The organism is Paraburkholderia sp. SIMBA_030, from assembly GCF_046535245.1.
Lineage (GTDB): Bacteria > Pseudomonadota > Gammaproteobacteria > Burkholderiales > Burkholderiaceae > Paraburkholderia.
In genome coordinates this window covers 173,014-230,684 of sequence record NZ_JAWRXB010000001.1, presented here as the reverse complement: position 1 = coordinate 230,684, position 57,671 = coordinate 173,014, and the positions used below count along the sequence as shown (strand labels likewise).

Sequence of the window (57,671 nt, the reverse complement as noted above, 5' to 3'; positions counted from 1 at the left end):
GAGAAACAGCGCGCAGCTATAGACGGTCAGCAGCCAGCTGGCTTCGTCCGCGGATACGCCCAACGTGCCGGTCAGATCCGCCAGCACCAGGTTCATGCTGTCGAACGTATAGAACTCCATCCCGGTAGCGAGGCCAAGGCCGATGAGCAGCAGCCGCGTATGCGCCGGCGACATCATGAGCGCCGGCGCCGGAGGAGGCGAAGCGGGCATCGCTGCCGGCCGTGCAATGTCACTCATGGCGGGAGTCGATCCGTATTTGACTGGCGATGATCACGTAAAGAGCCGCAAGGCGGCATGCATCGCCGCGGTGACGAGAAACAGCGTGGCGACGGCCGCCAGATAGAGGCCGCCGAACCAGCTCAGACGCCGGACGCGCGGGTTCATGCTTCCCATCCCGTCTCGGGCGTCTTGCCGCGAAAGGTGCGGTACGCGAAGGCGGAATAAGCGAGTACGACCGGCGTGACAATCACCGCGCCGATCAACAGGAAGACATGGCTGAGGGTCGACGATGCCGCGGCCCAGAGCGTGAGACGGAAGGGCACGATGTCCGGGAAAATGCCGAAGCCAAGGCCCGCCACGCCCAGCACGAACAGCGCCAGCGCCAGAAAGAAGGGACGTCCGTCAGCACGGCCGCCTATCGCGCGCAGCAGGGCGGCAGTCACACCAAGAAAAAGGACCGTGATCGCCACGAGGGCGATCATATGCGCGGACCATGCGGCGCGAATGCCGGGTTGAACCCACGCCGCGGCGGCACAGGTTGCTGCGGCCAGACAAACGAAGCCCGGCACCGCCAGACGCAGGTAGCGCTCCGCGAATTCACGCAGTGCCGCGGTCGCTTTCAGATGGAGCCAGCCGGCACCGAGGACGACATAGCCCGCGAGCACAGTAATCGCGGTCAGCGCGGGGAACGGCCGGAAAACATCGAAGACGCTGCCGCCGAAGCCGTCGCCATCGACGGTGACCCCCTGGATGAGTCCGCCGACGATCAGCCCCTGCATGAGCGCCGCCACGATCGAGCCGACACCGAACGCCGCGTCCCAGAAGCGTCGCCCCTGCTCGATCTGGTAGCGGAACTCGAACGAGACGCCGCGCAGTCCGAGCGCCAGCAACATGACGATCAGCGGTATATAGAATGCCGGAAGCAACACCCCGTAGGCGATGGGGAAGGCGGCGAGCAGCGCGACACCGGCCATGATCAGCCAGGTTTCGTTGCCGTCCCAGGTGGGCATGATCGAATCGACCATGCGGTCGCGCAGCCGTTCGTCGGCTTGCACGAGCAGCAGGGCGCCTACGCCCAGATCGAAACCGTCCAGCAGGACGTATAGCGACAACGCGAAGGCGGTGAACAGCGCGGAGAGCAGCGGCAGAGTCATGACGGGCTACTCCACGGGAGCCGGGTTGCGGCCGGCCGGGTCATTCATCACCGCGGGCTTGAGCGCATGCTTGAGCGAGCCGGTGGCCACCGGCTCGGACTGTGCAGCCTGTGGGCCGCGCCGGATCATGCGGAAAGTGAAGATCAGGAAGGCTGTCATGAAAAGCGCATAGATGCAGACGAACGCGATCAGTGTCGAAAGCAGCACGCCTGGCGGGACAGGGGAGACGGCGTCGGCCGTGCGCAGGATGTTGTAGATCACCCAGGGCTGGCGGCCTGTCTCCGCGAGATACCACCCGCCGAGCGTCGCGACCACGCCGGATGGCGTCATCACGACCAGCGTTCGCAGGAACCAGCGTGTGGTGAAGAGCCGGCCTTGCCAGCGCAGCCACAGCGATGCGATACATACGCCGAACATGATGATGGCAAGGCCGTACATCGTGCGGAAGCCGTAGAAGACCCAAGCCATGACCGGCTGCCGGTCGCGTGGCGTGTTCTTCAACCCTTCGACCCGGCCGTTCAGGCTATGGGTGAGCCAGATGCTTCCGAGGTAAGGGGTGCCGAGCGCGAAACGATTACGCTGGTTCTGCTGATCCGGGATGATGAACCAGTAATACGGTGCGGGCGATTGCGACTGTTTTTCCCAGAAGCCTTCGGCAGCCTGCATCTTGGCAGGCTGATGCTCGAGCATTTTCCCGTACAGCATGTCGCCGACAAAGACCTGGCAGCCGATCAGGATGGTGGCAAACGTGAGGCCGATCGAAACCGTGCGGCGTCCGAACGCTTCATGTTCTCCGCGCAGGAGATACCAGGCGCCGACGCCGGCAACGAGGAACGAGCCGGTGATGTAGGCCGCTACCAGCATGTGCGGCAGGCGATACGGCCAGGAGGGGTTGACGATCACCTTCAGCCAGTCGGTCACCACAATCCGGCCGTGTTCGACCACCACGCCGTCAGGGGTTTGCATCCAGCTGTTGGCCGAGAGGATCCACGATGCCGACAGCAACGTGCCGAGCGCGACCATGCAGGTGGCGAGGAAGTGAAGCTTCGGTCCGACCCGGTTGAAACCGAACAGCATGATGCCGAGGAACCCGGCTTCGAGGAAAAAAGAGGTCAACACTTCCAGTCCGATCATCGGGCCGATGGCTGGACCCGCCATCTGCCCGAATCTGGCGAAGCCGAGGCCGAATTCGAACGAGAGGACGATACCGGTGACTACGCCGACCCCGAAGCCCATCGCGAAGATACCGAGCCAGAAACGGTAGATCTGCAGATAGAGCGGGTCGCGGGTCTTCAGCCACAGGCCTTCCATGATGGCCAGAAATGCGGCGAGTCCGATGGAGATCGTCGGAAAGATGATGTGGAAGCTGACGGTGAACGCGAACTGGACGCGCGCGAGGATGGCGGGATCGAGGTTCACGGCTGTTTCCGTTCGGTTTGTGGGCGCCGGGAGATCGTCACGGCTAGCGCGATGAACAGTGTGAGCGCGATGATCGACGCAGGCAGACCGAAGACGCCGATGATGACGAAGAAGAACGCCACGCCAAGCAGGGTTGCGCAGATCGCCCCTGGCACGCGCCACGTGGATGTGGACATGGCCTTCATGGCTGTTCGCCTCTGCAACGCGGTCCCGCGGCCGCAACCACGCAGACGTCGGACGAAAACGAGTCGTAGAGCATGGACAGGCTCCTTCAAAATTACGTGCGTTTCAAGGTAACGCCTGGAAAGCGTACAGACCGGGCCTGGTTGCCGCACCGCGCGGCAGCGCCCGCACGTGACCCAGTGGGACAGCTTCTGACCGGCGCAACAGATCGGCCGACGGCCAGCAGATGATGCCGCATGGAAACCTTAAAAGTCCTGAGCGAATCATAAATCCTGCTGAAGGCATCGCTCCTCCCGCCCCCACGCATTGACAATTCCCGCCTCGGTCTTCCGCACGCTTTCACGCAGCGTGACGAAATACTGCAGGCTTATCCGCGGGAAGACACATTCACGTACCGGCCGCTGTCATACGTATTGATGGCTGACGAAACGCTCCACGAGATCGGGTGCGTCGAGACGATCGATCCACCAGCGCATCGCCCGTCCGGTTTCGTCTTCGCGCCAGGCCATATAAAAGTGGGTCACTTCCCGCATGCCGAAGACCTGCTTGGCGACGAGTTCTCCGCGAGCGATGGGCGCCGTCGCCAGGCACTCGGGAATGGTGCCGACAGCGAGCCCTTCGAGTTGTGCGCCGAGTTTGCCGGCGAGCGTGGGCAGCGTCAGGCAATTCTGCGTAGCGGCAGCGCCGACGGTACGCGGCATCAGCTCGCGCGAGGTATCGCCGATGACCGCACCGCGATGGCGTGCGACGGTTTCCATGGTCAGCGGTTCGGGAAGCGCCGCAAGCGGATGACCTGGCGCTACCACGAAAATGTGGCGCATGGAACCGATGGGGCGAGTGACGAGATTGGCCACGTTGGGTGGATCACCCGCGGCGCCGACCACGAGGTCGGCACGCCGCGTGATCAACGCATCCCACGTGCCGCCCAACACTTCCCGGGACAGGCGCAGGCGAGTCTCCATGTTCATGTCGTAAAACGCATGGACGTGCGGCCAGATTGCATCGAATGGCAGGATCTCGTCGATGCAGATGCGCAGATCCGTTTCCCAGCCGTGCTGTACGCGTTTTGCCTTGAGCTCGAGTTCTTCGGCGCCTTGCAGCAGGCGCCTGCCTTCCTCGACCACCACCCGTCCGGCATGCGTGAATTTTGCCCGCCGGCCGCTCCGGTCGAACAAGGTGATTTCGAGGTCGCTCTCGAGCTTCTGCACCAGATAGCTCAGCGACGACGGCACACGATGAAGAAGTTCGGCCGCCTCCGCGAAGGTACCGGTGCGATCGATTGCATCGAGTACTTCCAATACCTCAAATGACAGCTTCATTGAAGATTCCTGCGGTAGTTGCCTGATTGCGCCTGTTCTGGACCGCGCGTGGCCTGATGGCGTCGATTGTCGCACTGACTTGGGACCGGTGGCGACTCGTCCGCATCGAGCAACGAAAAAATATTCAGTACAGGGTTAACTATGGCATCTTTAAGCTTTGACATCGGCATATTTGCAAATTATTATGCAAACGATTGCACTGATGGAGATGCCCTATGGAAAATTCGAACCATCTGAAGAACGTAGTCGACGACGCCGCTTCAATAACCGCGGTTGTCAAGGCGGCCATGAGCCAGACCGACGATCCCCGGCTCAAGGATCTGCTCGACGCGCTAGTGGAGCATGGCCACGCGTTCCTGAAGCAGGTGAAGTTGACTGACGAGGAATTCGAAAAAGGCCTTGATTTCGTGAGGGCGGTCGGTCTGGCTTGCAACGACAGGCACAACGAGGTCGTTCTGCTTGCCGACGTGCTGGGCCTCTCGACTCTGGTTACGTTGCTGAACAACTCGGACGCAAGCGGTCGCACGCCGGGCGCCCTGCTGGGGCCGTTCTATCGGGGCGACTCGCCGCAGTACGCGAATGGCGAATGCATCGCATGCGAGAACTCGCCCGGCGCTCCGCTCTTCGTGAACGGACGCGTGCTCAACATCCAGGGCGAGCCGGTGGCCAACGCCAAGGTCGACATCTGGCAGGCCTCGCCAGTCGGCTTGTACGAAAACCAGGACTCGAGCCAACCCGACAAGAACCTGCGCGGTCACTACTACACCGACAGCGAGGGGCGGTTTACCTGCAAGAGCGTACGCCCTGCCGGCTACCCTGTGCCCACTGACGGGCCGGTAGGCGTACTGCTTGAGAAGCAGAACCGGCACCCGTTCCGGCCAGCGCATCTGCATTTCGTCATCATCGCGCAAGGCTACGCGACGCTGGTCTCGCAAGTGTTCGCCGATGACTCGGAGCACCTGAATTCCGACGTCGTGTTTGGTGTCAACCGTCATCTCGTCGGCACGTTCCGGCGCCACGATTCCGGCACAGGCCCGAGGCAGGACGTAGACAGGCTGTACTACACACTCGACTACGACTTCGTTCTTGCCGAAGGAACGCCGACCTATCCGAATCCCCCCATCAAGTAAAGCAGAGGTCTCACGTGTCCAACACACTTTCAGGGAAGGTCGCGATCATCCTGGGCGGAACCGGAGGCATCGGCGCTGCTGCGGCCCGCCGTCTTGGGCAAGCTGGCGCCCGCGTCGTAGTCGTCGGTCAGCGCGACCTGAACCGAGCGCAGCGCGTGGCTGACGATCTGCCAGGTGAGGGCCACAGCGCGGCGCTTGCATCCATTACGGCGAGCGAGAGTCTGAACGCGCTGGCCGGGCTGGTTCGCGACCGGTATGGCCGCGCGGATATTCTCGTGAACACGGCGGGCTTCACCCAGCCCGTTAAGCATTCAGACTTGAATGCGCTCACCGACGAATTGATCGACGAGATTCTGAAGGTCAACTGGCGTGGGCAATTCGCGGCCATCCGTGCTTTTCGCGAACTGCTCGATGCGTCGGGGGATGGCCTCGTCGTCAACGTTTCCTCGATTTCCGGCACGACGGGCGTCGGCAGCAACATCGCCTACTGCGCGGCCAAAGCCGGGCTTGACGTGATGGCGGCGTCGCTCGGCCGTGCGCTTGCACCTCGCATTCGTGTCCTGAACGTATCCCCGGGGGTGGTCGACACGTCGTTCGTTCCCGGCCGTGGCGACGACTTCAACGACAAGGTCGCGGCCACCACGCCGCTAGGCCGCATCGGGACGCCGGACGATATCGCCGCAGCCATCGAGGCCTGCGCCACTCATCTGAAATTCAGCACTGGGGTGACCATCGTCGTGGACGGTGGCCGCCGCCTGAACTAGTTGCAGCGAGGCCTGACATGCATTCCCGCAAGACCATCATCACCTGTGCTGTAACAGGCAATATCACCAAACCGGAGCAACATCCGGGGCTGCCGATCACACCCGAACAGATCGCGACCGCCTCGCTCGATGCGGCACACGCCGGCGCGGCCGCCGTTCACATCCACGTGCGCGATCCCGAGATGGGGCGGCCCTCGATGGATGTGAAACTCTACCGGGAAGTCATCGAGCGCATCCGCGCGGTGAACGCCGATCTCATCATCAATCTGACCACAGGCCCGGGCGGCCGCTTTATCCCGAGCGACGACGACCCCAGAGTCGCGGCGCCGGGCACGACCTTGCTGCCGCCGGAGAGACGCGTCGAGCACGTTCTCGAACTCAAGCCGGACATCTGCAGTCTCGACCTGAACACGATGAACTCGGGCGGCGACGTTGTCATCAATACACCTAAGAATGTCACGCGCATGGCCAACGTCATCCGCGAGGCGGGCGTCAAGCCCGAGCTTGAAATTTTCGATTCCGGTGACTTGCACCTGGCATTGGACCTGATCAAGGAGGGCGTTCTTGACGGGCCGGGGCTCTGGACCCTGGTGATGGGCGTCAAATACGGTTTCTCGGCCAGTCCGGAAACGCTTCTCTACGCGCGTAACCTGCTGCCCCGTCACGCCGTCTGGTCGGCCTTCGGTGTCGGCCGTTTCGAATTCCCGATCGTCGCCCAGTCATGGCTGGCGGGTGGCCATGTCAGGGTCGGGCTTGAAGACAACATCTACATCGCCAAGGGCGTACTCGCCAACAGCAATGCGGAGCTTGTCACGCGTGCTCGCGATATTGTGCACTCGCTGGGCGGCGAACTGGCGACCTGCCAGGAGGCGCGCGAGCTTCTCGGGCTGAACCGATGAGCGCGCTTCAGGACGCGTCGATATTTGGTACTCCAAACGTGGCGCTTGCCGAGCGTTACAGAACTGCTCGACCTGTCATCTTGACCTTTTAGGAAATTAGAAAATGAAAACAGTTCGTGTCTTGGAAAAGAGCGCCGATATCGACTCGCTCGATCTGCATATTGGCGCGCAAGATGCGCCGGACGTCGAGTTTGCCGAGTGTCTCGTGCGTGTGGTGAGTGCGGCAGTGAATCCGAGCGACGTGAAGGCCGTGCTGGGATTTATGCCGCATGCGGTGTGGCCGCGCACGCCGGGTCGCGATTACGCCGGCATTGTTGTCGAGGGGCCGCAAGAGATGCTTGGCAAGGAAGTGTGGGGCAGCGGCGGCGAGTTGGGTATCCGACGCGATGGCACGCATGCCGGCTATCTCGCCGTGCCCGTGGGTAGTGTGCGCGCCAAGCCCGGCAATCTGAGCATGGAAGAGGCGGGCGCGATCGGCGTCCCCTTCGTTACCGCCTTCGAAGGACTGCAACGGGCGGGAGGCGTGGAAGAAGGCGAAGTCGTCCTCGTGCTGGGCGCAAACGGCAAGGTGGGGCAGGCAGCGATACAACTTGCGACCCAGGCCGGGGCGCGGGTGTTTGGTGTCGAACGCACGAATGAACCGTACCTCGGCCATGCGAACGCCGACGTCACCATGATCGACGCCTCGTCGCAAAACCTCGATGAGGTGGTTCGTCGATTGACAGATGGTCATGGTGCGGACATCGTGTACAACACGGTTGGCAGTCCATACTTCGAAAAGGCCAACCAGGCCATGGCGGTGCGAGGGACGCAGATTTTCATCTCGACCATCGAACGTCCGGTGCCATTCGACATCTTTACGTTCTATCGGGGACAGCACACCTATGTCGGCATCGATACGCTCGCACTCGATAGCACGGAAGGCGCGCTCATTCTCGATGCACTGTTGCCGGCTTTCGAACGTGGCACGTTAAAGCCGTTTCCTATCGTCGAGGATTTTGTCTTCGATCTCTCTGACGCGGCGCTTGCGTATCAGGCCGTTTTCCGTGGCGCGGCTAATCGGGTTCTGCTCAAGCCATGAACGTAACCCGCTTCGAAGAGGCGCCGGAATACTTTCCGCCCAACCACTTTTCGATGCGGTGCGTCCGGCTTCAAGGCCACGAAGCCGGACCGGCAGAGTCGCTATGGCTAGGCATTTCGGCGATCGAGCCGGGCGGCTATACCACGTCGGATGCATCGCCCGTTGAAAAACACTATGTGGTGCTGGAAGGTGAAGTCACCGTCGTGACCGATGAAGGCGAGATTGTTCTCGCGACCTTCGATTCGTGCCGCATTGCACCGGGAGAACTGCGGGCATTGCAAAACCGTTCCCGCAGCCCGACGAAGATTCTGCTGGCGATGCCGTTTCCGCCCAAGCAGTGCTGATGGGGCGGCAGTGGTAACCGCACGCGTGCTTTCGCTGGCGACCGGCCACGCTTGCGCATGATGCATTCCAGCGGTGTTGTGACGGATATGCGGCTTGCCGGGTGTGAACAGCGGCACGCCCAAACCGCCGACGGCGGCTGTTTTCTCTATGTGCGGCAAGGCGGCGTATGGATAAGGGCAGGGCGGCGCGCATACTGCGTGACGCAAGGCAATGGCATCTGGCTCCCGCCGGCCGTTACCTATAGCGTCCTGACCGTGTACGAAGCCGATATTCGCGCGCTTCGAATCGACATCGGCCTGAGCGCCGATTTCATACCGGCGGCGCGCCTTCTAAACTGCTCCGCCGTATTGACCGCGATCTTCTCGGGCGCGCAACGATCGATCATCGAACGCTCATATGCAGCAGTCGTGGCTCTGCTAGCCGATGAGTTGCATACGGTGCCTGAAGTTTCCGGGAATTTTTCTGTCCGCATGCCGCCATCGGGAAGCCGTGTCGCGGCGCTGTGCGAGGCGCTGCTCATGCATCCAACCAGGGAGATGGCGCTCGAGGACGCGGCAAGCCGGGCGGGAGTCAGCTGCCGTACCTTGAGCCGGATTTTTACCAGGGAACTCGGCGCCAGTGTCGGCCGATGGCGCCGCGAAGTGCAGACGGGCACGGCGATGTGCGCACTTGTAAACGGCAATTCCGTGGCGGAGACGGCCCGTATTCTTGGGTTTACATCGAGCGCGTTTTCGACGCTCTTTAAATCACGGATCGGCCATTCACCGCGTGAATGGCTCGCGCGCCAGCGCATCAGGTCGCCTGAACGAAGCGCTTCAGGTTGAACCCTGGCGCTTCCGTGCTCACTCAGCAGAAGCGGGTGCGGTTCTCGGTGCTTTCACTCGCAGCGGCGTGTTGCGTGGCATGGCAGTTGAGCCACGAACCATCAGTTCAGGGGGTAGCGTAATGCGGTGCGGGGCCGCGCCCGGTGCCGCAATCATCCCGAGCAGCAGTCTTGCGGCCTGCCGGCCCATTTCGCGGTGCTGGATGCGCAGCGTGGTTAATGGCGGATGGAGCATGTCGAGAAGCGGCATGTCGTTGTGACCGATGAGCGAAATATCTTTCGGGCACACCAGACGTTGTTCCGCGAAAACGTCATAGCACCCCAGCGCGATCAGGTCATTCGCCGCAATGATCGCGGTCACGCTTTTGTGCTCCTTCAGCAGCTGGTCGCAGGCCACCCGGCCCGCTTCACGCGTGAATTCGGCGGCCTCGAGGATCACCGTCCCGGTCAGACGATGTTGCTGCGTCGCCATCTGGAAGCCCTGGATTCGCGAGAGCCCGGTTGCCAGGCGCTCAGGGCCGGCGAGATGCGCAATCCGCTTGTGCCCAAGCGCCACCAGGTGATCGACCGCGAGCTTCATGGAGAGGAAGTCGTCGTTGATCACTTCCGGCACTTGTCCGCCATCTTCCGCACGATTCACCAGCACGACGGGTATGCCATCGAGAATGCAACGGCGTACTAGCGGGTCGTGGCGAGCAGCGGTTGCGAGAACCAGGCCGTCGACCTGGCGCTCGAGCATCTGCTCAAGCATGCGTTCCTGGTCTTTCAACGTTCCAACGGTATTGGCGATCAGGACGCCATAGCCAACGGCCGCGAGTTCTTCCTCGATGCCACAAACAATCGGCGGGAATACCGGGTTCTCGATATCGGGCAGGCACACCCCGACCACCCTTGACTGGCCTCCGCGGAGCGCGGACGCGAGCTTGTTCTGCCGGTAACCCAGCGATTTCGCGGATGCCAACACTCTGCGGACGACTTCGTCCCCAATCAGGTGACGGGTTGCAGGATTGAGGGCTCGCGAGACCGTCGACGCGTTGACAGACGCATGCAGCGCGACTTCGCGAATGGTGACGCGGTTCGTTGCCCGGGATTCTGATGTTTTGGCCATGGAAGTCATTGTATACGTGCAAAGGGTTGCTCTCAATGTTGCAAGTACAAACCCTATGCGCCAAGCGCCATAAATGAATTGACAAAGGTATCTGTCGGGATAGTATATGCATACGTTTGCATAAAGATTGTTACGCAGCAAAAACAGAAATTGCGTTCGCGATGCAGTAAAAGCTTAATAATTAGCCCACTTCTAAGCAAACGATTGCATTGGTTGTGCACGAAATCAAACGTGTTCCCCCGGATGCATTCCTGCAACCGGGCTGGCATATCGGACTCGGGCACCCGCTGGATGCCCGCCAAAAAAACAGTTAAATGGAGACGACCTTGAAACTGACCACCAAACTTACGAACCGACTGGCGAGAAAACGCATGTTCATCACCTGTGCGTTCGCACTGGGCATTGCCGCGGGATCAAACGCTTTTGCAACCGGCGAGACCGTTGCGGCCTTCTACAAGAATCAGGTCGATCCCCATTTCGCGCTCGTCCACGCCGGCGTCGATGCGGCAGCGAAGGATCTCGGCGTTTCGGTGACCCACTACGCGCCGACGCGGCCCAATGATCTTGGCGAGCAGCTCAGCGAGCTCGAGGACGTGAGTGTCAGAAAACCCAACGTCGTGCTGTTCATGGGCGTCAATCCTCATGGCGTCGTTCCGGAGATCGAGAAGGTCAACGCGATCGGTATCCCGATCATCAACTATAACGACAGGGTCGCGGGCGGCAAATTCGCCTCCGTCGTCGTTGCCGATGACTTCAATCTTGGGCTGGATGTCGGTCGCTATCTGCTGAAGAGCATCGGCGGGAAAGGCAATGTCGTCATCCTTGAAGGCGTGAAGGGCTCCACCACGAGCGACGAGCGGGTACGCGGCTTCCACAAGGCGCTGGAGGAGTTTCCGAACGTCAAGCTCCTCGCCTCCCAGCCTGCGAACTATCAGCGTTTGCAGGCGCTTCAGGTCATGGAGAACCTGATTCAGTCGAATCCAAAGATCGACGGTGTTCTCGCGGCGGCGGACGTGATGGCGATGGGGGCCATCGAGGCATTGGAGGCGGCCGGTCAGAAGCAGGCCAAGGTGGTGGGTATCGGCGGCGTGCCGGAGTCGGTCAAAGCCATCAAGGACGGCCGGCTGCTGGCGACTGCTGAATTCAACGGCTACAAGATGGGCTGCATTGCCACGATGGCGGCCGTGAGGACGGTGCGTAAGGAGCCCGTTCCGCAGACCATTCTGATCAAAGGCATCGTCATCGATAAAACGAACTACGCACCGTTCGAAGTGCCGGGCGACAAACGGCAGTGTCCGAAGTGGGGCGACGTCGTGAGCAACTAACGAGGCAGGCGTTCGCGCTGTCGCGGTGCCGGATATCGTTCGAACGATATCCGGCACCGCCAGCGACTGCTCAAGCCACAAACTGAAGGCAAACATGGAAACTACGATTCCGACCGATGGCGTGCCTCTTCTGGAATTGCGCAAGATCTGCAAGAGCTTCCCGGGTGTGCGCGCCCTGACCGACGTCGACCTTCGGCTGTATGCCGGCGAAGTGCACATGCTTCTCGGGGAGAACGGTGCAGGGAAGTCGTCCTTGATGAAGGTCCTGTTCGGTGCGTACAGAGCCGACTCCGGCGAGTTCTTCAGCGATGGCCTGCCTATAACAATTGAATCGCCTGCTGACGCCAGGCGACTCGGCATTGCGGTGATCTTCCAGGAGTTCTCCCTCGTACCGCATCTGACTATCGCGCAGAACATCTATCTTGGCCGCGAGCCGCGCAATCGCTTTGGTCTGATCGATCATCGCAAGATGCATCTCGACGCCAGGGCTGCGCTCGAAGAACTTGGACTGGCCTACGATACCCATGCATACGCGGCCGACCTCGGCGTCGCGCAGCAGCAGATGGTGGAGATCGCGAAGGCGCTCTCGCACCATGCCCGCGTGGTGGTCATGGACGAGCCGACGGCGGCGATTTCAGATCGTGAGGCCGAGGCGCTGTTTAGCGTCGTCAGAAAACTACGTGAGTCCGGTGCCGCGATTGTCTATATCTCCCATCGCATGAAGGAGGTGTTCGACCTGGGCGATCGCGTCACGGTGCTGCGTGACGGGCGTCTGGTGCAGTCGATGCCGGCCACCGCGGCGACACCCGATGAACTGATCGCGTTGATGGTCGGGCGATCAGTCGGGACGGTGTACAAGCGCCAGTATTTTGGTGAGCCTGGCAAGGTCGCGCTCGACGTGCGCCAATTGACAACGACAACCGGCGTTCGCGGAGTCGATCTGCAGGTTCGGTGCGGTGAAATCGTCGGACTCTCGGGACTAGTGGGCGCCGGGCGTACGGAGGTCGTGCGGGCGGTTTTCGGTGCGGACCCGATTCAAACCGGCCAGGTTACCGTCTTTGGTGAAGCTGTGACTGGCGGTCCTCACAAAGTCGCGGCAATGGGCGTGGGTCTGATTCCTGAGAATCGGAAGCAGGAGGGGTTGGCGCTGAAGCGCTCCGTGCACGAAAACCTGCTCACGTCCAGCCTGTGGAAACTCTTTCCGAAAGGATGGTATCAAGCGGAGAAAGCAAGGAGTGCGACTAAAGCGCTCATCGATTCCTTGCGGATTGCGCCTGGTGACCCCAATAAATGCGCCCGTGTCCTGAGCGGTGGCAATCAGCAGAAGATCGTGATCGGTAAATGGCTCAGTGCCGGCTGCCGGCTGTTCATATTCGATGAGCCGACGCGCGGCATTGACATAGGCGCAAAGACCGAAATTTTCAACTTGATCGAGAACCTGATTAAAGACGGTGCCGCCGTTCTGCTCATCAGTTCTGAATTGACGGAAATTGTTCACGTTTGCGATCGCGCGTACGTCATGCGCGAAGGCGTGGTCTCGGGTGAATTACCCAGAGAAAACCTGAGCGAACAGAACATTCTTCGCCTGGCGATGCATGGGAGTTAAATGATGGAAGCAACGGTTGAAAGAGTCAGTGTGATGCGAAAGCGGCGGCCTGTGCCGTCGATTGTCGCGGCGAGTGTCGTACTCGCGGCGGCGGCGATGCTCGGTGTGCCCGGATTTGCATCGAGTGGCAACATCACCAACATCGGACTGCAGGTCTCAATCCTGCTCATGATTGCGATGCCGATGACGCTGGTCATTCTGAGCGAGGGGCTCGACCTTTCCGTGGGCGCGCTCCTCAGTCTCTGTGCGGTCGTTTTCGCTCAGACGCTGGGGTTGGGATGGGGTATCGCGCTGGCGTTATGTGCTTCAGTGGCGGTGGGGATGCTGGCAGGTCTCTTCAACGGCGCACTCATAGCGAAGCTGGGACTCCCTCCCTTTGTTGTCACACTCGGTACGCTTGGCATTGCCCACGGTATCGCGCTCGTGCTGACGGACGGCAACGCGGTTGTCGTTGGGAACCCCAGCGTAGCCCTGCTCTATGCGTGGACCCTTCTGGGCATTCCGTTTCCGGTGATCGTTGCGCTCCTCGCGTATGCGCTGACCCATCTGTTGTTGTATCACACGCGGTTTGGCACCTACGTATTCGCCATCGGCGGTAATCGGGACGCGCTGCTTCTCGCCGGTATCAAGGCCAAGGTCTTTCACATTGCGATCTATGTCTTCGGTGGACTGATGGTCGGATTGGCGGCGCTGGTGCTGGTCGGCCGAATGAATTCCGCGGAGCCGACCTCGGCGATCGGCATGGAGTTCGATGCGATTGCGGCCGTGGTCCTGGGTGGCACGTCTTTCGAGCGCGGTGAAGGATGGTTGTTCGGCACGGTCATGGGCGTCCTGACGATCGGCGTTTTGCGCAATGCCTTGAATCTCCTTGGCATCGAATCCTCTCTTCAGGTGGTTTCCGTCGGGATGCTGGTACTCCTCGTCGTTGTTATCGATAGCGTGCGCAAGTCCAGGGTTAAGGGAGCGAAAGCATGAGTATTCTGAACAACTCCCGCTTCGGGTGGTCCCGCGTCAGCCAGCTGGATGTGCGTCATCATGTCCGCGAGGAAACGGCTACGCTGATCTATCGCGCCATACTTATCGTTTTGATCGGAATGGTATTGGCCTTCGCGACGTCTTCGTTCTCCGCAACCCCCAATTTGCTCAACGTTCTGCGTCAGGCCAGCCTGATGTTCCTGCTCGCCTCCGGACTTACGCTGGTGATCCTGTCCGGCGGTTTTGATCTTTCGATCGCGGCCAACCTTACGCTCTCGGCCTGTCTGGCGGCGGGTGTCATGAAGACAGGCGGGTCGCCGATTCTGGCGGCGTTAGTCGCACTTTCATGCAGTACGCTGATCGGGCTGCTCAATGGCCTCGCCGTGACGTTGCTGCGGCTGCCGCCGTTTCTCGCCACGTACGGGATGCTTTGGGTCGTCCAGGGGCTCGCATTCCATTACATGGGGGGTAATGAGATTTACGGTTTTCCAGCGGGTTTCAGAACGCTGGGCACAGGATTCCTCGGCGGCATACCGTTGCCCGTCTATATGATGGTATTCGTACTGGTCGGCGCGACGATCGTCACGGGAGGGCTCAATTTCGGCCGGGAAATCTATGCGATTGGCGCCAATAGCGAGGTTGCCAGACTCTCGGGCATACCGGTGCGCCGGCGCAAAATTGCTGTCTATACGATAAGTGGCCTGATGTCCGGGATTGCCGCGCTTATTTATCTCGCGCGGGTCAATGCAGCAGATTCAGCTATGGGCGAGCCGCTTCTGCTTCCCGTTATCGCGGCCATCCTGATCGGCGGCACGTCTCTATTCGGTGGCGCGGGGAGCCTGCTGGGCACGTTGTCCGGTTGCGTCATTCTCGCGCTCGTGATCGACGGGATGAACCTCTTGAACCTCAACGCAAACTGGCAGCCACTCGTCGTTGGCGCCGTGCTGCTGATTGCGGTGCTCGCGGACGTTCTTGGGCGGGGCAGAAAAGAGCGGATCGGCTAACTCCGAGGGGCGACAAATGACCTTGAGGATTGTTTGTCGCCCATTGTGCTGGTTGTGTCGCATGTCTGTTGCCGCCGTCGTCGCTACGCCCCATTACCGTTGGTCACAAAAATGGACGCTTTGATAAGCGGCGAGACTTCGAGGTCAAGGACTTTAACCCGATGTTCCGTATTATCTGGATAACGATCCGGTCGACGCAAACGCAACGGGTAACCGGGCCGGTCGAGAACGCGCCGGGAGAATAGGGCGATCAACGATCACGGTGCTCCCAATTGCACCGGTATCAGTGCGGACCCTTAGGCAATCGATTGTTCAATAGATTTCGGCTGATTAATTGAAATACCAAGGGAAAACATGAGTCGATAAATTCTTTGACCCGCGAAGATTGCACAATAATGTGCAAACGATTGCATGGATATTGCAGAAGATGGACTTGAGGAAGGATTTGGCGTGGTGAGTCGGAAAGCCGGCTAAGGCGGCGGTCGACGCAATCTGGTCGTCTTGCAGGTGCATCGAGCGTTTCTTTCAGGCTGTCTTTCCTGCCTTGACGATTCGTATAACGAATAAATATATAAATGCGAGCTGTGAAACCGGAAACGGCTGGCAATGAATCCATTACTAAGAGCGAGTGAGGAAGACATGAAACGAAGGACGATTGCCGCGGTCATTGGTGCAGGTTTGTGCAGCGCTGGTTTGAGCTGTGCGAGCTTTGCGCAGAGTAGCGTGACGATGGCGGGCAAACTGGACGACGGTATCACGTTCGTCGACAACGATGGCGGTCACCACAATTACAGGGCCGATAGCGGTGTGCTGTTTCCGAATCTGTGGATATTGACGGGTACCGAAGATTTGGGCGGCGGTGTCAAGACCGTGTTCAAGTTGTCGACGTTGTTTAACCTGAACAACGGTCAGCTCAATCAGCCGAACACCTTATTTGGCCAGCAGGCATGGGTCGGTCTGCAAACCGGCTACGGTACGCTGACAATGGGCAATCAGTTCGATTTCAGCGCGGATTTCTTTGGCCAATTCAACGTGGGCGCTGCCGGCAGCGGCTACGCGATCCACCAGGGCGACTTTGATCACACCAACAATGACCGCATAAAGAACTCCATCAAGTACACGAGTCCTGTATGGGGCGGTTTCACATTTGGCGCGATGTACGGCTTCAGCAATGCGGCGGGCAGCTTCCATGACGGAAGCGGTTGGAGTGCGGGTTTGCAATACGCCAATGGGCCTTTGATCGTTGGGGCGGCTTACACGTACCAGGCCAAGCCCACGCTTGACCCTTATGCGCAAATTGGCGTCCACACGTTCTTCAATGTGCCTGTCGCCACTGTGTCGGGCAATGCCGCGACCGATCTGATGCCTGAGTTCCAACTCAGTTCCCTGGGAACGTTCGGGATCGGCGCATCGTACGCGATTGGAGACTTTACCCTTTATGGCGACTTCAGCGACACCGTCCTGAAGTACCAGGCCCAGACCTCGGTTATGCACGTCTATGAAACCGGGGCGACGTATCAGGTCACACCTGCCACGCAACTGGTTCTGGGTTATCAGCATACCGGCTTCGAAGGCCACACGTGGAACCAGGTGACTGCAGCGGCGCTTTATTCGCTGTCCAAACGTACCCAGGTTTATATCTCCTCGGATTACCTGAAGGCGTCATCCGGCGTGGACGCCGTCATCGGCGGAAGTTTCGCACCTTCGCTGGCAGGTCAGCAGGCCGACGTGCGAATCGGCATGTATCACGCTTTCTAGGCACGCTTATATCGCAGGTTGGTCTGCGTTGCGATAACCGAATTGGGGACCTGCTCCCCGCCCCGGCTACGGCTGAAAATTTTAACGATTGGAGGAGTCAACACATGAAACGTACATACCTTGGACTGGCTTTGGCGGGTACTTTGGCAGTCGGCGCTTATACGTGGGCTAGCGACGCGGCTGAGACCGCGCCCAAATGGCTTGCGAATATTCCGGTGACGAGCGCCAAGCCGTTCGGCTTCGATATCAGCGCGTCCGCGGACGGCAAGTACTATCTTGCGGACGGGGCGAACGCCACGCTGGACGTGTTCGACACGAAAACGGCCACGCTGCTCGACCAGATTAAGGCTGACTTCGCCGGCATTGGACCCAGCCATGACAAATCGGGACCGTCGGGGATCACCCCGGTGCCGGGCACGTCGCTGGTGTACGTGGGGGACGTCAACGCGGTCAAGGTGATCGACGTCGCAACCAGAAAGCTGGTTAAGACCATTCCAGTCAGCACATCCGGCATTCGCGCCGACGAGAGCTGTCTGGACCCTGAGCATCATGTTGTGATGTTCTCGAGTGGCGCAGAGGAACCGCCTTTTGCCACCTTCATCAATACGGAGACCCAGGAGGTGATCGGGAAACTCACGTTGAAGGACTCGACCGGTCTTGAAGCGTGCGCGTACGACCCGAAGGGCAAGAACTTCGTATTGAACAACGATGGTACGAAAGCCAATCCGAAAGGCGAGGTCGATGTGATTCCGGTCGCGTCAGTTCTCGAAGGCGAGCCTGCCGTTGCGAACGTATTCGCACTGAAGGGTTGTGAAGGTCCGACCGGCCTCGCAATGGGCCCGGGCAACGACGCACTGATCGGATGCGATCCTGACGAGGGCGGCAAGCAGACCACGGTGATCATCGACCGTACGAACGGCAAAACGGTCGCCGAGTTGCCGTTCGGCGGCGCGGACGAAGTCGTGTACGACCCGGTGTCCAACCGCTATTTCCTGGCTGCCGGCCATCATTCTGCTGACAACGTCTCGCAGGTTGGCAACAAGACGGCGAAGTTCGACCCGGCGCTAGGCATTGTCGACGCCGCTACGCGCAGCATCGTCGCGATTGTTCCGACCACGGCGGGCGCGCACTCGGTGGCGGTGGATGGTGAGTCTCATCGTGTCTTCTTGCCGCACAGCGCGGGCCACTCGGAGCAGTTCGCAGGCGCCGGCGTCGCGGTATTCGCGACCCAGTAAGCGATCCGGTAAACAACCCGGCGGTCGTCCGGCGCGATAGCGTGCGCCGGACGACAAAGCTTCGCGATCCATCTATCTTCAGTCATTCAACTTTCAAAGAGACTCAATCATGGTCCAGTTTCGTGCAGTTTCAGCTGCACTTGTCGCATCGCTTGGCTTGATGCTCATCGAGGCGCCTGTGGCGATGGCTCAACAACCGGCTAGTGGGGAGCAGGCGTCCGCATCCATGAGCGCATCAACGCCAAAGCAGGTCGCCAAAGCTCAGCGTAAGGCCGCGCGCAAGGCCCGGCGGGAGAAGAAGAACGCCGAGTTGAAGGCACTCGAAAAGAACGGCTATCGAGAGTCAGGCAATCAGGATAACTATCCGCAGAACATCATGGACGCCGAACGCAAGGCAGCTGCGTCAAAACAGGCTGCGCCGGCGCCTGCATCGGGTCAATAGCACGCGTGACTTAAAGGGGGGCGCTGGGGGCTACGTCTTCGGCGATACGCGCGATCAAAGTATTCGGACTTGTTGGTAAACGCGCAATCTTTCTGGTTATAGCGACGGGTGCCACCAGGCATAAGCTTTATCTATCGAGCGCTGCTGGAGGTGTCATGAAGAGGAGGTCAGCTTGAGATTCTGTCGTTCAGCGCCGTCAAGAAAGGCCGTATTGGCCGCATTGCTTGGGTCGGCGTTCCTCGCTTTTCTGAGCAACGCATGCGCCGCCGACACCCCCCAGGCGCAACAAACAGCGTCCCCGCTTGCAAGCTATTCGCTGAGTACGCAGCAGGCAACGAAGCTTGTTGAAATCGCTACGGCAACCGCGCAGAGCCGCCATCTCGCGATGAGTTTCGCGGTAGTCGACCCGGGAGGTCACCTCATCATGGCTGTACGCATGGACGGCGCGCCTTTTGTCAGCGTTGACTTCGCGCGCGGTAAGGCCTTTGCCGCCGTTGCGCTCGGTGGTCAATCCGGCGCCACGCTGGAGCAGCGCTTCAAGGACGATCCTTCGGAGTACAGCAATGTTTCGGGTGCCGGGTATTTCGCCCCGTTTCTGCCGGCACGGGGTGTGTTTCCTGTCTTTGCCGATGGGCATCTGTTAGGTGCCGTTGGCGCGAGTGGTGCGCCCTCTGACATCGATGATCAGGTCATCAAGGGTGCAATTGAAGCAATCGGTGCAACGACTGTGCGATGACACGTCGTGTCCTATAGAAACGATATTGGGAAGATTCTAATGAAACGCCAAACAGAACAGTGCGATGCAGTGGGCATAGCAGGCGCCGCGGACGACAGACTTGCCTCGACATGTGACGCCACCGACACTTGCCGCCGATCGATCCTGAAGCTTGGCTTCGGTGCGTTTGCGGCGGGCGCTTTAGGGTTGTCCGGCGCAGCTCGCGCACAAAGCGGCACGTCGCAGGCGGCGGCTGTAGCGGCAGCCTCGCGCGAAGGTCAGACCATCAAACTGGTGCCGTCGCTGGACACGGTCAAGGTCGGGCAGATCGAGCCCGGCGCGCCGACGGCGGTCACGATCAAGTCGGGCGATACCGTCTGGTACGACGGCACGTGGACCAATTGGGGCAATGAGGCAAAGTATGGGATGAACTTCAAGGAACGCGAGCCGATCCGCAAGAAGTACCCCAACGGTCCCTTCTCACTGATTGGGCCCGTTTCGATCGTCGGTGCCGAAGCGGGCGATCTGGTTGAATGCCGTATGTTGAAGATGCGGCCGATCGACTGGGGCTGGAATTCCGCGCCTCCCGGCGTCGGCGCATTGCCGCACGATTTCAAGCCATACCTGCGCTATCTGAAGTTCGACAAGGACAGGACGGCCGCCGCGTATGTACCTGGCGTCAATATTCCGCTGACGCCATTTCAGGCGTATATCGCTACGCAACCAGCCGGCGAGAAACCCATCAGCGCCAATCTGGCCGGCAATTACGGCGGCAATCTGGACTGTGCCGTGCTGGGTGTGGACACGTCGATCTTCCTGCCGGTGCAGGTGAGCGGTGCGCGGGTGTGGACGGGCGGCTCCATGGGGGCGTCCGGTGAGGGTAACGTCGATCAGACCTCGATTGAGACGGCCTTCGAAGAGATGCGCATCCAGTACATTTTGCACAAGGGCGCTGCACTGAATGTGCCGATGGCGGAGACGCCTGAGCATTGGATCGGATTCGGGTTTTCCGACTCCCTCGAGAATTCGCTGGTTGCCTGCCTGCGCCAGATGATCAGCTGGCTGTCCGCGGCCACCGGCATTGCACCGGAAGATTGCTACGGAATCTATAGCGTGGCAGGCAGCTTCCGTGTGACGCAATACGCCAATCAGACTGGAACGGTTTACTCGACCATTCCGCCCAAGGGCATTCATTGCATGCTTCCCAAGCGTATTTTCACCCCCGCGCTGCAGCAGCGCATCGCAGCGTTCACACGGGCCTGAACCCATGGTGGTACGTCATACGGTATGTCAGCGGGGTCGTGTGCCCGTGTGCGAGTTGTAAAGGAGATGATTCAATGAATACGAAAGACCCGCAAGCGTCCATAGAGAACGGTCTCGCGAAGACGCACCGCGCAGGGCCGGTGCTGGCTCTGCTGGTGTGCTTCCTCGTGATCGTTCTGGACGGATTTAACACCACGTCGATCTCCTTTGTCGTGCCAAGGCTCGCGCATGAATGGCACCTGGCGCCAGCGCGCTTCACGACCGTTTTCGTGGCGACGAACATTGGTGCGGCGATCGGTTTCATGGTTTCCGGTCCGCTCGCTCAGCGGTTCGGACATCGCTCCATGGGTGTCGCCAGCGTTGTGCTGTTCGCCGGGAGCACGCTGCTGACGGCGTATGCAAACAATATCGTCAGTCTGTCCGTCATGCGCCTCGCTGCGGCCATTGGTCTGGGCGCAGCGTTGCCGATCGCCATTACGGCGGCGGCCGGCATCATTGGCGCGAAGCATAAGGTGGCGGCATCCCTGCTCGTGACGACCGGCATGTCCGTGGGCGCAGTCACGGGCGGCGTGGCCGGTGGCCCTTTAATGGGTTACTTCGGCTGGCAGTCGATCTTCGTGACCGGCGGTGTCCTTCCCTTCCTGCTTGTTCCCGCGTTTTTTCGCGTCCTCCCGGCGCGCAGTACGGTGATAGCCGATGCCACCGCCGTGCGTGTGTCTAATCCGCTCAAGGCATTGTTCGAAAATGGTCTGGGTGCCTACACGTGCCTGCTGTGGCTGTTTTCATTCCTGATTTTCATGGACGTCTACGCACTGCTGTTCTGGGTGCCGACGCTGCTGGTGGATTTCGGCTTCTCAGTGGACCATGCATCGGTCGGTATGGCGGCCTTCAGTATCGGTGGTCTGAGCGGCAACATTCTGATGACCGCGGCCGTCGCGATGATGACGCTCGCGGGCAGGCTCAGGGTGAAATCGGCTCTCGTTCTGGGATTGTTGCTGGTGATGCTCAGCATTGCCGGCCTTGGTCAGGTGGCGGTGACGCCGGGTATTGTCCTGCTGCTCATCGGCGTGATCGGTGCCGGTCTGGTCAACGGCATCATGGGTCAGACCGCGCTCGCAGTCGCCTTTTATCCGCCGGAGATACGCGCGACCGGGGTCGGCTGGGGGCATGCGATCGGGCGGGTCGGTTCCTTCGTGGGGCCGGCGATTGGAGGGGGCCTGCTGTCGCTCGGTTGGCCGGTGCGCGATATTGTTCTCACCGCCGTCGTGCCCGCCGGTGCTGCGATCCTTGCGCTGGCCGCCCTATCGTTGATCGGTCGTAGAACGGCTCAAAAGTTTCCCGATAGCGCCGCCGCAGTGGAGAACTGAGGCTCGCCACGTCCGCTTGCTGACATGTCGTCGATTGGACCCGCAAATGCCGGCACTTTGCTGGCGCCGGCGACGCGCCTGGCACAGCGCTCCTGCATTCAGACTGCAAATCCAGCTGTTTAATCCAACGCAAAGACATTCTCGATCATGAAGATTATTGCTTATTCCGACAGTGGCCACATCGCACTTGGAATCGTCACCAGCCCGACCCATTTCGTTGCTGTCGCCGACATCGCTCCAGACCTGCCGTCCAGCCTCATTTCAATCCTGGAGCAGGAGGATGGGCTTACGCGCTTGCGGCTAGCGGCAGAAGGGCGGCAAGGCAATCGGGCTCTCGCTGACGTCACGCTCAAGCCCTTTCTTGACTGCCCAAATGCGATGTGGGCATTAGCATTGAACTTTAAGAGCCATATCGCGGAGACGGGACTTCAGACGTCGAAGGAATATCCCCACCTTTTCATACGCACGGCTGCGTCCTATGTCGGTGCCGGCGAGCCAATTCTGGCGCCGTCGGAATCCGTTGCGCGCGCGTTCGACTATGAGGCCGAACTGGGTGTCGTTATCGGCGCGCCTGGCCGTTATATTCCGGTGGAGCAAGCGCTGGAACATGTGGCGGGATACACATGCCTCAACGAAGGATCGGTTCGCGAGTTCCAGATGCACAATCGTCAATTCGGCCTCGGCAAGAATTTCGAGGCATCCGGGTCCTATGGGCCGTGGTTGATGACCCGTGACGAATTTGGCGATCCTGCAAAGCACACCGTGATGACACGCATCAACGGCGTCGTTCGTCAGCGCGCACCTCTCGACGATATGCTGTTGGGCGTCGCGCAGGTGATCAGCTATCTGAGTCAGGGCTATCGCTTGCGGCCCGGCGACCTGATTGCGATGGGAACGCCTGGCGCGTTGAAGCCTCAGCCGGATGATGTGGAGGGCCAGGATCTCTCGCGTCAATACGGTCCGTTTCCGACACCGGGTCTGGTACATATGCGGCCGGGAGACTGGGTCGAGGTCGAAATCGACGGGTTGGGCGTTCTCGGCAATCCGGTAGTTGCCGATGCCTCCATCTATGAGCGTGGTTACGCAACGCAGAAGTCCGCAGCCTGATTCCGCTTATAGCGGATTGCGGCTTTCAGGCGGTGTGGAGTTCATTCTGAACTCCACACCGGCGTCTAGCCCCGCTGATTATCCAGCGTCACTGAATGCCTGCGAAACTCACTGGGCGGCACCCCCATGTGTTGCGCGAAGAAACGTGTGAAGTGGCTGTGCTCTTCGAACCCCAACTCTTCAGCAATTTCGGAGAGCGGTTTATCGCTGGCGCCAAGCAACTGGATCGCATGCGACATGCGAACCCAATCGATGTAGTGCTGCGGTGAAATGCCCATGCATAGTCGGAATTGCTGAAAGAATCTCGACCTGGATAGGCCGACTTGAGCCGCCACCTGGGCGACGGTGGGATTCATCACTGAGGTGTGCTTGATGAAATCCACCGCTTTGCGGATGCGAAAATCGATCGGTCTACCTGACGGGACAATACCGGCGGTCAACGCGGGATCGGCAAAATCCCGGCCGAGCGCGGTCACCAGATCCGCAAGAATAGGCATGCAGTCGTCGTCATGGGCGACAAGGTGGTTGGTGATGACCGCAGCGATACGATCCACATGATGCCGCACGTCCGGCGTGACGACGACTTCGGCTTTCGGGAAAATGCTGGCGGTACCGCGTTCAGCGAGTTTCAATTGCTGTCGCAGCCAAGGTGCTTCGATCACGAGGGAAAGGATCAGGGAAGGCTCATCGTCGCTGCTGTTTTTCGAGTGTTCGATCCATGGATTCAGGCAGATGGCACGCTCGGCCGTAAGCGCACAATCGTCTGCGCCGACGCGGAATTTGCAGTTGCTTCCGCCAAGCTTGAAAAGGAACTGGTATTGGGAGTGGGCGTGAGCGACGAGCGGACGGCTAATGAAGTTCACCGTTGCTCGCCCGAAACTTCCTTGCAAAATCCAGACGGGCTTGTCGCCGTCAATTGGTACTGTCTTCATGCCAAACATTTCTCCTCGTGGAACGAGGCGGTGCATTGCGCTTTGCCGGGTTCAATGAATACAAAAAACGTTTCGATAAGCTGCGCGGGTCTGCGGCAAGGCCGTCGATCGACAGCGCACATAGACGACACTAAATCAAAAGTGAGGAGTGCAGTCAATGGGTAGAAACGCGTTGTGGCACGCATGGAGATTGGGAAAAAGTCAGGACTATTTGACAAGCAATCGGCGCTTTCGATCAGGTGTTAAAACGAAGGTTAGATTATATTGAATCCACCGTGTTATCCGAAAGTAGGAATGGGCATGCCGTTTTTTGAACGAGAAGGGATACGCTTCGCATACGATGAGTTCGGCCCTTCCGGAGCACCTGTCGTTGTCTTCAGTCATGGTTTCCTGATGGACGGCGATATGTTCCAGCCGAACATTGCGGAACTTCGGAAGGCGTTCCGTTGCGTGGTCTGGGATCAGCGAGGTTTTGGCGCAACCGGAGCCACAACGCGAGCGTTCAGCTACTGGGACTCCGCGCAGGATCTCATCGCCTTGCTCGATCATCTGGAGGTTGCTTCGGCGTCGCTTGTCGGCATGTCCCAAGGAGGATTTCTGTCGATGCGCGCGGCGTTGCTGGAGCCGGATCGCTTTCGGGCGATCGCCCTGATATCGACAAGAAGCGATCTCGACTCCGAGGCGGTCCGCCAGTCTTTCGAAGAGCTGAAAGCGGAATGGGCGCGCAACGGCGCGAAAAATGTCGCGCAGAATCTGTCGGCGTTTCTGTTCGGTCCCGAGTACGCGGCATCGGCATGGATCCAGAAATGGCTGAACGCAGGTGCAGATCACTTCGAACATCCGGTCAATGCCCTTGTCTCGAGAGACGACATCACGCCGCGCCTCGCCGAGATTACGCATACATCGATCGTATTTCATGGGCGCGACGACGCCGCCATCAGCCCTGGCTGTGCGGAGGCGCTCGCCGCCCGCTTGCCGAACTGCAAAGATCTTATTCTGGTCGACCGGGCGGGGCACACACCGAATTTGACGCACGCGGAAATTGTGAATCCGCCGTTACGAGATTTCTTGCTTCGCTATGCTCGCTAGGGCGAGCCACGCATCCGGAAACACCACGACCCTATAGCCTGTGCAGCCATGCTGAAAGTCTTGGACGGGCTAGTGCGAAGCCGTCGATCTTACTTGCTGTCTTGTGGCGGCGGAGCCGGGGTATTTTGATCCGTGCCACCTTGGTCCGCATGCGCAGGCTGATAGCGGGTGTGTTCGTGGTCGTGATTCACATGCATATGCTCGCTGGCAAAAGCCGGCGTAACAAGGGCAGTGCTTAAAGCCATGGCCGTGAAAAACGCAGTGACTTTCATGATGATCCTCTCCGCCTGAGTTGCAGAGCGTCGGTTTAACGCCTTATCTATTCTATTCATCGCGAGGACCAGCGGAAACCCTTGCGTGGCCCGATCCAGATGATCGCATTCGAATCATTCGTTTTATGGACAACAAGTTGACCATCTCATCGATATCGGCGAGGGCTTCGCACGGCTACAGGAAGTCGCCCGGACGATCGAACGCGCCAGCGGCAAAGCGAGTATCGGTGCTTTCGATCTGCACGATTACGACGCGCTGCACGTTTTCGTCGCTGAGGCGGCGGATTCCCTATACGTTGATCTGACGGCGCAGGCTATCGCCACCCAGTGGCATGTCGCGCAAGCGCTTTCCGGTCGCATCGAACAACGCGTTGCCGAGCGCGCCGGCGGTCGGGCCCATCGAGGCTTCGGCCGCCCCGAGAAACGGTGCACCCGGCCGGTTGATCAGATGCACGTTCAAACTGCGCGGCACGGCGGAGTATCGCAGGATCGGGTAGCTGCTCCAGTCGAAGCTGCGGATTCTCGATGTGTCGAACTGCAATTGTTCATAGAGTGTCCAACTGGTGGATTGAATCAGGCCGCCCTCGATCTGATTGCGGATGCCGTCGGGGTTGACAATCTGACCCGCGTCCACCGCCACTTCGGCGTGTTCGAGAATCACCTGGCCCGTTTCGCGCACCACGGATATCTCCACGGCTATCGCCACATACGACATCAGGTTCTTGTACTTGCCGAACGCAAAACCGACGCCGTGATTCGGCTTGCGCGGCGCGCGCGGCCAGCCGAATTTCTCGGCCGCGAGCCGGATTACGTCGCGGGCGCGCGGATCCTGCATATGCTTGAGCCGGAACGCGACGGGGTCGGCGCCGGCCGCGGCGCTCAACTCGTCCATGAACGTCTCGATCGTGAAGACGTTCATGTGCGCGCCGAGTGAGCGCATCGCCGACGTTTGCAAAGGCATGGTCGGCGAAAAGTTGTTCATCACGTGCATGTTGGGGAATGCATACAGCGGAATCGCGTTGCGGTCGCCGCCGCCCTCGGGCTGCACCATTGGCACCGACGGCGCCGGCACGAACGGTTTCTCCAGCATTTGCGCGGGAAGGAGCCGGCCGGCGTTCACGATCCGCTCGTTGTGCGAGCTACTCCACAGCGCGTAATCCCAGTTGACGATGCTGCCGCTCGCGTCGAGCGATGCGCTCACTTCGGTGACCATTGCGGGTGTGAAGTGATCCCAGGTATGTTCCTGTTCGCGCATCCATTGCACGCGAACCGGCTGGCCCGGCATCTCGCGAGCGATCAAGGCGGTGTGCGACGCCACGTCCTCCGCGCCGTTGTGCCCGTAGCAGCCTGATCCCTCGACGTGAACGCAGCGCACATTTTCTTTCGGCAGCGACAGCATTTCCGCGAGCGCATCGCGCAGCGGATAGACACCTTGCGAGTGCGTCCAGACCGTCATGGTGCCGTCCTTGAACTGCGCGACCGAGCAGGACGGGCCGATCGAACCGTGCAGCATGTAGTGCTTGGTGTACTTCGCGCTCAGCGTTTTGACGGGCATGCCGGTCGCATTGTGCGTGTTCGCAATCTCGATGTGTTGCGTGGAAATCGTTTTCAGATCGCGGTGTACGGTGGCCGGGTCGGGCAACGCGCGTCCGGCGCTCCACTGACTTCCCGCGGCCAGCGCGCGTTGCGCCTGCACCGCCTGCCATTCGCCTTTGGCGACCACCGCCAGCATGCTGCCGTCCCTGATGACCTTGACGACGCCCGGCATCTTCAGAATGTCGGGCGTATTGGTCTGCAGCAGCTTCGCAGCATAGACCGGCGGCAGCACCACCCGGGCATGCAGCATGCCGGGCATCGACATATCCTGCACATAGCTCGCGCCGCCCGTCACCTTGCCCGGGATGTCCAGGCGCGGCAATGATGTGCCGATCGTCACGAACGTCGCGGGATCTTTCAACGGCGACACCGGCGTGGCCATGCGATGGAGATCCACCGCGCCGACCGCCTGACCGTAAGTCATCGTGCGGCCGTCGGGCGTCTTGATGAGCGCGTCCTGAACTTTCAGCACGCTGCTCTCGACGCCGAAGTGTTTTGCCGCCGCGTCGACGAGCAGGCCGCGCACCTGGGCGGACGCGTTCAGCAACGCGCTGCCGCTGTCGACGATCGTGTGGCTGCCTGCCGTCAGCCCTTCGTCCGGCGAGGCGCCCGTATCGGCGGTCAGGAACGTGATCAGCGAGGGCGCCATGTCCAGCTCTTCGGCGGCGATCTGCAGCAGCGCAGTGCGCACGCCGGTGCCCAATTCCACCTTGCCGGTGTAGACGGTCACCTTGCCTGCGGGATCGATCTTGATCCATGCATCGAGAAACGGATTGGTCTTCAGGCTGCCCGCGAGCGTCTCGGTCGCTTTGGCGACGTGCACGGCAGCGCCTTCGTCAGCGATCACCTCCTGGGCCATTGCCTTGACGCCGGGGAACAGGCTGAAGCTCACCACCAGCGCGCCGGACATCATGAAGCGGCGGCGTCCCTCGTTGATATCGTCTTCTTTGACGCTCATTGCGTGCCTCCGTGGGTCGCCGCGCCTTGCGGCGGGGTGGACGTAGCGTCTGGTGCAGGCAGGTGCGCGACTTCGCGGATCGCGGCGAGGATGCGCATATGGGTGCCGCAGCGGCAAAGATTCGGCTCCATGTGCTCGCGCAGCTCACTTTCTGTCGGCCGCGGATTGCGCTCGAGCAGCGCCTGGGCGCGCATGATCATGCCGGCGATGCAATAACCGCACTGCGCGGCCTGATGCTCGATGAACGACTTCTGCAGCGGGCCGGGATGCTCGGCGGTGCCGAGACTCTCGATCGTGCGCACGGGGCGGTTGCCGATCGACGACACGGGAATCAGGCAGGAAAAGGCAGCCTTGTTGCCCACGATCACCGTGCACGCGCCGCATTGTCCAAGCCCGCAGCCGAACTTCGCGCCGTGCAGATGCAGGTCGTTGCGCAGTGCATAGAGCAGGGGCGTCGACGGATCGATATCCAGCGCGTGCTGCACGCCATTGACGGTAAGGTTGATCATCGCGCGTCGTTCTCCTTTCTGACCTTGGCCACCGTTTCCTCGACGTCCTTCCACTCGCCGCGCTGCGAATAGGTCGCGCGGATGTAGGACACCAGGTCGGCGATCTGCTGGTCACTATAGATTTCGCCGAAGGCCGGCATGTAGTTCATGCTGTCCTCGCCGTGCCAGCCGTTGCCGCTGAGAATCATCTGGGCGGCATTGCGTGGTGTTGTTGCGTTGACGGCGGTGCTGAACGCGAGCGTGGGGCGCTCGCCGATCGATTGCATCGGCGCGGCGGGGCCGTGACACTGCGCACACGACGCGCCGAACAGGATCGCGCCGCGTTGTGCCGCAGGCGACGCATCGGCGTGATCCGCGCTTGCGGCCGCGGCATTCAAAACGGCTGGTCGCGGTTTCTGAATCGACAGGATGTAGGTGGCGATCGCCTGCACGTCCTCTTCAGGCACCGTGGCGAGGTCGCGCGTGACGGGCAGCATCGGGCCGGCTGCGGCGCCATGTTCACTGGCGCGGCCGCTGCGCAGATACGTGACGAGCTGTTCCTGGCTCCACGGCTTCGGCGCCGCGCCGAGCGCATTCAACGGCGGGGCTTCCCAACCGTCGACGATGCCGCCGTCGAATGCACGTCCCGTCTTTTCACCGCCAATTGCATTGAGCGGCGAATGACACGAGGCGCAGTGACCGAGGCCATCCACCAGCAGTTTTCCGCGATTCCACCCGGCATCTTGCGAGGCATCTGCGGCCCGCTCTCCGGGGTGCAGGAACAGGATGTTCCAGAAGGCCAGCAAAGGCCGGAAGTTCAACGGAAAGATCAGGTCGTTGGCAGGCGCGGTCGCATTGACCGGCTCGCGCGTCATCAGATACGCGTAGGCAGCCGAAATGTCGCCATCGGACATGCGCGTGAAGTGAATGTAGGGAAACGCGGGATAGAGCAGATGACCATCGCGGGAGACGCCGTGGCGCACCGCGCGCGTGAAGGCCTCAAGCGACCAGCTGCCGATGCCGGTTTCGACATCGGGCGTGAGGTTGGTCGCGTAAATGGTGCCGAACGGCGTGGCGAGCGGCAGGCCTCCCGCGAACGGTTTGCCGCCCTTCGCGGTGTGGCACACGATGCAGTCGCCGAGCGCCACGACGCGCGCGCCGGCGAGCTTTGTCTGCGCGTCGAACGACGCCGCTGCCGGAGGACTAATCGGTGCGATGGCGGGCCTCCACATCAGCAATGCGGCGACGATCACTGCGGCCACGATGACCACACCGCCCATCGCCAGCAATCTAGACTTACGAGTCATTCATGCACCTGTTCAAGAAATTCTGAATCAAGGAATACGCGTGCGTCACCCCGTGCGTCATTCAGAGATGACTATGTCGATCAGCGTATCGCCAACATGACGGAATTTCCTGAAGCTACGCTGAAATCTTGTTAACCGAACGGCGCGCGGGCAACGCGCGGAAGGCGCGCCGTCCGGGTGTCCGGGCGAAACTGCAGTCACGCGATGCTGGCTGCGTGCGGGCGGCCGATCGCGAGATAGTGCGCCAGGGCAATGAGCGGGAAGGCCGTGGCGGCGCCGGCGACCAGCGGCCAGCCTCCGTGTTCATAGAGCGGGCTGGCAAGCGCCGAACCAAAAGCACCGCCGACGAAGATGCTGGTCATATACAGCGCGTTCAGGCGGTTTCTGCTCGCCGCATGCAACGCGTAGATTTCGCGTTGGCCGAGCACCATGTTCATCTGCACGGCAAAGTCGAGAACGATGCCGGTTACGACGAGCCCGAACACGCCCCACGCCGGATGGATCAACGCCGGCATGTAGGCGAGGGCGCCCACCACGAGCGCAATCAGCGTTGCGCGCACTGTGTGACCCGCATCGGCCAGATGTCCGGCCACCGGCGCCGAGGTTGCGCCGATCGCACCGACCAGCGCGAAGATGGCGATGGCGGTTTGCGAGAGTCCGTAATGTCGCGTCAACTCCACCGGGATCGCGGTCCAGAAGAGACTGAACGAAGCGAACATCAGCCCCTGATAGAACGAGCGGTGACGCAGAACCGGCATGGTGCGGACCAGTTGGCCGAGCGAGCCGATCAGTTCGAAGTAGGTTGCCTTGTGCTCCGGTTGACGCGGCGCAATAGTCAGCGCCAGCACGGTGGTGACGATCGCCATCAGCACCGCGGCGGAACCGAACACCGCGCGCCAGCCGAAGTGCCCGGCCACCAGGCTGGAGATCGGACGCGACAGCAGAATGCCGAGCAGCAGGCCGCTCATGATGGTGCCGACCACCTTGCCGCGCGACTCGTCCGGCGCGAGATGCGCGGCGAGCGGGATCAGAATCTGCACGGCCACGGAGCTGAATCCCACCAGCAACGAGATCGCGAGGAACCAGCCGGGTTGATGAGCGAAAGCCGCGGCGCCGAGGCTCACGATCGAGACCAGCGCGGTGGTGATCATCAGCTTGCGGTTCTCCAGCAGGTCGCCGAGCGGCACCAGAAAGAACAGGCCGAATGCGTAGCCGATCTGCGTGAGTGAAACGATCATGCTGGCGGTATTGCCGGACATGTGAATGTCCGGTGCGATCAGCTCGGTGATCGGTTGCGCGTAGTACAGGTTCGCGACGATAGCGCCGCAACAGAACGCGAACAACGCGATCAGACTGCGCGTCATTTTGACGTGGCCTGTGCCGCCCGCCATGGTGGATGCCTGGGTTGACATGACAACTCCTTAAAGTAAAAAAACGGAAAATGCGGACGTTAGCGGGCGATGTTCATCACCCGGTTGCCGAGCAATATTGCCCGGCCGAACACCATCTTCGGCGAGCGCAGATCGACGATCGGCTGCATGAACGGATCATCGGTGGCATCGGCGAGTGCGCGGAAGGTCGGCGTGCGCAGCACTTTGCCGTAGTTGACCTCGAGCTGAATGGCTTGCATGTTGCACCCCTCACCAAGTAATGGATGCAGCTTAGGCGTTGCATTGAATTTGTAGAATTGGTCTAGAATGCAACACGGTGTTGCGCTCCGCGCAACCAAAACGTCGATGAGGCCGACCATGGACAAATTCCTCGCCCTGAATACGTTGCTGGAGGTGGCTGACGCCGGTGGTTTTTCAAAGGCCGCTCAACGCCTCGGGGTGGCCACCTCGTCGGTTACTCGTCTGATGGATTCGCTGGAGACCTCCTTGGGTACCGCATTGCTGACCCGCACGCCGAGAAAGGTCAGCCTCACGGACGCCGGCATTGCGTACGTCGAGCAAATCGGCAAGGTGCTCGACGATCTGGCCGAAGCGGACGAGAGCGTCTTCGACAGTGGCGCGTCGCCGGTCGGCTCGCTCAGAATTTCGGTATCGTCAACCTACAGCCGCTTGCGGCTCGCGCCGCACCTTGCGGCCTTTCTTTCCGCCAATCCGCGCGTGGTCCTCGACGTCGTCGTGGCCGATCACTTTGCCGATCTCGCGCTCGACCGGATCGACGTCGCGATCCGGATCGGCATGCCCGATCGTGACGCCAATCTGATCGTCAGAAAGCTGGCGAACAATTCGCGCTACATCGTGGCAAGCCACGACTACCTTGAACGCAGCGGCACGCCTCTAACACCGCAAGCGCTCGAATCCCACGAGTGTCTTCGTGTCGCGTACGGCGGCGGCTACCGCGCTCGCCAGGTCTGGACTTTCTGCCGGGACGGCGTCGAGCAGCGCGTCGAGGTGCGCGGTCATCTGTCGTCCAATAGTCTCGACATCCTGCTTGAGGCCGTGATGGCGGGACACGGCATCGCCTTGTTGCCCGAATGGCTGGTCGGTGCCGAGATTCGCGCGGGACGCCTGATGCGTCTCCTCGAGAATTTCGATGCGAGCCCTCATCAAGGCGATGCGGTGGTCTATGCCGCCTATCTGCCCAATCGCCGTCACTCCAGCAAAGTGCGTTCGCTTGTTCAGTTTCTCGAAGCACGGCTCCACACCTCACCCGAAGGCTGAACGGCGGCGCGCCCTCGTCTGGTAAGCGTTGCCGTCTCAAGCGGGCGCTACGCCGTTGCGCCGGCTTTACGCATGGCGCCCGGATTCGAACAGGTCGCGGAAGTACGGCCCTGACATATGCCAATGGAAGTTCTTCGTCTTCAGGTACAGCGCAAACACGTCCGCGAGCAACGTTGTTAACGCGCCGGCAATGTCGCGGGTCGCCTCTTCAGTCAGGCGAGTCGGTGTCTTCAACGGCGACGTGCGATGCGCTGTTGCCTTAAGTGCTTCTTTCATGGCGGGTCCTTTTGACTGCGTCGATAGGTACAGCTTGCGTTCGAGACTACGACTGATTGAAGTGTAGGAAGACCGCGCACATAAAGTCCTGCAGAAAATGTGAAATGTTCTGAGACGCGACGGCGTGGTCTGATGCCGGGATGCGCCAGACTCTTCCAATCGAATATTTTTTAAGAACTATTAAGGTTCCCGGGAAGGATTCTTTAGATGGCCGTGGATAGAATGGATTTCAGTCTTCCTCGCACTTCAGGCAAGTGCGGTATGTGTTCCCGTGTTCATTCAATCTTTAGGACGTACATAGCCATGGCAAATCCGAAACTCGAAGTCCTGACACCTGCAAACTCGCAGATCATCTTCATCGACCAACAGCCGCAAATGGCTTTTGGGGTCCAGTCCATCGATCGTCAGGTGCTTAAGAACAACGTAGTAGGACTCGCGAAGGCAGCGCGGACGTTTAACATTCCTACCACGATTACGACCGTGGAATCCGAAAGCTTCTCGGGATACACGTACCCCGAGTTGCTGGATGTGTTTCCGGACCACAAAGTGCTCGAACGCTCGTCCATGAATTCGTGGGATGACCAGAAGGTTCGCGACTCGCTGGCTGCCAATGGCCGGAAAAAGGTGGTGGTGGCAGGTCTGTGGACTGAGGTTTGCAACAATACCTTTGCGTTATGCGCCATGGACGAAGGCGACTACGAGATCTATATGGTCGCCGACGCGTCGGGCGGCACGTCGAAGGACGCGCATGATTATGCAATGCAGCGCATGATTCAGGCCGGCGTGGTGCCGGTCACGTGGCAACAGGTGCTGCTCGAATGGCAACGCGACTGGGCGCACAAAGAGACCTATGACGCTGTCATGAAGATCGCCAAAGAACATTCGGGTGCATACGGAATGGGCGTGGACTACGCGTACACGATGGTGCACAAGGCGGCTCAGCGTACGGCTCAGCAGCACGAAGTCCTGGCGCCGGTGCCGGCTAAGGTGAAGTAAGCAGCGCGTTAAACACGTCGCGCGGAATTCGAGGGCGAAACATCGGGTCCCGAATTCCGCATGTGGGTTGCACCCTGTTTCTGAATACCTCATGGATGCGAAACGCGACGAACGCCCGCTTCCCCTGAATAGCTCCGCGCATTGAACGCGGAGCGCTCCCTTTGAGGATCGCCATGACTTCCAACACTTCCGCGCCGACGCCGGCCGAAGTTGTCTTCTTCAACGGCAAGATCGCCACGCAGGACGACAAGCGTTCATTCGCCGACGCGCTTGCCGTCGCGAACGGCCGAATCGTCGCTTCGGGATCTCGCGAAACCGTGATGCGTCACGTGAACGCCACGACACGGCAGATCGACCTCAAGGGGCGCACGGTCATCCCCGGTCTGAACGATTCCCACCTGCACATCATCCGCGGTGGGTTGAACTTCAACATGGAGTTGCGTTGGGACGGCGTGCCGTCGCTCGCGGACGCGCTCGACATGCTGAAGAAGCAGGTGGCACGCACGCCGGCGCCGCAATGGGTGCGCGTGGTGGGCGGTTGGAACGAATTCCAGTTCGCCGAAGGCCGTGGACCGACGCTCGAAGAAGTCAATGCGATTGCACCGGATACGCCGGTGTTCATTCTGCATCTGTACGACAGCGCGCTCCTGAACGCAGCGGCGCTACGCGCGGTCGGTTACACCAAAGACACGCCTAATCCGCCCGGCGGCGAAATCCAGCGCGATAAGCGCGGCAACCCGACCGGCATGCTGATCGCGCGGCCGAACGCCGGCATCCTGTATGCGACGCTCGCCAAAGGGCCGAAGCTCGCGCCGGAAGATCAGCGCAATTCCACGCTGCACTTCATGCGCGAACTGAATCGCCTCGGCGTGACGAGCGCGATCGACGCGGGTGGCGGCTACCAGGCCTATCCGGATGACTACGCGGTCATCATGGATCTCGCGAAGCACAACGAACTGACCGTGCGTATCGCGTACAACCTGTTTACCCAGAATGCCAGGAAGGAAATCGAAGATTTCGCGAAGTGGGTGAAGGTGACCAAACCCGGCGACGGCGACGATTTCCTGCGCGTGAATGGCGCCGGTGAAATGCTGGTGTTCTCGGCAGCGGATTTCGAAGATTTTCTGGAGCCGCGCCCGGACTTGCCGGATACGCTGGAAGACGAACTGGAAGCTGTCGTCAAACTTCTGGTGGCGAACCGCTGGCCGTTCCGCCTTCACGCCACATACAACGAATCGATCGAGCGTTTCCTGAACGTATTCGAGCGCGTGAACGCCACGATCCCGTTCGACGGGCTGCGCTGGTTCTTCGACCATTGCGAGACCATCACGCAGAAGAACATCGAACGGGTGCGTGCGCTCGGTGGCGGCATCGCGATCCAGCATCGGATGGCCTTTCAGGGCGAGTACTTCATCCAGCGCTATGGTGAAGATGCCGTCAAGCGCACCCCGCCGATTCGCCACATGCTCGACGCCGGATTGCCCGTTGGCGCGGGGACGGACGCCACGCGCGTCGCCAGCTTCAACCCGTTCGTCTCGCTGTACTGGATGGTGTCGGGAAAAACGGTCGGCGGCACGTCGATTTATTCCAGCGAGAACCGTCTGGACCGGATGGAAGCTTTGCGCCGCTACACGGTAGGCAGCGCATGGTTCTCGAACGAGGATGACCGCAAGGGCGCGCTGGTGCCCGGTCAGTTCGCGGACTTCGCGGTACTCAGCGAGGACTACTTTACTGTCGACGAAAACCGCATCAAGTTCCTGACCTCCGCGATGACGGTGGTGGGCGGCAAGATCGTGTACGCCGACGACGAATTCGCGCCGCTTGGCCCCCCCGATCTGCCGGTCAGCCCGTCGTGGTCGCCGGTGGCGGAATTCGGCGGCTACAGCCGTTACAAGCCGACTGCGGTGGCGTGCGTGGATGGCTGCGTGAATCTGTGCGGCGTGCATGCTCATGCCCACGGTTGGGCATGGCGTAAAAACGTACCGGTCAGCGACTCGAACGGTTTCTGGGGCGCATTGGGATGTAGCTGTTTCGCATTCTGATAGCCACGGGTTGGTGCCACTACGCGCGCGAGGACCTTGATGCCGACCCTGACCGACGGTGTGCTGTTTGGCCTGGGCATTCTGGTCCTCGATTTCCTCGCCTGGCGCTTCATGGACCGCAAGAGCGACCGGGTGCGCCTCGCCTTGCGTGCGCTCATGTTCGGTCTGTCGACCTACGTGCTGTTCCGATCGGGGATGAATCCGCTGCGCGAGGCGCCCTGGCCGGATGAGCCGCTGCGCCATCTGCTTGCGCAGATGCTGGAGGTGGTGTGGTGGCTGCAGGGCGCGCGCCTCGTGATCATCGTGCTCGATCGCGTGGTGCTGCCCGAGGCGTGGCACCGGGAACGCCTGTTTCAGGACGTGCTCGGCGCGCTGGTGTTCATGGCAGCCGCGGTGGGGGCGATCGCGTTCGTGCTGCAATTGCCGGTGAAAGGGCTGCTCGCCACGTCCGGCGCGCTCGCGGTCGTGCTCGGCCTCGCGATCCAGAGCACGCTCAACGATGTGTTTTCCGGCGTCGTCCTGAACGCAACGGAGCCGTTTCGGATTGGCGATTGGGTGACGATCGGCGACGTGGAGGGCAAAGTGGTTGAAAGCAACTGGCGTGCGACGAGCCTGCTGAACGGTCAGGGCAATATCGTCGTGATTCCGAATAGCGTGGCGGCGCGCGCCAATATCGTCAACGCCAATGAGCCGTCGCATACGCATGGGATCAGCATCATGCTGCCGGTCAAGCCGTCGATCCGGCCTGCGCTCGTGCTCGAGACGCTCGCCAACGCCGCCGCCAGTTCCGGCGACGTGCTGATCGATCCCAAGCCGCTTGTCAGCGTGCGCCGCGCTACGAACGACGCGATCGAGTACGAGATCGTCTGCTATGTCGACGCCCTGAGCAAAAAGATCGGCGTGCGCAATGAACTGTTCGATCTCGCGCACCGCCACCTGCTCTCACGCGGCGTCGTATTGCGGCCGCTATCGGTGCCCGAGCCGATTCTCGACGCAACGGACGAGAAACATCGCTTGCTGCGCAACGTGCTGATCTTCCAGACGCTGGAAGCTGATGAAATATCGCACCTGGCAGCGCAACTGACGAAGCATGAGTTCGATGCCGACGACATCATTTATGCCGCGGCGGATGAGGACGGCCACGAGCTTCATATTCTGGCGCAGGGCGTCGCGAAAGTGATCGTGTCGAAGGACGGTGGCGAGATCGAACTGCGAAGGCTCGCGCCGGGTGATTCGATCGGCCAGTCGGGCGTTCTCGCCGGCGTCCGGACCGCTGTCGTGGCGCGTGCACTGACCCGCGCCACCGTGTTCCGGCTGGACAAGAGCGCATTGACACCGGTTCTCGTGCAGCGCCCGGAGGTGGTGAAGGAAATGTGCCGGTTGCTGTCGGAACACCATGCAACCGAGGAAATGGTGCTCGCAGCGCCGAGCAATGTGGAGCAGAGCGCCGGCGGCTTTCTGCAATGGATTCGCGACGGCGTGCGGCGCATCCATGAACTGTCGCTGTGAATGGATTCGAAGACGTACCGCGTCGATTAAGTGTTTTTAAGGATCCGCCAATGTCTTTATGGATTTAATTCGATACGCTGCAACGTACAGGAGTTCCTTGGACGTCGAACGGTCCTAAACGTCGCCTGGCTGTGGTACCGGTCCGGCATGCGTGTAGCGGCGTACCAGGGGCAGGGGGCGACACGGAGGAGTTGAGATGAAGAAAACCATTGCCGGCATTGAGATTCCCGACGGTGTAATGGCTCAGGCGGCGACCGATTGGATCCGCGGCACGGAGTCAGAGTTGATGTTTCATCATTCGCTCAGAGCATTTCTGTTCGGCGCGCTGACCGGAAATCGCGAGCACCTGACGTTCAACGCCGAGCTGCTTTATGTCGCTGCAATGTTTCACAACGTCGGGCTGAACGTGAAGTATCAGCACTCGCCGTACCGCTTCGAGGTGGACGGCGCGAACGCCGCGCGCGATTTTCTGCGGCAGCATGTCGTCGTCGACCGTTTGATCGACGAAGTATGGGTAGCGATCGCGTTGCACACGACACCGGGCATTCCGGAGCATATGTCGCCGTTGGTCGCGCTAGTCAGCGCCGGCGTGCAGATGGATGTTCGAGGCGCCCGCCACGACGAATTCACCGCACAGCAGTGCGATGAAATCGTGCAGGCTTGTCCGCGCGAATCAGGCTTCAAGAAGAAGATCATCGATGCCTATGCGCGCGGCATGGAGCATCGGCCGGAGACGACGTTCGGCACGGTGAATGCCGACGTACTGGACCGGTGTGACCCGAACTATCGCCGCTTGAATTTCTGCGGACTGGTGCTGGGATCGGACTGGCCGAATTAACAGGGGTTTCTGGAAAGGACGAATAGCATGGGCTACATCATTTCTCTGGGAGTCGGCTTCGGCATTGGGCTCCTCTATTGGCTACTCAAGGTGCAGTCGCCGGCGCCGCCGCTGATTGCGCTGGCCGGATTGCTCGGCATGGTGTTGGGCGAGCACGCGATCCCGGTTGTCAAGGCGCAGTTTTTTGCGCAGACAACGACAGTTCAGGTCGCTGGGCCGGTAAAGGGCGCTGAAGCGCAAAAGACGGCTGCGCCGGACGCGATGAAGCAGGGCGGCTGACCTGACAAGCCCAGGCCTTTCGCCCGGTTGAGAGTCGTTCGTGATTCGACACGACTCCGTTCTTGCGCTGATCGCGGGCTGCGCAAACGCTCGACAGACAACGCACCCCGCCTCGGTCAGAGGCAGACCATTCAAACATTGCTAATACTTTGGGTAACTTACATGTTCAAGTCGCTTAATCAGCTCCGTTCAATCGCGTCTCTCTGCGCGGCGATACTGATTGGTTTGACTTCGGTCGCATCCGTATCCGCATTCGCCGATGCCGGGCCGCCGGAGGTGTCGAGCGGAAAAGCCGCAGTCGCCGCGAAATATCCCGACGTATCGGTCGGTGCGCAGTACGGCACGACTCACGTCTATGTGGCTTCGGCCGATCTCGACGCGTTCGTCAACAGCTTTCTCGCGACCTTCGGCGGCAAGGCATCCCAACGTGCGGTTTTCACGGTAACGCCCACGCCGAGCAAAACCGCGTCGCAGTATGTGCAAACGCCGGTCGGCATGCTCTCGGTGTTCGGCTTCGAAACGGCGATTCCGTATCCGTTCGGCAATGAGCGAACCGGCTATCTGGTTACCGATATCGACAAGGCAGTGAAAGCCGCGCGTGCGGCCGGTGCCGACATCGTCGTCGATACGTTCGACGATCCGATCGGCAAGGACGCGATTATTCAATGGCCGGGCGGCGTGACGATGCAGCTCTATTGGCACACCAAGGCGCCGAACTATGCGCCGTTGCAGAGCGTGCCGGACAACCGTGTGTACGTGTCGCGCTACGAAGCGGACAACTTCGTTCGCCGGTGGCTGCGCTTCTCGCACGGCAAGGTGGTGTCGGACAACCCGCGTGCGGACGCCGGCGCGATCGGCCGGCCGGGCGAGACGATCCGCGTGATCCGCATCAACTCCGGCTTCGGTCAAATGGTTGTGTTCGTCACGGACGGCAAGCTGCCGGTCCCGTTCGGAACCGAAACGACCGGTTATAGCGTGGACGATGTCGCCCAGACGATCGAGCGCGCACAGGCGGCCGGCGCGAAGGTGCTTTTCCCGCCGTACCACAGCGCGACAGGTACGACCGCCATGCTCGAATTCCCGGGCCGGTACATTGCTGAAGTGCACGATGGCAAGTGACGCAAACGTCATGAAGCCGTTGCGGTCACTTAAGTCCCGCGGGCGCGCGCTGCGCTTTTGCGCACGGCGCGCCGCGCGTGCGTTGCTGTTCAGCGCGGGTCTCGCGGCCGCGCTGCCGGCCTCAGCGGCGGACACTGCGCTCGGCGGGGCTGACGATACTTCCGCGGCCGACACCGCCGTGACTTCGGCCCCTGCGAGTGCGTCGTGCGCGCGGCCTGCAATCATGTTCAACCGCTGGCAGGAAAACTGGGGCGTGCTGGCCAATCCCTGCGTGCCGAAACGGCCGCTCGATTCGCTGAAGTACATTCCGCTGTTCGGCAATCCCGATGCGTATATCTCGCTCGGCGTGGTGCTCCGCGAGCGCCTGGAGATGAACGACGCGCCGCTGTTCGGTCTCGGGTCGGGGCATGACGACACGTATCTGCTGCAACGTCTCGACGTTCATGCGGATGTCCACCTTGGCCCCCACGTGCAGATCTTCACGCAGTTCGAAGACGCGCGTCCGTACGGCAAGGACAACGTCACGCCGGTCGACAAGAATCCGCTGGATCTGCGCCAGGCGTTCGTCGCGATCACCGAGCCGCTTGGGCCCGGCACCTTCAAGTTCCGCGTGGGCCGGCAGGAAATGGCGTTCGACTTGCAGCGCTTTGTCTCGGTCCGTGACGGGCCGAACGTGCGTCAGGCATTCGACGCGCTATGGGTCGACTATGAAACCGGTCCATGGCGCTGGATCGCCTATGCGACGCAGCCGGTTCAGTATCGCGACAACTCGGATTTCGACGACGTCTCCAATCGCGATCTGACATTCAGCGGTGTGCGCGTGGAGCGCAAGGGCGTCGGGCCCGGCGATCTGTCCGCGTATTACTCGCGCTACAACCGCAGCAACGCGCACTTTCTCGACGCGGTCGGCGGCGAACATCGCGACGTATTCGATGCGCGCTATTCCGGCAACGTGAACCATATCGACTGGGACGTCGAGGGGATGGTTCAGTCGGGCCATGTCGGCAGCAAGACGATCGGGGCGTGGGCGGTGGGCTCGCTCGCCGGCTATACGCTGACCACCGTGCCATGGACACCCCGGCTCGGTATCCAGATCGACGCCGCATCGGGCGACAACCATCCGGGAGACGGCCGCGTCGGTACGTTCAATCCGCTGTTTCCGAACGGTTACTACTTCGCGCTGGCCGGCTATACCGGCTACTCGAACCTGGTTCACCTCAAGCCGTCGCTCGTCCTTAAACCGAGCAGCAAGCTGACGCTGCTGGCCGGCGTGGGGCTGCAGTGGCGCGAGACCACCGCTGACGCGGTCTACCAGCAAGGCTCGGCGGTCGTGCCGGGTACGGCGGGACACGGCAGCCGCTGGACGGGTTTCTATACGCAACTTCGCGCCGACTGGGCCGTCGCCGCGAATCTCGCCGCGGCGCTCGAGGCCGTGCATTTTCAGGTCGGACCGTCGCTGCGCGAACTGGGCGCCCGCAATGCCGACTACGTAGGCGCGGAACTCAAATTCGGCTGGTAGAAGCGCTATCTGCAAACCATGCCAGACGAGGTCATGTTATGAGCACTCCCGATTTATCCAACGAAGCGACGGCACCGTCGGAACTCGATATACCGAACTCCTCGCTGGAGTACCGTCAGCACCAGATGTTTCCCCGTCTTTCGGCGGCGGAGATTCAAAGTTTGCGGCGTTTCGCCCGGCCGATGTCGTTCAACGCCGGCGAACTGATCTTCGAAACGGGGCACGTTGCACTCGGCCTGTTCGTATTGCTGCGTGGGCGCGTGAGAATCTATTCGCGCGACAGTTTCGGCCGCTCGACGCTCGTTACTGAACATGAAGACGGACACTTCATGGCCGAGATGGCGCAACTCTCCGGCAAACCGGCATTGATCGACGGTGTCGCACTGACGGACGTCGAGACGCTAGTGATCGAACCGGAAAGGCTGCGCGCATTGATCGTGGCCGATGCGCAACTTGGCGAACACATCATGCGCGCCCTGATCCTGCGACGGCTTGGACTGATCGAGCAGGGGCTCGGGCCGATCATCGTGGGTGATGGCGACTGCTCGCGGCTGATGGGGCTGCAAAGTTTTCTGCGCCGCAATGCCTACCCTGCGACGGTGATCGACGCGCGTAGCGATCCCGAGGCGCTTACGCTGCTGGGCGGCATGACCACTGGCCCCGACGACTTTCCGCTCGTGTTCTGCCCGAACGGCAACGTGCTGCGCGCGCCGGACGAGGTCCAGCTCGCGTCGTGCCTGGGGCTCGTGCCGACCTTCGAGCAATCGCACGTCTATGACGTGGCGATCGTCGGTGCCGGACCTGCCGGGCTGGCGGCGTCCGTGTATGCCGCCACGGAAGGCTTGTCGGTTGCCGTATTCGATCAGCGTGCGCCGGGCGGGCAAGCTGGCGCCAGCTCGCGGATCGAAAACTATCTGGGCTTTCCCACCGGTATTTCGGGCCAGGCACTCGCCGCGCGGGCGTTCCAGCAGGCGCTGAAGTTCGGCGCGCATCTGGCGATTCCCGGCAAGGTCACGGATGTGAGCCGTCATGAAGGCATCTTCATGCTGACTTTGCTCGACGGGCAGCGCATCGGCGCTCGCACGGTCGTGGTCGCAAGCGGCGCCGCCTATCGGAAGCCGACCGTGGACGGCTTCGATCGTTTCGACGGACGCGGCACGTACTACTGGGCGTCGACGATCGAAGCGAAGCTGGTGAAGGGGCAGGACATCGTGTTGATCGGCGGGGGCAACTCCGCGGGGCAGGCGGTCGTGTTTCTCGCCAATTTCGCGCGCAGCGTTCGTGTGCTGATTCGCGGCAAGGACCTCGAGGCCAGCATGTCGAAATACCTGATCGACCGGATCGGCTCGTTGCCTAACGTCACGCTGTGCACGCGCTGCACGCTGCGTTCGCTCGATGGCGACGAAGCCGGACTCACTCACCTTCATATCCGGCGTGAAGACGAGGACGTGAACGAAGTCATCGCGACCCGTCATCTGTTTCTCTTCGTCGGTGCGGACCCGAAGACCGATTGGCTCGACTCGAGCGGCGTGGAGCTCGACAACAGGGGGTTTGTCGTCACGGGTTTCGCCCGCAGTGAGCATGGGCTGTCTGAAGCAGGCACGCGCTATCCGCTCGAAACCAGCATACCGGGCATGTTTGCGGTCGGCGACGTGCGTTCGGAGTCCGCGAAACGGGTGGCGGCGGCTGTGGGCGACGGCGCGGCCGTGGTCAGTCAGATCCATGCGTACCTGAGCCAGTTGACGGCCGCGACCGCGTAGGGCCGTTCTGTTGACGAAAGGCAGAGGTGGGGTCGGCATGCGACACGGCGTTCCATTTGACGCATGGGAGAAATGAGTTGAGTACGGGGGCATTTATCGAGGGAGTTCGCGGATCGTCGCCGGACTCGGGTGTCACTGTGCGTTTTGACCAGGACTGGTTCGACCGGCTTGCGCTCGAGGCCCTGCTGGTCGACGGAAACATCGTGCGTTATCGCGCGAGGTCGCAGGACGCCGCGCAGTCGTGGCTGATCGCGGTGCCGACCGATCTGCCCTCGGAAGCGGTATTGCGGCGCTTGCAGCAGGAATTCGCGCTGGCCGACAAGCTCGATTCGACATGGGCCGTGCGGCCGGTCGCGCTCGTGCGGCTGTTGCGGGGTCCGGTGCTCGTGTACGAAGACAACGGTGGCACGCTGGTTCTGCCGCCTGCCGACGGGATGATCGCGGTCAGCCGTTTCCTGCGCATCGCGGTCGGCGCCGCGCATGCTCTGTGTCTCGCGCACGCGCGCGGCGTCCTGCATCGCGACCTCAAGCCATCTAATCTGCTGGAATGCAGCGACGGTACGATCCGGTTGCTGGGCTTTCGTGACGCGTTTAACGTGGTCGGCGATCCGCTGACCGAATCACCGGACACCTTGTACGGCACGCTGGCTTATATGTCGCCGGAGCAGGCCCGGCGGGCGGAAGGGCATGCCGATGAGCGAAGCGATCTGTATTCGCTCGGCGTGACGTTATATGAACTGCTCACGGGGCAATTGCCTTTCGAGGCGGCGGATGCGCTCGAGTGGGTCTATAACCACGTGGCGCGCCAGCCCGCCGACCCGCGGCAACATCGTCGATCGTTTCCCGCTGTGCTGGGCTCGATTGTCCTGAAACTGCTGGCCAAAAACCCCGCGGAACGTTATCAAAGCGCCTCGAGTCTCGAGACCGATTTGCGTCGTTGTCTGGCGGACTGGAACGAGATGCAGCATATCGTTCCATTCGAGCCGGCCGCGGAGGACAACGTCAGAAATCCCGCTGTCGCGCATCGTCTGTTCGGCCGCACGCATGAATACAATGTGCTGCTCGACGCGTTCGAGCGCAATGCGCGGCAGGGCATGGCGGAACTGATCTTCGTGTCCGGATACTCGGGTGCGGGCAAATCGGAACTCGTGCGCAACGTGCACCGCGCGACTGCGCAGACTCCTGCGCTGTTCGCCTCGGGAAAGCTCGAACAGTACGGCCAGAATGCGCCGTACGCGCCTCTGATGCAGGCTATACGCTCGCTGTTCCAGCGCATTCTGGGTGAGAACGATAGCGCGCTGGACGGCTGGCGAGACGTGCTGCGCGAAGCCTTCGGGCTGCAAGGCAAACTGCTCGTCAGTTTTATTCCCGAACTGGAACTGGTGCTCGGCGTGCAGCCGGACGTGCCGGATCTGCCGCCGGTGGAAGCGCAGCTTCGCTTCCAGGCGCTGATCACGCGTCTGCTGTCCGTCTTCGCGACCGAGGCACACCCGCTGATTCTCTTTTTCGACGATGTTCACTGGTTCGACGATGCAACGTTGAATTTCATCGCCAGTTTCCTGACGACGGTCGAGGACCGGCATGTGCTGCTGATCTGCGCGTATCGCGTCAATGAAGTCGACCAGTCACCCAGGTTCAGGGCTTTCCTGAATTCGTTGCCGCGCGCAAGCGCTCGCATCTCCACGATTGACGTGGCGCCGCTCGATACCGCGAATGTCGCGGCCTTGCTGGCTGACGCGCTGCATTGCGATTCCGCGCACGTCTATCCGTTGGCTGCGGTCGTTCACGAGAAGACGGGCGGCAATCCTTTTTTCATCAAACAACTGCTGCTGGCGCTGGCCGACAACCAGTTGATCTGCTACGACGGTATGGCCGGCCGCTGGACATGGGATATCGATCGTATTGGCAAATACGAGGCTTCCGATAACGTCGTTGACCTGATGGTTGCGCGTTTGACGAGACTGCCCGCCCAGGCCCAGGCCGTCCTCAAGCTGCTTGCGTCGATGGGAAGGCGGCTCGACAGGGCGATGCTGGTGCGGCTCGATCTTGCCGGCGGCGTGGAACTGGAGCGCCGACTGCATCCAGCGGTGGAGGCGGGGCTGATCGTGTCGGACCGGACGGGATTCGCCTTTGCGCACGACCGGGTTCAGGAAGCGGCGTATGCGCTGATCGCCGCGGAGGAGCGCGGTGCCGAACATGCCCGTATCGCGCGCATCCTGCTGGAAGATTTCGACGTGCGCGACGTGCAGAGTCCGGCGTTCGACATTGCTCACCATATCGAACGCGCCCAGACTGCCGGGGCGCTGCGCGAACTCGACGCGCACGAGACGACTGTCTTCAGCAGAATCTGTCTGCAGGCTGCCCGTCACGCCAAGGAAGCGATTGCCATCCAGTCCGCGCTGAACTACCTGGACGTCGGGCAGAAGCTTCTCGACGCCAGTGGAGAAGACTATTCTCAATCGCTCGGCTACGAGATCGGCATTCTGCGGGTGCAATGCCACATTCTGGATGCGAATTTCGATGCTGCCGGCGCCCGGATCGAAAAGCTGCTGAACCAGGATCTGTCGATCATTGCGCGTGCATCGGTGTATAAGCTGAAAGCCGACATGCAGCAACATCTGTCGGACTATGAAGCCGCCGTCGATACCGCCCTCGAAGGGATCAAGCTGTTCGGTACGGTCCTGCCGCGTTATCCGGAAGCAGCGGATGTCGAGGCCGCTTACAGCCGGGTCAATCAATCGCTTGGAACGCGAACGCTTGCCTCGATCGCCGATTTGCCGCCCATGCGCAATGCGGCGATCGAATCGGAGATGAATCTGCTGGTGAGTGTCTATGCGCCCGCATCGTTCGTGAACGAAAGGCTTGGCTTTCTAAACCTGTGCCATATGGTGCAGCTGACGATTGACCACGGTATCACGGCGGCCTCGGCACATTGCCTGGCGTGGTTCGGCGTGTACGTCGCGGAATTTTTCGGCCAATACTCGGAGGGGTTCGAGTTCTCCCGTCTGGCGCGAAAGCTGGGTGAGGAGCGCGGCTATCATGCGGTGGCCACCAGTACGCTGGTTGCGCTCGATCAGGTCGCTGTCTGGACCCAACCTCTTTCGTACGTGCTGGAATGCGCACGCGCCGCATTCGAGTCGGCTGGCCCGAGCGGCGATCTGACGATGAGCTGCTACGCGTGCAATCACATCGTGTCGGACCTGCTGATTCTTGGGGTGCCGCTGGAGCAGGTCGACAAGGAAATCGACGTGGGGCTGTCATTCGCAAGACGTGTGCGTTTCAAGGACGTCGAAGGTATCCTCGAACTGCAGAAGCGCTTCGTCCGCAGTTTGACGGGCGGCCCTGGGCTACCGGGCAATTTCGGCGTCGTGGTCGACGGCAGAATGACCTTCGACGCCGACGTGCTCGATACGCAGATGACGACGCTGCGCTTCTGGATCTGGCTTCTGAAAGGCGTTTCCTGTTATTTTCACGGCGACTATCAGAACGCACAATATTGCCTGGCCGTTGCCGGTGAGCTGAAGTGGGGGACACCGGCGCACATTCATCTGCTGGACTATCACCTTTACACGGCGCTGACTCTGGCGAAGCTGTCCGGCGGCGCGGACAATGCGGCTGCCGTGGTGGCTACGATCGAGCCGCATCTGGTGAAACTGCGGAATTGGGCGCAGCTCAATCCGGCCACGTTCAGGGACAAGCTCCTGTTGGTCGAGGGCGAAGTGGCGCGGCTCAGCGGCTCGCCGCTCGTGGCACTGTCGTTGTACGAGCAGGCTGCCGAGGCGGCATCTGAAAACGGCTTCAACCACGGCAACGCGCTCGCTCACGAACTCGCGTCCGTTTGCTCCGAGGCGAACGGTCTGTTCAGTGCGGCGCGGCATCACAGCCGTCGCGCGATCGACGGTTACACGCGTTGGGGCGCGTTGGCCAAAGTCGGGCGGCTCGAACGCGCCCAGCGTCCTGTCCGGCTTTCGCTCGAACGGCTTGTGACTTCGCGGCCTTCGGTCGAAATTCCCGATGCGCAGCAGCAGTTCGACCTCGTGTCCGCATTGAAGTCGTCACAGGCGCTGTCCGAGGAGATCGTGCTCGACAAACTCATCCGGACACTCGTCACGCTCGCCATCGTTCACGCCGGTGCGCAAAGCGGCATGCTGATTCTGTTAAAGGGCAATGTGCCGGTCATCGAGGCGATCGGGCGGGACGAGCCGGGTGGTGTTCAGGTGACGCTGGGTGAAGACAAGGTGACGCGTGAAGATGTGCCGGCTTCGGTGTTGTACACGGCACTGCGCACACGCAAGCCGGTCGTAGTGGAGGACGCGCAATGTGATCCGCAGTTCTCGTTCGACGCTTCCTTTTCGAACCGTTCCGTTCGTTCCGTGTGCTGTTTGCCGCTGGTCAAACAGGGTAACGCCGTTGGCGTGCTCTATCTGGAGAATAATCTGACCGCAGGCGTATTCACGGCGAGCCGCACGTCGATGCTGGAAATGCTCGCTTCGCAAGCTGCTATTTCACTTGAAACAGCCCGCCTGTATGCCGAACTCGTGGAAGAAAACCAGCGGCGCCAGGAAACGGAAATGGCGTTGCGCATGAGTGAGGAGGCGCTTGCTTTGGGACAAAAGGTCGGTCGTTCGGGAAGTTACATCTGGAACTCGTTGACGGGCGAGCGCTACTGGTCGAAAGAGCTTTATAACGTGTTCGGCCTGCCGATCGGGGCGGGGAGCCCGAGCATCCAGGCGGTCCTCGAACGGATTCACCCGGAGGACGTCGGCTTCTACCAGGAGGCTGTCACACTGGCCGCACACAATCGCACGCCATTCCGGCAGAAGTTCCGGATCGTAACGCCGGACGGGGTAGTCAAATATCTCGAGGTGCTTGGCGAGCCATCGGGCGTCAGCAACTTTGTTGGCGTCGTCACGGATTTCACGGATCGGCACACAACCGGGCTGGCGTTGCAGAACGCCAAGATCGAACTGGCGAAAGCGTCGCGGGCGACCACGATGGGCGAGCTTGCCGCTTCCATCGCGCACGAGATCAATCAGCCGCTGGCGTCGATCGTGTCGAATGCGAGCGCGGGAGTACGCTGGCTTAACCGACCAGTACCGGACATTCCGGAAGCACTAGGGGGCTTGCGCGATATCGTGAAAGACGGCAAACGAGCCGGTGACATCATCAGGGCGTTGCAGTCTCTGGCGAAGGAAGCCAAGCCGAGTTTCGTTCCCACCTTTGTCGACGGTGTGGTTCGTGAAGTGTTCCAACTCGCTGCCGCTGAAGTCGAGCAGCGGAGTTTGGCCGTGCGGCTGGATCTGGCGGCCGACCGCTCCGTGATGGCCGACCGGGTGCAATTGCAGCAGGTTCTGTTCAACCTCGTCATGAACGCCGCGGATGCTATGAGTGATCTTGACGCGAAGCAGCGCTTGCTGAGCGTCACTTCCTGCGTCAACGACCGGGGCTCGGTGGTCGTGTCCGTGCAGGACAACGGCAGCGGGATCAGCGAAGAAATCGGGTCTCGCATTTTCGACGCTTTCTTTACGACAAAGAAAACCGGCATGGGCATGGGACTTGCCATCTGCAAATCCATTATTGAAGCGCACGGCGGGACGTTGACCGCAGGTCCCGGCTACCCCCGCGGGACGATCTTCGTGTTCACGCTGCCGAGCGCCGCGTAGCCGGAAGATAGTGCGCATGCCGCGCGGTGATGTCCTCCTGCTCGCCTTCCGCCTGGAGCTTCGCCATCGCGTACACACGGGTCGATTCGGACAGGCGATACTTTGCCACCGGACCCTCGAACTCGACGCTGATAAGCGATATCGCAACCAGCTCGCCAATGCTGCCGATCGCGTTCGCCACCGTGTAAGCCTCGTCGCACGCGACCGCGCACATCGCCTCAAACGTAAAGGCGTCGCCGAATACCGCGAGACGCCGGAAGAGCGACCGCGCGTTCTGATCGAGTAACGCGAAGCTCCAGTCGAATGTCGCGCGCAAGGTCTGATGGCGCGGCAGCGCGGTCCGATAACCGCCCGACAGAATCGCCATGCGATCGTCCAGCCGGCGATACACGCCTTCCACGCCAAGCGCGACGACGCGAGCCGCCGCGAGCTCGATCGCTAGCGGAATGCCGTCGAGCCGGCGGCAAATTTCGCCGACGAGCTGGATCTCCGAGCCGTCGCTACCCACTTTCCCTTGCAATGAATTAGCGTGCTGCAAAAACAGATTCACCGCCGAACACCGCAGGATGTCCGCATCGGTGGAGCGAGGCGGCGGCACATCCAGCGGTTCAACCCGAAACACCGTCTCAGGCATGATACGTAGCGGTTCCCTGCTGGTGACGAGCACCCGGAGCGCGTCGTTGCCGGCAACCAGTGCCTCGACGATGCGCGCCACCGTGCAGATCACATGCTCCGCGTTATCGAATACAAGCAGTCTGCGCTGCCGAGCCAGGGTTGCCGCCACCTGCTCGACGTTGACTTGCGGGTCGGGCACGGGCAGCTCGCAGCTCTCGACGATGGCGCGGAGCATGGCCTCTTCGGTGGCCAACGCGACCAGGTCGACAAAGCAGACGGGCTCCACGAAGTCCGCCGAGCTATGGTGTGCTGCTTCGATGGCGACACTCGTTTTGCCGATGCCGCCGGCGCCCACCAGCGTCAACACATGCGCCTGTTCCAGCGTCGCGCGGATTTGCCTGACCGCCAGGTCGCGCCCCAGCAGTCCGGATTTAGGCGGGGGGAGACGGCGAGCACCGGATGCCCGTATGCCGGATGCCCGTATGCCGGACGCCCGTACTCCGGCTTCGTCGAGCAGGGCGTATGCCGGACGCTGGCGAAGCTGATACCCACGCCCGGGCACGGTGAGAATCAGGTCCCGGTCGGGACCGAGTACTTTGCGCAGCGCTGATAGATGGACCTGGATATTGTTTTCTTCGACGATGGTGTCGGGCCAGACGGTTTTCATCAACTCGTCTTTCGTGACGAGACGGCCATTGGCGGAAGCCACGGCGGCAAGGATGTCGAAGGCACGCGACCCGAGTTGAACTGTTTCGCTGTTCCGCTGCAGTGTGCGCATCTTCAGATCAAGCTGAAAGCGGCCTAATTCGATCACGACTTCTTCAGGTTCAGAAACAGTGAGCGAGTCACGGTGTGTATGTCGCATGCCGGCGCGAGGGGACAGCCGCAGATGCCGGAGCCTGGTACAGTACGAAGGTACCGCGGCTAGCCTTATGCGTCTTGCACGTTAGTGCGGTGCTTTGTAGAAAAGTCTATTGGCGCAGCGAGGTGCCGCTCGTGCGGTCAGGCTGCCGTCTGATCAAACCGCGAGCGGCCGATGGTTCGTTCAGGTGCGGGCCTGCCGGCGCCACGTACCCGGCGGGGTGCCGACCAGTTGGGAGAAGGTTCGTGTGAAGTGGCTTTGATCGGAGAAACCGCATGCGATGGCGATGTCCGACAGGGACGAGTCGGAATGCCTGAGCAACTCGCGCGCGCGATCGATGCGCTGCTCCAGCAACCATTGATGCGGTGTGCGACGCGTGGTTTCACGAAACGCCCGGATGAAGTAGCTGCGCGACAGGTTGCAGGCGTCCGCGATCTCACCCAGCGAAACGTTGCCCTGCGCTTTCGCGAGCAGCATGTCTTTGGCGCGCGTTTCGTGCAGACTCGAGAGCCGCGGGTTTTTGCTGTCGGATTGGGCCGGCGCATGCCCGTACCGGTCGATCAGACGGGTCCCGATCGTAACGCCGAGTTGCTCGATAAAGAGTGGGCTTGCCTCGTTCTGACTATCCAGTGTCAGCGCCAATACTTGCGCGAGGTGGCCGAAAATCGGGTCTTTGCGGGCGGGCGGTGACGAGAAGCCATGGATGACCCTGCCGTTGCGCTCGTAGCAGGCGTTGGCGATAAAAGCACGCGACAGTTCAACCAGCACGAAATCGAAAGCGCCATGCAAGTCGGCCCGGTAGTCTTCGTCGAAATTACGTATGTAGACCGAATCTTTTTCGAAGTCGTGCGACGCCGACTGGTTCCCTGAAAAAATCCGCCTGCGATGGCCCGCTGCCAGCGAAACGCCGATCAGGAAGCCGCGATCCGAAGCCGGGGTTGCAACTTCACTGGTCTTCTCGTGGTGTCTGCATTTGCGATAAAACGCGAATTCACCCGTGTGGAGTTCCAGGTCCTTGTGTAATTGATTAGAAAGGCATCCCAGCGAGTCCTTCTGGCGCGCTGCCGTCGCGATGGACGTTTCTGTACCGTTAAACATGATCCATCACCTCCGTTCGTCGCGCTACAGCCGCATGCCCGTTCGCTTTGCCAACAGCTGGAGAGGAAGATAATCAGCATCGCCGCACGATTATCTCGAAAATGCCGGAGTCAATTATTAATTTTCGTTCAGGTTCGGTGATCCGGCGACTCATTTCTTTCGTCCAGCTTTCGATGGGCGGCATCGATCAGGATTGCCGCTAATCCGCGCGTATAGGGTGGAGCAGGGGGCGGGAGGATTTTTGCTGAAGCACCGGATCGGGCGAGCGCCCTCCATGGCCGTGGAAGGCGGTTCGCGTCAGGTCTTCAGCAGCCGGCGGCGTTTCGGCGAAACACAACAAATACAATCCATGAATCGGTCTCCTTTGTCTGCTGTTAGCGTTATCCGTGCTTCACCATGCCGAGCTCACAGTCGACGAGCTGATTGCCATACAATGCACGTTCGCGCGCGCCACGTGGCGAGGTGTCGGTGATCGAGAAAAAGAACACGCCGGCGAAGGCAACGATCATCGAGAAGAGCGCCGGGTATTCGTACGGATAGATCGCATGCGCGTGTCCAAGCACCTGCACCCAGACTGTCGGGCTGAGGATCGTCAAGGTCACCGCCGTGATCAGCCCGAGCGAGCCGCCGAGCACCGCGCCTCGCGTGGTCATGCCGCGCCAGTAAATCGAAAGAAGCAGAACTGGAAAGTTCGAACTGGCCGCGATCGAGAAAGTCAGGCTGACGATGAACGCGATGTTCTGCTTCTCGAAGGCAATGCCCAACAGAATGGCGAGCACGCCAAGCACAAGTGTGGTGATTCGCGACACATGCATTTCTTCCCGGTCCGTGGCCAGGCCGCGGCGGATCACATTCGCGTACAGATCATGCGAGAGAGCCGACGATCCGGCGAGCGTCAGACCCGCGACGACCGCGAGAATCGTCGAGAAGGCGACCGCGCAGATGAAGCCGAGAAACACGTTGCCGCCCACGGCGTGCGCCAGATGAATGGCCACCATGTTGACGCCGCCGATCGCGGCGCCGGAGGCCGTGTGATATTGCGGATCGGTCGCGACCAGCGCAATCGTGCCGAAGCCGATGATGATGATCAGCGCGTAGCCGATGCCGACGATGCCCGTCGCGTACAGAATGCTTTTTCTGGCTGCCTTCGCGTCGCCCACCGTGAAAAACCGCATCAGGATGTGCGGCAATCCGGCCGTGCCGAAGATCAACGCCAATCCGAGCGAGACGGCGGAAACCGGGTCCGACACGAGGCCGCCCGGTCTCATGATTGCGGCATGCTTCGGATGAGCGAGGATCGCCTGCGAGAAGAGAGCATTCAGACTGAAGCCGAAGCGGTTGAGCACCATGAACGCCATGAAGGCGGCGCCCGCGAGCAGCAGGGCTGCCTTGATGATCTGAATCCATGTCGTGGCGAGCATGCCGCCGAAGAACACGTACACCACCATCAGCACACCGACCATCACGACCGCGACCGTATAGTTGAAACCGAATAGCAATTCCACAAGCTTGCCGGCGCCGACCATCTGGGAGACGAGATAGAGCAGCACGATGACGATCGAGCTTGAGGCAGCGAATGCGCGGATCGGCCGCTGTTGCAGTCGATAGGACACGACGTCGGCCAACGTATAGCGCCCGAGATTGCGCAGCGGCTCGGCAATCAGAAAGAGAATGATGGGCCAGCTGGCGAGAAAGCCGATTGAATAGATCAGACCGTCGTAGCCGCTCGTGAAAACCAGCGCGGAAATACCCAGCAGCGAAGCGGCGGACATATAGTCGCCGGCGATCGCCCAACCGTTCTGGAAGGCAGTGATCTTGCCGCCGGCCGCATAGTGGTCGGAAACGCTGTGGTTCTTCTTTGCTGCCCAGCGGGTGATGAACAGCGTCGATGCGACGAACAACAGGAACATGCCGATCGCGATGGGATTGTGCGATCGCGACGGCGCCGCGGTTTCGGCGGCCGCAGCGGTGAGGGCATTGAGAAGCAGGGCGCTCGACAACAGGCCATGCAAGAGAGGATTCCGTTTCATTGCCGTGCTCCTTGCCGGATTTCACTCACGGCGCGGTCCTGGGTGGTATTGGCTCGCGCGACATACACCGCGACCAGCGCAAAGGTAAAGACGAACATGCCGAAGCCGGCCGGAATCCCCCACGTTGCCGGATAGCCGTCGACGATCGGCCGGCCGAGCAGCGCCGGTTCGAACGCAAGCGTGAGAATGAAGGCAAAGTACACAGCCAGCATCAGGATCGTGAGAATCCACGAGAACGTGCGTCGCGCTCGCACGAGTGCGCGAAAGCGCGGATCGTCGAGCAGCGGATTTGCCGGGGGCGGCGGGTCGCTTGCGACGTGTTGCGCGCTCATCGGATAGGTTGGGGCGCCATGTTCCACTTTGTCTCCTTTCGAAACGGCTTCTTATCGATGCTGCAACAGTTGATCGAATCCGTCGCAAGCACAACGAACATTTAAAAGTGTGCAGGTACCGCGGTCTCGCGCATCACTGCGTCAGGCGTGCGATAGCGCTCGGCCATTTCACGGTCGACCTCGTTTTTCAATTGCGCCTGCATGTAGGCGCCGAGATGGCGCGCGTGCTGGACTATTGCCGCGCCGACTTGCGTGCGCACGCGGCTGTACTCCGCGAGTGCGTCCTGAACGTCCGCATGACTCTTCAACGCGCTGACGAGCGCCATCGCATCGCTCGCCGCCTTGGTGACGCCCATGCCGCAGTGCGGCCGCGCGACGAACGCCGCGTCGCCCAGCAAGGCAACCCGGCCGAACGCCATCTGCGGCACTTCGAGGTCGAAGATGGGTTGAAAGAGCGGTTGCGTCGATCTGGTCACGACTTCGCCGAATTGCGGCGCGAGCAGCGTGAGCGCCGCGTCTTCCATGTCGGCGAGCACCTCGCGGCGAATCAGCGTTGGCGGAATGCCGCCCACCCAGCGCTTGCCGGATTCATCGGTCAGCAGGTTCGGCAACTGGATGTCTTCGCTCGTCGCGCGATACCAGACGAAGTTGTAGCGGCGTTCGCCCGGCGTCGTACTGTTGCCCTGGCCGGCCACCGGATAGCCGAGAATCTGCTCGCGCGGCGGCAGGCAGAAGGCGAACTTGTCGAACAGCGCCTCGCGCGTTGCGCGCGACAGCGACACTTCGTCGACCAGGCCGCGCCATGCGACATAGCCGGCGTACTGAAGCTTCACGTCTGGCAGGAACTGCTCGCGAATCGCCGACTTGAAACCGTCCGCTGCAATCACGAGGTCCGCGCGCAATACGATGCCGTCGCTGAGCGACACGGTTGCGTGATCGGCACCGTCTTCCACGGATACGACCGTGCCGCCGGCATGGTAGTGGACGTCGGGAAGTGCTGCGCGCAGTACGTGATACATCTTGCCCCACGCGGTCAGGGTCTGCGGCAGTTCGCGCTCGGACAACACTGCGCCGCTCTGCGCGAATGTCACGCGCGACTGCACTTTGACGCCGATCGAGTCATCGATTGCGATCCCGGCCGCAGTCATGGCGTCGAATAACTCTGGATGGGTGACGATGCCGGCGCCGCGGCCGGCCAGTTCTTCAGGAACGCGCTCGAATATGTCGACATCCCAGCCATTGCGGATCAGCAGATTGGCTGCAAACAGGCCGCCCAGCGAGCCACCGACGATGATTGCCTTTAAACGTGCGGAAGGATGGGTCATGGTTACTCTCCTGCGTTGATGGATGCCCGATCGATGGCCGGATGGGCTTCGGCCAGACCGGTGACTTCTTCGGCGGGGAAATTCAGCTCGATGGTCACGCCGGACGGGTCCTCGATAAACACCTGATGCAGGCCGAGGCTCGGCACCGTGCGATCGCGCCAGGCGACGCCTTCCGCTTGCAAGGTTTTCCACATGTCTTCGACACCCGTCGCGAGAAACGCGATGTGGTCGACCGTGCCGGTCCCGGTGGCTGGCAGTGCCTTGTCGCCGAGATAGGCGGTGAGCCCGGCAGGATTGTCCGGATCGACGCCGATGATGTGGACGGTGCCGAAGTCGGCCTCATCGCCGCCCTTGTAAAGCCAGGCGCCCGGAAAATCGAAGGGCGGGCGGTAGCCTCGCTTGAAACCGAGAATCCGCTCGTAGAAGCGACAGGATTGCTCGAGATCCATCGTGCGGATCGAGTAGTGCGCAAGTTTTGACACCGGCATAAGGAACTCCCACTATGCTATTTATCGATCGATTAGTGATCGATAGATAAATTGTAGGCGAATAAATCGGCAGGGCAAAGCTGCGAAACGGCGGTGTTTACCCTGGAAAACGCATAGGAGGCTGCGCAATGGGCGATGAAGCAAGTGGCCAGCCGTGGTGCCGGCCAGCGTCAGACTTTGGTCTTGCTGGAAGCTTTCGATGCGTGCTTGAGCGTTTCAGGCACGCCATTGAGGAAGGCGTCGACCTGGCGCGCGATGTGGTCCTCGACGTTGTCGCTAACCGGCAGCCCGTAGATCCATTTCCGTACGCCGAGATAGAAGATGCTGGCGTGCAGGCTCCAGATCAGCTCCAGGTCGATGTCGCGCTGTCTGGTGCTGGACGAGGCCGGAAGGTCGTATGCCGAGCGGATTTCCGCCATGACGGGCAGGAACACGCGTTCGCGCAGCCGAGACAGATACTTGGAGTTGATGCCTTCGCGCGTCAATCCGGCGAAGATGAAAATCCGGATCCATTCGCGCCGCAGGATCACGCCGGCGTACGACGAGTAGAACCTGACCATTCGTTCCTGGATCGGCACGGAGCGGTCTTTGATCAGGCATTCCCAACTCGAATCCCATTGATAGACCTCGTCGTACACGCGGTCGATCAATGCTTCCTTGCTGGGAAAATAGCGGTAGAGAAGCGGCTGTGTCACGCCGAGTTGGCGCGCGAGTTCGCGGGTGCTGCCGGAGAATCCGTGCGTGGCGAAGTGGTCGATGGCCTTCAGCACGATCTGGCGTTCGCGCACTTCGGGGGCAAGACGGCGCGTGATGCCCTTCTCGATGTCATGCACCTCGCTCTTCGACGCTGCGTCGAGCGTCCGTACTTTTCTCGGCATGGTGTGTCCGGTACCCAGGATGTTCGGACGCATCATACAAAGATTACCCCGGTCTGGCTAGGCGAAGGCGCCTTGCGGCCGCGCTTGCTGAGCGTGCCGGAGGCGGATAGGAAGCGCGCGCAACGTTCGATTGCGATGTTCAGCGCCATCAGGCCGGATGCGCTTAGTACAAAATTTTTGAACAGTACGTTCAGTTTTTTCCGCGCATGCGAAGTCGTCGCTGCTCTAGACTCCGGGGAACCGACGCTGAGTGTTCTTTCCTCAGTTCTCCCCTCCGTCTTCCCCCCGGTTGTTCCTTTATCCGCTGTGTTTGGGATGCTCAGGTAATGATTCACATTGGTCCGCTTCAGGTAGACGTCGAGCGTCGGGAAGTGTTTCTCGACGGGCAGCCTGTGCGCCTCGGCAGCCGCGCGTTCGACGTGCTGGCCGTGCTGATCGCAGCGAACGGCGGGCTGGTGTCCAAGAACGAGATGCTAAAACAGGTCTGGCCGAACGCGATCGTTGAAGAGAACAATCTTCAGGTTCATATGTCCACGCTCCGCAAGATGCTGGGCGAAAGTCGCGGACTGATACAGACAGTGTCCGGGCGAGGCTACCGGCTGGTTCCGAGGGTTTCGTCGACGGCTGCCTCCGGCAACGCTGATGATGACGACAAGCTTGAACGCGTCGGGCAAGGCGTGAGCGTCCCTCACAACCTGCCTGTCAATTTGTCGGCGCTGATCGGACGAGACCAGGCGCTGCACGACGTTTCTCTGGCGCTCGCGTCGGCCCGCCACGTGACGCTCGTCGGCTCGGGCGGCATCGGCAAGACCCGGCTGGCCGTGGAAGTCGCGCGCGGAACGCTTGCGCGCTTCCCGGACGGCGTCTATCTGGTAGCGCTCGCCTCGGCCTCCGATGCGAGCAGCGTCCTCGCGGCGTTCGCGACCAGCATCGGCGTGAATCCGGCGAGCGGACCGCTCACGCTCGCGTGCTTCAGCAAGGAGTTCCGCGAACGTCGTGTGCTGTTCGTGCTCGACAACTGCGAGCATGTACTCGGCCACGCCGCTGAGCTTGCCGAGACACTCCTTAGCGCCGGTCCGACCGTGCATGTGCTCGCAACCAGCCGGGAGCCGCTGCGCATCCAGAACGAACATCTGTATTGGGTCGCTTCGCTGCAGGTGCCCGCCGAGGACGAGGAAAGCCAGAATGTCCTGCGATACAGCGCGGTCGAGTTATTCCTGTCACGTGCCCGGGCGATCGACGCGCGCTTCTCAACCGACGAAAGAAGCATCCAGCTGACCGGCATGGTATGCCGCCGGCTCGACGGCATACCGTTGGCCATTGAACTGGCAGCGGCGCGTGCGGCGATACTCGGTATCGCGACACTGGCCAGCCATCTCGACGACCGTTTCAACATGCTGACCGGCGGCAATCGCACGGCGTTGCCGCGTCACCAGACCTTGAAGGCGACGCTCGACTGGAGCCACGCGATGCTCGACGATGCTGAGCGC

The 57,671-nt window shown here is 61.0% G+C and carries 48 protein-coding genes and 2 pseudogenes (2 of these 50 only partly in view); 29 read left to right on the top strand and 21 right to left on the bottom strand.

The genetic code is table 11. The features are described 5' to 3' along the window. The 5 genes from SB772_RS00980 to SB772_RS00960 form a co-directional block, all read right to left on the bottom strand. Nucleotides 1-237, bottom strand: partial view of an MFS transporter gene (locus tag SB772_RS00980; RefSeq protein ID WP_410831418.1) — the start only. Its footprint begins 1,374 nt before the window's first position; only the first 237 of its 1,611 coding nucleotides appear in the window; its start codon is at nucleotides 235-237; its stop codon lies beyond the left edge, outside the window. Nucleotides 238-380: 143 nt separating this feature from the next. Then, entirely contained in the window at nucleotides 381-1,373 is a 993-nt protein-coding gene (gene cydB, locus SB772_RS00975) for a cytochrome d ubiquinol oxidase subunit II (protein ID WP_410831417.1), read from the bottom strand. A gap of 6 nt (nucleotides 1,374-1,379) precedes the next feature. Further along, the gene (locus SB772_RS00970; protein WP_410831416.1) at nucleotides 1,380-2,792 is read right to left on the bottom strand and encodes a cytochrome ubiquinol oxidase subunit I; all 1,413 of its coding nucleotides are present in this window, start codon (nucleotides 2,790-2,792) and stop codon (nucleotides 1,380-1,382) included. Next, nucleotides 2,789-2,977, bottom strand: coding sequence for a hypothetical protein (locus SB772_RS00965; protein ID WP_410831415.1), 189 nt, complete (start codon nucleotides 2,975-2,977; stop codon nucleotides 2,789-2,791). Before SB772_RS00965 ends, SB772_RS00970 begins: the two co-directional genes overlap by 4 nt. Nucleotides 2,978-3,379: 402 nt before the next feature. Continuing rightward, a complete protein-coding gene (locus SB772_RS00960) occupies nucleotides 3,380-4,294 on the bottom strand; it encodes a LysR family transcriptional regulator (RefSeq protein WP_410831414.1) in 915 nt (304 codons plus the stop codon). Nucleotides 4,295-4,509: 215 nt separating this feature from the next. Here SB772_RS00960 and SB772_RS00955 point away from each other — a divergent pair, with 215 nt between their 5' ends. The 6 genes from SB772_RS00955 (at nucleotide 4,510) to SB772_RS00930 (ending at nucleotide 9,337) form a co-directional block, all read left to right on the top strand. Further along, complete coding sequence (locus SB772_RS00955) at nucleotides 4,510-5,424, top strand: dioxygenase (RefSeq protein ID WP_410831413.1); 915 nt, start codon at nucleotides 4,510-4,512, stop codon at nucleotides 5,422-5,424. A gap of 14 nt (nucleotides 5,425-5,438) precedes the next feature. Continuing rightward, nucleotides 5,439-6,188 (top strand): SDR family NAD(P)-dependent oxidoreductase, encoded by a 750-nt coding sequence (locus tag SB772_RS00950; protein ID WP_410831412.1) that lies wholly within the window; start codon nucleotides 5,439-5,441, stop codon nucleotides 6,186-6,188. Nucleotides 6,189-6,205: 17 nt separating this feature from the next. Next, nucleotides 6,206-7,087 (top strand): 3-keto-5-aminohexanoate cleavage protein, encoded by an 882-nt coding sequence (locus SB772_RS00945; RefSeq protein WP_410831411.1) that lies wholly within the window; start codon nucleotides 6,206-6,208, stop codon nucleotides 7,085-7,087. A 103-nt stretch (nucleotides 7,088-7,190) separates the two neighbouring features. Then, the gene (locus SB772_RS00940) at nucleotides 7,191-8,168 is read left to right on the top strand and encodes a quinone oxidoreductase family protein (RefSeq protein WP_410831410.1); all 978 of its coding nucleotides are present in this window, start codon (nucleotides 7,191-7,193) and stop codon (nucleotides 8,166-8,168) included. Further along, nucleotides 8,165-8,512, top strand: a complete 348-nt coding sequence (locus SB772_RS00935) for a cupin domain-containing protein (protein WP_410831409.1) — start codon at nucleotides 8,165-8,167, stop codon at nucleotides 8,510-8,512. Before SB772_RS00940 ends, SB772_RS00935 begins: the two co-directional genes overlap by 4 nt. Nucleotides 8,513-8,767: 255 nt before the next feature. Continuing rightward, nucleotides 8,768-9,337: a helix-turn-helix domain-containing protein gene (locus tag SB772_RS00930; RefSeq protein ID WP_410831408.1), complete on the top strand. Its 570-nt coding sequence runs from the start codon at nucleotides 8,768-8,770 to the stop codon at nucleotides 9,335-9,337. A gap of 18 nt (nucleotides 9,338-9,355) precedes the next feature. Here the strand turns inward: SB772_RS00930 and SB772_RS00925 are convergent, their stop codons facing one another. After that, complete coding sequence (locus SB772_RS00925) at nucleotides 9,356-10,444, bottom strand: LacI family DNA-binding transcriptional regulator (protein ID WP_410831407.1); 1,089 nt, start codon at nucleotides 10,442-10,444, stop codon at nucleotides 9,356-9,358. Nucleotides 10,445-10,770: 326 nt separating this feature from the next. Between SB772_RS00925 and SB772_RS00920 the strand changes: the two genes are divergently transcribed. The 11 genes from SB772_RS00920 to SB772_RS00870 all read left to right on the top strand — a co-directional run bounded on the left by SB772_RS00920 (nucleotide 10,771) and on the right by SB772_RS00870 (nucleotide 23,241). Beyond that, the gene (locus tag SB772_RS00920; protein ID WP_410831406.1) at nucleotides 10,771-11,769 is read left to right on the top strand and encodes a sugar ABC transporter substrate-binding protein; all 999 of its coding nucleotides are present in this window, start codon (nucleotides 10,771-10,773) and stop codon (nucleotides 11,767-11,769) included. Nucleotides 11,770-11,863: 94 nt separating this feature from the next. After that, a complete protein-coding gene (locus SB772_RS00915) occupies nucleotides 11,864-13,375 on the top strand; it encodes a sugar ABC transporter ATP-binding protein (RefSeq protein ID WP_410831405.1) in 1,512 nt (503 codons plus the stop codon). Continuing rightward, nucleotides 13,376-14,350 carry an ABC transporter permease gene (locus SB772_RS00910; protein ID WP_410831404.1) on the top strand — a complete coding sequence of 325 codons (975 nt, stop codon included), beginning with the start codon at nucleotides 13,376-13,378 and terminating at the stop codon, nucleotides 14,348-14,350. Further along, complete coding sequence (locus SB772_RS00905; protein WP_410831403.1) at nucleotides 14,347-15,354, top strand: ABC transporter permease; 1,008 nt, start codon at nucleotides 14,347-14,349, stop codon at nucleotides 15,352-15,354. The genes SB772_RS00910 and SB772_RS00905 overlap by 4 nt, the downstream gene beginning before the upstream one ends. A gap of 639 nt (nucleotides 15,355-15,993) precedes the next feature. After that, nucleotides 15,994-17,112 (top strand): porin, encoded by a 1,119-nt coding sequence (locus SB772_RS00900; RefSeq protein ID WP_410831402.1) that lies wholly within the window; start codon nucleotides 15,994-15,996, stop codon nucleotides 17,110-17,112. 104 nt (nucleotides 17,113-17,216) lie between these two features. After that, on the top strand, nucleotides 17,217-18,347 hold the full coding sequence (locus tag SB772_RS00895; RefSeq protein ID WP_410831401.1) for a hypothetical protein: 1,131 nt from the start codon (nucleotides 17,217-17,219) through the stop codon (nucleotides 18,345-18,347). A gap of 160 nt (nucleotides 18,348-18,507) precedes the next feature. After that, nucleotides 18,508-18,789 carry a hypothetical protein gene (locus SB772_RS00890; protein WP_410831810.1) on the top strand — a complete coding sequence of 94 codons (282 nt, stop codon included), beginning with the start codon at nucleotides 18,508-18,510 and terminating at the stop codon, nucleotides 18,787-18,789. A 211-nt stretch (nucleotides 18,790-19,000) separates the two neighbouring features. Next, complete coding sequence (locus SB772_RS00885) at nucleotides 19,001-19,525, top strand: GlcG/HbpS family heme-binding protein (protein WP_410831400.1); 525 nt, start codon at nucleotides 19,001-19,003, stop codon at nucleotides 19,523-19,525. A 39-nt stretch (nucleotides 19,526-19,564) separates the two neighbouring features. After that, nucleotides 19,565-20,767, top strand: coding sequence for an acetamidase/formamidase family protein (locus SB772_RS00880; RefSeq protein ID WP_410831399.1), 1,203 nt, complete (start codon nucleotides 19,565-19,567; stop codon nucleotides 20,765-20,767). A 74-nt stretch (nucleotides 20,768-20,841) separates the two neighbouring features. Continuing rightward, nucleotides 20,842-22,134: an MFS transporter gene (locus SB772_RS00875; protein WP_410831398.1), complete on the top strand. Its 1,293-nt coding sequence runs from the start codon at nucleotides 20,842-20,844 to the stop codon at nucleotides 22,132-22,134. 147 nt (nucleotides 22,135-22,281) lie between these two features. Further along, nucleotides 22,282-23,241: a fumarylacetoacetate hydrolase family protein gene (locus SB772_RS00870; RefSeq protein WP_410831397.1), complete on the top strand. Its 960-nt coding sequence runs from the start codon at nucleotides 22,282-22,284 to the stop codon at nucleotides 23,239-23,241. A gap of 65 nt (nucleotides 23,242-23,306) precedes the next feature. Here SB772_RS00870 and SB772_RS00865 read toward each other — a convergent pair whose 3' ends face one another. Then, the gene (locus SB772_RS00865) at nucleotides 23,307-24,173 is read right to left on the bottom strand and encodes a helix-turn-helix domain-containing protein (RefSeq protein WP_410831396.1); all 867 of its coding nucleotides are present in this window, start codon (nucleotides 24,171-24,173) and stop codon (nucleotides 23,307-23,309) included. 294 nt (nucleotides 24,174-24,467) lie between these two features. On the opposite strand from SB772_RS00865, the gene SB772_RS00860 reads away from it, so the two are divergent. After that, nucleotides 24,468-25,262, top strand: coding sequence for an alpha/beta fold hydrolase (locus tag SB772_RS00860; RefSeq protein ID WP_410831395.1), 795 nt, complete (start codon nucleotides 24,468-24,470; stop codon nucleotides 25,260-25,262). 89 nt (nucleotides 25,263-25,351) lie between these two features. Here the strand turns inward: SB772_RS00860 and SB772_RS00855 are convergent, their stop codons facing one another. The 6 genes from SB772_RS00855 to SB772_RS00830 form a co-directional block, all read right to left on the bottom strand. Continuing rightward, entirely contained in the window at nucleotides 25,352-25,534 is a 183-nt protein-coding gene (locus tag SB772_RS00855) for a hypothetical protein (protein ID WP_410831394.1), read from the bottom strand. Between the two features lie 289 nt (nucleotides 25,535-25,823). After that, the gene (locus tag SB772_RS00850) at nucleotides 25,824-28,088 is read right to left on the bottom strand and encodes a molybdopterin cofactor-binding domain-containing protein (protein ID WP_410831393.1); all 2,265 of its coding nucleotides are present in this window, start codon (nucleotides 28,086-28,088) and stop codon (nucleotides 25,824-25,826) included. Then, the gene (locus SB772_RS00845; RefSeq protein ID WP_410831392.1) at nucleotides 28,085-28,597 is read right to left on the bottom strand and encodes a (2Fe-2S)-binding protein; all 513 of its coding nucleotides are present in this window, start codon (nucleotides 28,595-28,597) and stop codon (nucleotides 28,085-28,087) included. Before SB772_RS00845 ends, SB772_RS00850 begins: the two co-directional genes overlap by 4 nt. After that, the gene (locus tag SB772_RS00840) at nucleotides 28,594-29,856 is read right to left on the bottom strand and encodes a c-type cytochrome (RefSeq protein WP_410831809.1); all 1,263 of its coding nucleotides are present in this window, start codon (nucleotides 29,854-29,856) and stop codon (nucleotides 28,594-28,596) included. Before SB772_RS00840 ends, SB772_RS00845 begins: the two co-directional genes overlap by 4 nt. A 224-nt stretch (nucleotides 29,857-30,080) precedes the next feature. Then, nucleotides 30,081-31,295: an MFS transporter gene (locus SB772_RS00835; protein ID WP_410831391.1), complete on the bottom strand. Its 1,215-nt coding sequence runs from the start codon at nucleotides 31,293-31,295 to the stop codon at nucleotides 30,081-30,083. A gap of 38 nt (nucleotides 31,296-31,333) precedes the next feature. Then, entirely contained in the window at nucleotides 31,334-31,633 is a 300-nt protein-coding gene (locus SB772_RS00830; protein WP_410831390.1) for a hypothetical protein, read from the bottom strand. On the opposite strand from SB772_RS00830, the gene SB772_RS00825 reads away from it, so the two are divergent. After that, on the top strand, nucleotides 31,632-32,552 hold the full coding sequence (locus tag SB772_RS00825) for a LysR family transcriptional regulator (RefSeq protein WP_410831389.1): 921 nt from the start codon (nucleotides 31,632-31,634) through the stop codon (nucleotides 32,550-32,552). The genes SB772_RS00830 and SB772_RS00825 overlap by 2 nt on opposite strands. 93 nt (nucleotides 32,553-32,645) lie before the next feature. Here the strand turns inward: SB772_RS00825 and SB772_RS00820 are convergent. Beyond that, nucleotides 32,646-32,828, bottom strand: a pseudogene (locus SB772_RS00820) (DNA starvation/stationary phase protection protein); the annotation flags it as partial. A gap of 303 nt (nucleotides 32,829-33,131) precedes the next feature. Between SB772_RS00820 and SB772_RS00815 the strand changes: the two are divergent. From SB772_RS00815 to SB772_RS00775, 9 genes are all read left to right on the top strand, one after another. Continuing rightward, nucleotides 33,132-33,824 carry a hydrolase gene (locus SB772_RS00815; protein ID WP_410831388.1) on the top strand — a complete coding sequence of 231 codons (693 nt, stop codon included), beginning with the start codon at nucleotides 33,132-33,134 and terminating at the stop codon, nucleotides 33,822-33,824. Between the two features lie 173 nt (nucleotides 33,825-33,997). Beyond that, nucleotides 33,998-35,866, top strand: a complete 1,869-nt coding sequence (locus SB772_RS00810; protein WP_410831387.1) for an amidohydrolase — start codon at nucleotides 33,998-34,000, stop codon at nucleotides 35,864-35,866. A 39-nt stretch (nucleotides 35,867-35,905) separates the two neighbouring features. Further along, nucleotides 35,906-37,375, top strand: a complete 1,470-nt coding sequence (locus tag SB772_RS00805; RefSeq protein ID WP_410831386.1) for a mechanosensitive ion channel domain-containing protein — start codon at nucleotides 35,906-35,908, stop codon at nucleotides 37,373-37,375. Between the two features lie 196 nt (nucleotides 37,376-37,571). After that, nucleotides 37,572-38,213 (top strand): HD domain-containing protein, encoded by a 642-nt coding sequence (locus SB772_RS00800; protein ID WP_410831385.1) that lies wholly within the window; start codon nucleotides 37,572-37,574, stop codon nucleotides 38,211-38,213. 27 nt (nucleotides 38,214-38,240) lie between these two features. After that, nucleotides 38,241-38,492, top strand: coding sequence for a DUF1427 family protein (locus SB772_RS00795; RefSeq protein ID WP_410831384.1), 252 nt, complete (start codon nucleotides 38,241-38,243; stop codon nucleotides 38,490-38,492). Between the two features lie 162 nt (nucleotides 38,493-38,654). Continuing rightward, entirely contained in the window at nucleotides 38,655-39,611 is a 957-nt protein-coding gene (locus tag SB772_RS00790; RefSeq protein ID WP_410831383.1) for a VOC family protein, read from the top strand. Beyond that, entirely contained in the window at nucleotides 39,601-41,130 is a 1,530-nt protein-coding gene (locus SB772_RS00785; RefSeq protein ID WP_410831382.1) for an alginate export family protein, read from the top strand. The genes SB772_RS00790 and SB772_RS00785 overlap by 11 nt, the downstream gene beginning before the upstream one ends. Before the next feature lie 38 nt (nucleotides 41,131-41,168). Then, a complete protein-coding gene (locus SB772_RS00780) occupies nucleotides 41,169-42,890 on the top strand; it encodes an FAD-dependent oxidoreductase (protein WP_410831381.1) in 1,722 nt (573 codons plus the stop codon). 77 nt (nucleotides 42,891-42,967) lie between these two features. Further along, entirely contained in the window at nucleotides 42,968-48,553 is a 5,586-nt protein-coding gene (locus tag SB772_RS00775) for an AAA family ATPase (protein ID WP_410831380.1), read from the top strand. A 4-nt stretch (nucleotides 48,554-48,557) separates the two neighbouring features. Here SB772_RS00775 and SB772_RS00770 read toward each other — a convergent pair. The 7 genes and pseudogenes from SB772_RS00770 to SB772_RS00740 all read right to left on the bottom strand — a co-directional run. After that, a pseudogene (locus tag SB772_RS00770) lies at nucleotides 48,558-49,982 on the bottom strand (winged helix-turn-helix domain-containing protein); the annotation flags it as partial. A 231-nt stretch (nucleotides 49,983-50,213) separates the two neighbouring features. Further along, nucleotides 50,214-51,128, bottom strand: a complete 915-nt coding sequence (locus SB772_RS00765; protein WP_410831379.1) for a helix-turn-helix transcriptional regulator — start codon at nucleotides 51,126-51,128, stop codon at nucleotides 50,214-50,216. A gap of 380 nt (nucleotides 51,129-51,508) precedes the next feature. Then, nucleotides 51,509-53,158 (bottom strand): cation/acetate symporter ActP, encoded by a 1,650-nt coding sequence (gene actP, locus SB772_RS00760; RefSeq protein WP_410831378.1) that lies wholly within the window; start codon nucleotides 53,156-53,158, stop codon nucleotides 51,509-51,511. Next, on the bottom strand, nucleotides 53,155-53,517 hold the full coding sequence (locus tag SB772_RS00755; protein ID WP_410831377.1) for a DUF485 domain-containing protein: 363 nt from the start codon (nucleotides 53,515-53,517) through the stop codon (nucleotides 53,155-53,157). Before SB772_RS00755 ends, actP begins: the two co-directional genes overlap by 4 nt. Before the next feature lie 74 nt (nucleotides 53,518-53,591). Continuing rightward, nucleotides 53,592-54,815, bottom strand: a complete 1,224-nt coding sequence (locus tag SB772_RS00750; RefSeq protein WP_410831376.1) for an FAD binding domain-containing protein — start codon at nucleotides 54,813-54,815, stop codon at nucleotides 53,592-53,594. Nucleotides 54,816-54,817: 2 nt separating this feature from the next. After that, nucleotides 54,818-55,303: a VOC family protein gene (locus tag SB772_RS00745; RefSeq protein WP_410831375.1), complete on the bottom strand. Its 486-nt coding sequence runs from the start codon at nucleotides 55,301-55,303 to the stop codon at nucleotides 54,818-54,820. A gap of 170 nt (nucleotides 55,304-55,473) precedes the next feature. Beyond that, nucleotides 55,474-56,181, bottom strand: coding sequence for a TetR/AcrR family transcriptional regulator (locus SB772_RS00740; RefSeq protein WP_410831374.1), 708 nt, complete (start codon nucleotides 56,179-56,181; stop codon nucleotides 55,474-55,476). A gap of 326 nt (nucleotides 56,182-56,507) precedes the next feature. On the opposite strand from SB772_RS00740, the gene SB772_RS00735 reads away from it, so the two are divergent. Further along, nucleotides 56,508-57,671, top strand: the start of a protein-coding gene (locus SB772_RS00735) for an ATP-binding protein (protein ID WP_410831373.1). 1,824 nt of this gene lie beyond the right edge of the window; the window shows 1,164 of its 2,988 coding nt (coding positions 1-1,164); it begins with the start codon at nucleotides 56,508-56,510; its stop codon lies off the right edge, out of view.

Coding starts and splice junctions, on each gene's coding strand:
- SB772_RS00865 (WP_410831396.1), bottom strand. CDS start 24,173: ATGAAGACAGTACCAATTGACGGCGACAAGCCCGTCTGGATTTTGCAA.
- SB772_RS00800 (WP_410831385.1), top strand. CDS start 37,572: ATGAAGAAAACCATTGCCGGCATTGAGATTCCCGACGGTGTAATGGCT.
- SB772_RS00935 (WP_410831409.1), top strand. CDS start 8,165: ATGAACGTAACCCGCTTCGAAGAGGCGCCGGAATACTTTCCGCCCAAC.
- SB772_RS00915 (WP_410831405.1), top strand. CDS start 11,864: ATGGAAACTACGATTCCGACCGATGGCGTGCCTCTTCTGGAATTGCGC.
- SB772_RS00860 (WP_410831395.1), top strand. CDS start 24,468: ATGGGCATGCCGTTTTTTGAACGAGAAGGGATACGCTTCGCATACGAT.
- SB772_RS00780 (WP_410831381.1), top strand. CDS start 41,169: ATGAGCACTCCCGATTTATCCAACGAAGCGACGGCACCGTCGGAACTC.
- SB772_RS00740 (WP_410831374.1), bottom strand. CDS start 56,181: ATGCCGAGAAAAGTACGGACGCTCGACGCAGCGTCGAAGAGCGAGGTG.
- cydB (WP_410831417.1), bottom strand. CDS start 1,373: ATGACTCTGCCGCTGCTCTCCGCGCTGTTCACCGCCTTCGCGTTGTCG.
- SB772_RS00840 (WP_410831809.1), bottom strand. CDS start 29,856: ATGGGCGGTGTGGTCATCGTGGCCGCAGTGATCGTCGCCGCATTGCTG.
- SB772_RS00895 (WP_410831401.1), top strand. CDS start 17,217: ATGAAACGTACATACCTTGGACTGGCTTTGGCGGGTACTTTGGCAGTC.
- SB772_RS00900 (WP_410831402.1), top strand. CDS start 15,994: ATGAAACGAAGGACGATTGCCGCGGTCATTGGTGCAGGTTTGTGCAGC.
- SB772_RS00815 (WP_410831388.1), top strand. CDS start 33,132: ATGGCAAATCCGAAACTCGAAGTCCTGACACCTGCAAACTCGCAGATC.
- SB772_RS00880 (WP_410831399.1), top strand. CDS start 19,565: ATGAAACGCCAAACAGAACAGTGCGATGCAGTGGGCATAGCAGGCGCC.
- SB772_RS00835 (WP_410831391.1), bottom strand. CDS start 31,295: ATGTCAACCCAGGCATCCACCATGGCGGGCGGCACAGGCCACGTCAAA.
- SB772_RS00745 (WP_410831375.1), bottom strand. CDS start 55,303: ATGCCGGTGTCAAAACTTGCGCACTACTCGATCCGCACGATGGATCTC.
- SB772_RS00795 (WP_410831384.1), top strand. CDS start 38,241: ATGGGCTACATCATTTCTCTGGGAGTCGGCTTCGGCATTGGGCTCCTC.
- SB772_RS00945 (WP_410831411.1), top strand. CDS start 6,206: ATGCATTCCCGCAAGACCATCATCACCTGTGCTGTAACAGGCAATATC.
- SB772_RS00955 (WP_410831413.1), top strand. CDS start 4,510: ATGGAAAATTCGAACCATCTGAAGAACGTAGTCGACGACGCCGCTTCA.
- SB772_RS00905 (WP_410831403.1), top strand. CDS start 14,347: ATGAGTATTCTGAACAACTCCCGCTTCGGGTGGTCCCGCGTCAGCCAG.
- SB772_RS00925 (WP_410831407.1), bottom strand. CDS start 10,444: ATGGCCAAAACATCAGAATCCCGGGCAACGAACCGCGTCACCATTCGC.
- SB772_RS00810 (WP_410831387.1), top strand. CDS start 33,998: ATGACTTCCAACACTTCCGCGCCGACGCCGGCCGAAGTTGTCTTCTTC.
- SB772_RS00855 (WP_410831394.1), bottom strand. CDS start 25,534: ATGAAAGTCACTGCGTTTTTCACGGCCATGGCTTTAAGCACTGCCCTT.
- SB772_RS00845 (WP_410831392.1), bottom strand. CDS start 28,597: ATGATCAACCTTACCGTCAATGGCGTGCAGCACGCGCTGGATATCGAT.
- SB772_RS00765 (WP_410831379.1), bottom strand. CDS start 51,128: ATGTTTAACGGTACAGAAACGTCCATCGCGACGGCAGCGCGCCAGAAG.
- SB772_RS00965 (WP_410831415.1), bottom strand. CDS start 2,977: ATGAAGGCCATGTCCACATCCACGTGGCGCGTGCCAGGGGCGATCTGC.
- SB772_RS00790 (WP_410831383.1), top strand. CDS start 38,655: ATGTTCAAGTCGCTTAATCAGCTCCGTTCAATCGCGTCTCTCTGCGCG.
- SB772_RS00960 (WP_410831414.1), bottom strand. CDS start 4,294: ATGAAGCTGTCATTTGAGGTATTGGAAGTACTCGATGCAATCGATCGC.
- SB772_RS00750 (WP_410831376.1), bottom strand. CDS start 54,815: ATGACCCATCCTTCCGCACGTTTAAAGGCAATCATCGTCGGTGGCTCG.
- SB772_RS00830 (WP_410831390.1), bottom strand. CDS start 31,633: ATGGTCGGCCTCATCGACGTTTTGGTTGCGCGGAGCGCAACACCGTGT.
- SB772_RS00825 (WP_410831389.1), top strand. CDS start 31,632: ATGGACAAATTCCTCGCCCTGAATACGTTGCTGGAGGTGGCTGACGCC.
- SB772_RS00870 (WP_410831397.1), top strand. CDS start 22,282: ATGAAGATTATTGCTTATTCCGACAGTGGCCACATCGCACTTGGAATC.
- SB772_RS00875 (WP_410831398.1), top strand. CDS start 20,842: ATGAATACGAAAGACCCGCAAGCGTCCATAGAGAACGGTCTCGCGAAG.
- actP (WP_410831378.1), bottom strand. CDS start 53,158: ATGAAACGGAATCCTCTCTTGCATGGCCTGTTGTCGAGCGCCCTGCTT.
- SB772_RS00850 (WP_410831393.1), bottom strand. CDS start 28,088: ATGAGCGTCAAAGAAGACGATATCAACGAGGGACGCCGCCGCTTCATG.
- SB772_RS00890 (WP_410831810.1), top strand. CDS start 18,508: ATGCTCATCGAGGCGCCTGTGGCGATGGCTCAACAACCGGCTAGTGGG.
- SB772_RS00785 (WP_410831382.1), top strand. CDS start 39,601: ATGGCAAGTGACGCAAACGTCATGAAGCCGTTGCGGTCACTTAAGTCC.
- SB772_RS00805 (WP_410831386.1), top strand. CDS start 35,906: ATGCCGACCCTGACCGACGGTGTGCTGTTTGGCCTGGGCATTCTGGTC.
- SB772_RS00910 (WP_410831404.1), top strand. CDS start 13,376: ATGATGGAAGCAACGGTTGAAAGAGTCAGTGTGATGCGAAAGCGGCGG.
- SB772_RS00940 (WP_410831410.1), top strand. CDS start 7,191: ATGAAAACAGTTCGTGTCTTGGAAAAGAGCGCCGATATCGACTCGCTC.